This window comes from Arthrobacter glycogeni (assembly GCF_054510815.1).
Genome location: NZ_JBTNDV010000006.1, coordinates 57,672 through 114,033, shown reverse-complemented (window position 1 = coordinate 114,033; position 56,362 = coordinate 57,672). Strand labels below are relative to the sequence as shown.

Below are 56,362 nucleotides of genomic sequence, written 5' to 3'. Positions count from 1 at the left end.
AAGTGCCAGACGTTCCATAGCGGCAGGATAACCTGCCGCACACCGTCGCGGATGCCCTGCTCGGTGACGATCAGGTTGCCGCCGCGCAGCACGGGGGACGACATCAGGAACCAGCGCATGGCGTCAGCGCCGTCGCGGTCCAGGACCTCGGTGACGTCCGGGTAGTTGCCCAGGCTCTTGGATGCCTTCTGCCCGTCGTTGCCGAGGACGATGCCGTGGCTGATGACGTTGCGGAACGCGGGTCGGTCGAACAGGGCGGTGGACAGCACGTGCAGCATGTAGAACCAGCCGCGGGTCTGGCCGATGTACTCGACGATGAAGTCAGCCGGGTTGTGCGACTCAAACCATTCCTGGTTCTCCATCGGGTAGTGCACCTGGGCGAAGGGCATGGACCCGGAATCGAACCAGACGTCCAGCACGTCCTCCACACGGCGCATGGTGGACTGACCCTCCTCGGGGGACCGTGGGTCGTCAGGATTGGGACGGGTCAGCTCATCGATGAACGGACGGTGCAGGTCGGGCTCCCCCGCCTTGTTCAACGGCAGCCGGCCGAAGTCCGCCTGGATCTCGGCGAGCGAGCCGTAGACGTCGGTGCGCGGATAGGTGGGGTCGTCGGACTGCCAGACCGGGATGGGGCTGCCCCAGTACCGGTTGCGGCTGATTGACCAGTCCCGGGCATTGGCCAACCACTTACCGAACTGTCCGTCCTTCACGTTCTCCGGGATCCAGTTGATGCCCTGGTTCAGGTCCACCATCCGGGCCTTGATCTTGGTGACCTCAACAAACCAGGAGGACACGGCACGGTAGATCAGTGGGTTACGGCACCGCCAACAGTGTGGGTAGCTGTGCAAGTAGCTGGCCTGGCGCACCAGCCGGCCGCCGTCCTTCAGTACCCGGGTGATGGTCTTGTTGGCGTCGAAGACCTGCAGTCCCACAATGTCAGCGAGTGGCCCGTGCCCGTACATCGGGAGGAAGCGGGCTCCTTCGTCCACGGAGAGGATGACCTGGATGCCAGCCTCCTCACAGATTTTCTGGTCCTCCTCGCCGTAGGCCGGTGACTGGTGCACGATGCCTGTTCCGTCGGTGGTCGTGACGTAGTCGGCCACGAGGAAGCGGAACGCGTTTCGGTAGCCGCCCTGCTCCGGGTCGGTGAGGTAGTCCCACAGTGGTTCGTAGCCCAGATCGGCCAGGTCGGCGCCCTGCAGGGTGCGCTCGACGACGGCAGTAGCCTCTTTCGCGGAAGCGTGGCCCAGGTCCTTCGCATAGTTGCCCAGGAGGTCGGCAGCGATCAGGAAGCGCCGCTCGTCGCCGGCCAGCGCCGGTCCGGCGGGAACCACTGCATAGGTGATGTCCGGCCCGACGGCGAGGGCCGCGTTGGTGGGCAGGGTCCAGGGTGTGGTGGTCCACGCGAGTGCATGGACTCCGGCGAGCTCCTGGGACAGCGCCGAGCTGCCGCCAAGGAGAGGGAACGTGACGGTGACCGTCTGGTCCTGGCGGTCCTGGTAGACGTCGTCGTCCATCCGCAACTCATGGTTGGACAGCGGCGTCTCGTCCTTCCAGCAATACGGCAGCACGCGGTAGCCGTTGTAGGTGAGGCCTTTGTCGTACAGGTTCTTGAAGGCCCAGATGACCGACTCCATGTAGTCGATGTTGAGGGTCTTGTAGTCGTTGTCGAAGTCCACCCAGCGGGCCTGGCGGGTGACATAGTCCTGCCATTCGCCGGCGTACTTCATCACTGAGGAACGGCAGGCATCGTTGAATTTGTCGATGCCCATGGCTTCGATCTGCGCCTTGTCGCTCATGCCCAGCTGCTTCATGGCTTCCAGCTCGGCCGGCAGACCGTGGGTGTCCCAGCCGAAACGGCGTTCCACCCGGTGGCCGCGCTGGGTTTGGTAACGGCCCACCAGGTCCTTGGCGTAGCCGGTCAGGAGGTGACCGTAGTGGGGCAGCCCGTTGGCGAACGGCGGGCCGTCGTAGAAGACGAACTCGTTTGAGCCATTCTCGCCGGCGGGCAGATCGGCGTGGCGCTGGTCGATCGACGCCTGGAAAGTGCCATCAGCGTCCCAGTACTTGAGGATGCGTTCCTCGATCTCAGGAAACCTCGGCGACGCCGAGGACGAACTCAGCGACGCTGAGGAGGAAACGGAAGCGCCAGTGGCGCTGTCAAGGCTGGTGGCCTTGGGGTAGATCTGTGGCATGTTGTTCATCCTGTAGGCAAGGTGTGGTTCATTACCTGCGAGGACGTGTCCAGACAGCCGGGTCAGCCTGCAACCCCGCGTTGGACCCGCGGTACCACCTCACTTGCCGCCAGCGAGAGGAAATCCTCCCGCGGCTGCCACTTCGTGACCGCTGTGACGGGCTTACCCGTCCGGTTCTACTGCCCCGCTGTCCGCCTGATTTGTGATCCGTCTGGCGCACGGCGAAGATTCTTCCGGAAGCTCACCGGTGATGGCCGGGTCGAAGCTGTTGCTATCAGTCTAGCGGAAACTAACCGCCACGCGCCGGCCTCTGGTACACCCCGGCCTACTGTTTCCGGATCACCTTGTGGGCTGCGGCCTGCGCCAACGGGCGGACGACAATCTCATCGAGGTTCACATGGTGGGGCACCGTCACCGCATAGGCGACGATGCCAGCGACGTCCTCGCTGGTGAGGGGCTTTTCGACGCCGTCGTACACCTTCGACGCGGCATCTGCGCTGCCCAGCCGGTTCAACGAGAACTCCTCGGTGTGCACCATGCCGGGCAGCACCTCGACGACGCGGACGCCATGCTCTGCTTCCTCGAGCCGGAGCGCCTGGGTCATGGCACGCTGCGCAGCCTTCGCCGCGTTGTACCCGGCGCCACCCTCATAGGAGACCATGCCGGCGGTGGAGGTGAGGTTCAGGACGGTGCCACCCTCGGCCTGGTCCCGGAGCATGGGCAGGAAAGCCCTGGTCATTTTCATGGTGCCGACCACATTCGCCTGATACATCCAGTCCCAGTCGGCGGTCTTCGCCTCGACCATCCGGTCCGCGCCGCGCGCTCCCCCGGCAATGTTGATCAGGGAGTCGGCGCCCCCGGCGTCGGCGACGACGGCGAGCAGCCGCTCGACGTCGTCGTCCTCGGTGATATCGGTGGGCACAGCGATGGCCCCGGTCTCGGCCGCCAGCTCCTCAAGGCGGTCGGCTCGACGGGCGACGGCGAAGACCCGCCAGCCCTGGGCGGCGAGGAGGCGGACCGTAGCCTGCCCAATCCCGGTGCTCGCTCCGGTGACAACTGCTGCTCGCTGGGTTGGCGTCATCTGGGTGGAAGTCATGGATCCAACTTATCGTGAAACACTTGACCCATGGCTGAACACACTCCGGGCACAGACACGCCCGCAACAGTAAATGTCCCTGACAAACCGGTTCTTGAGGGTCTTGAGTCCCGGCTCGCCGCGCAGTGGCGGGCGGAAGGCACCTACACCTTTGATCCCGAGACCTCCCGGGCGGAGGTGTACTCGATTGACACTCCCCCGCCCACGGCATCGGGTTCGCTGCACGTGGGCCACATGTTCTCCTACACGCAGACCGACGTCGTCGCCCGGTACCAGCGGATGCGCGGCAAGAACGTGTTCTATCCGATGGGGTGGGATGACAACGGCCTGCCGACCGAGCGCCGGGTCCAGAACTACTACGGGGTGCGCTGCGATCCGTCGGTCGCCTACGACGCCAGCTATACGCCTCCCGCCGAGCCACCCAAAAATCAGCGCGACTTCGACGCCGTGTCCCGCCGGAACTTCATCGAGCTCTGCGAGGAGCTCGCGGTCCAGGATGAGCTGGTCTTCGAGAACCTGTTCAGCACCCTCGGCCTCTCCGTGGACTGGAACCTGACCTACCGCACCATCGATGACACCTCGCGGGCCGTCAGCCAGCGTGCGTTCCTGGACAACCTCGCCGCTGGCGACGCCTACCTCGCGGAGGCTCCCACCCTGTGGGACGTCACCTTCCGCACCGCGGTGGCCCAGGCGGAACTCGAAGATCGGGAGCAGGCGGGCGCCTACCATCGGATCGCGTTCCACACCCCCGGCGGGGAAAAGATCTTCATTGAGTCGACCCGCCCCGAGTTGTTACCCGCCTGCGTGGCGTTGGTGGCCAATCCCGACGACGACCGGTACAAACACCTGTTCGGCACCACTGTCACATCGCCGCTGTTCGACGTCGAAGTGGAGATCAAGGCGCACGCACTGGCGAAGCCCGACAAGGGCACCGGCATTGCGATGATCTGCACGTTCGGTGACCTCACCGACGTCATCTGGTGGCGCGAACTGCAGCTGCCAACCCGCGCCATCGTGGGCCGCGACGGCCGGATCCGGTCGGAGACCCCCGAATGGATCAACACTGCCAAAGCGCAGGAAAACTACTCGGCGATTGCTGGGAAGACCGTGTTCAGCGCCAAAGAGGGCGTCGTTGCCCTGCTGCGTGCCAGCGGCGAGCTGGAGGGCGAGCCAAAAAAGGTGATCCACCCGGTCAACTTCTACGAGAAGGGCGACAAGCCGCTCGAGGTGGTGACCAGCCGCCAATGGTACCTTCGCAACGGTGGACGTGACGAGGCCAAGCGGGAGAAACTGATCCAGCGGGGCCGGGAAATCGAGTTCCACCCAGGGTTCATGCGCTCACGCTACGAGAACTGGATCGAAGGACTCAACGGCGACTGGCTGGTCTCCCGCCAGCGCTTCTTCGGTGTGCCGATCCCAGTCTGGTACCACCTCGACGCCGACGGCGAACCCGAGTACGAGACCCCAATCGTTCCCACCCACGATGCACTTCCCGTGGACCCGGCGGCCGAGCCAGCACCGGGGTTCGAGGAGAGCTCACGCAACCAGCCGGGCGGTTTCGTCGGCGAAAACGACGTCCTGGATACCTGGGCCACCTCATCCCTGACCCCCCAGATCGTGGGCGGTTGGCCGAAGAACCCCGATCTGTTTGCCAAGGTTTTTCCGTTCGATCTCCGCCCACAGGGTCACGACATCATCAGGACCTGGCTGTTTTCGAGCGCCGTCCGTGCCGACGCGCTGCAGGATTCGGCACCGTGGCGCCATGCCGCGTTGTCGGGCTGGATCCTTGACCCGGACCGCAAGAAGATGTCCAAGTCCAAGGGCAACGTGGTGGTCCCTACCGACGTGCTTGAGGAGTTCGGGGCCGACGCCGTCAGGTACTGGGCCGCCTCGGCGAAGCTGGGCGCGGATACCGCGTACGAAATTGCCCAGATGAAGATCGGGCGCCGGCTGGCCATCAAGCTGCTCAATGCGTCCAAGTTCGTGCTGAACCTGGGTGCCACCGAGCACACGGTCCTCACCGATGACACGTCGGTGGTCACCAATCAGCTGGACCTGTCCCTACTGGCCCAGCTGGCGCAGGTCATCGACGCGTCGACTGCCGCGTTTGAGAAGTACGACTACGCCAAGGCTCTGCAGCTCAGCGAGTCGTTCTTCTGGTCCTTCACCGACGACTATGTCGAGCTCATCAAGGATCGCGCCTACGGTGCGGCGGGCGAGGCCGAGCAGGCCTCAGTACTCGCTACTCTGGCGACCACACTTGACGCCCTACTGCGGATGTTTGCGCCGTTCCTGCCGTTCGCCACCGAGGAAGTGTGGAGCTGGTGGCGCAGCGGATCGGTGCACCGGACCGAATGGCCCACCGCCGGTCATCTTACCGACACCATCCGCACGGCCGACACCGGCGTTCTCGGCACCGTGGCTCTCGCACTCGGCGGCATCCGCCGGTCTAAATCCGAAGCCAAGGTCAAGCAGCGCACCGAGGTGCTCAGCGCCGTCGTCAACGGATCGGCGGCTCAGCTGCGCCAGCTCAACGCCGGGCTGAATGATCTCCTCGCCGCAGGCAACGTGCGTGAGCTACGTCTGGCGGAGGCCGAAGGCGAACTGTCAGTCTTCGAGGTGGAACTGGCACCCGTCGAGGCCGTGTAGCCCGGCCCGCCCCGGATTAGACGCGAGAGGCCCCGCAGACCGATCCGGTTTGCGGGGCCCCGATGCGTGCTCGCCTAATTGCACCGGTCTCCGGTGATGCTCAGCTAACCTGCCGAGGCTTCGCTGCGGGTAGAAGCGGACCAGCTGGAACGTGTGCGGAAGGCTCACAATTGGGAGACCGTGAAAAACTATTTTGGTCCGGCGGGACCTTGGTGGCCGTCGTCGTCAGTGATCGTCCCGGTCACCCGGCAGCGGAAAAGACCGATAGCACCGGTCTCCGGATCTTCGGAGGCAAACGCCATCTAAACCTGGCGACCGTTAGCAGCTCGGGGCGGGACGCCGTCTACGCATTGACCGACGATCATGGCGCGCACCATCGATGACGCGATCGCTCACACGGTCGAAGCGTCACCGACACTAGGTCATAGCCACTAACGCAGTGGGCAGCACCCCGCTAAGGAATACCGGAGAGCAGCCAGCGCGCACCATCCATGAGCACGGACACGGGCTACCCGGATCAGGCTTGGTCGGGTGCCAAGCGGACGGGGGCCCCAGTGCCGAGTACCGCCTCGGCGAGCTCCTCGGGTAGTGCACTGGACCGCCCTTGTGGGCTCCAGCCCTCAACCCAGGCGCCCAGGGCTTGAAGATGCCCAGGGCTTTCGAGCCCGCCCAACCAGACCGACGGGCCCGTTCGACTACTCTTCGAAGCACGGATGGCGACGGCCGCGACGGCACCATTCGCACATTGTTGTAGACAGGATGCAGAAATCAGCACGCCGCCGGATGACCGCGCGACGGCCGCGGCGAGCCCGCCGTCGTCGTTGGCTTTGATGAGCGCAGCGCACCGGTGACCCACGCAGAGCGCCACGACGATGCCAGCTGTACCCCTAGCACTACTTCCCATCACGTCAGCCTTGGCGTGCCTTCAGCCGCGGGTTCTTCTTGTTGATGACGAACGTTCTGCCCCGGCGGCGGACGATCTGAGCCCCCGGGACTTTTTTCAAAGCGCGGAGGGAATTGCGTACTTTCATGGTTCTCCTTCAGTGGACTAACTCTGTGGTCTATCGGCTGGTTTTGTTCGGTGCGTAGATATGGGGGACCGCAGCTCCTCGTCCGTGACTGCACAGGCTGCCAATAGGCTGGTCACCTCGCACCCGTTGATGTCATCGCCGGTGAGGGCTAGGTGTGTGCCACGGCGCCATTCACCCCGCGGATCGCTGGCCCATGGTCCGCCGTTGCTGAGAGCTATGCGTGGTCCCACGCCGAACACCGCAACTTCGGTGTCCAACAAACCGGCAATCCAGACGCTGCCTCGGACAAAGCAGCAGCCCTCGGAGATGGTACCCAACGCTGACCGAAAGCGATCCGGATGCAGAAGCAGGTCAGTGCGGTATTCGAAGGTGTGGAACGGCCCGGACGGGCTCGGCGTCACTGTGACGGCTCCGGGAAGGCTTCGGACACGTGCCGCGGCATCATCGTGCACACCAAGGTCGGCCGCGGAAGCCCCGAACGCGGGCAGCATCAGCAGATGCGGGGCCAGTTGACCGACAAGCTGGACACCTCTGAGCACCGATTCTTGATCCGATGGCAACAGATCGCTGGTGGTGGTGAGCGCCGTGTCAGCAAAGAGCAACTCCCCCATCAGGAATTCTCCAGGAGCCCTGGCGTCCTCCGGGACAGCCGTGTACCCGGATTCAAACAACGTGTGATGGTCCCACAGTTGGTTCTCCACGTCCTCAGGCTGTGCGGCTAGCGCCACTGAATCCACAGTGAAATCCCCTGGGGCGATTGCATGAATCCCATCAATTGCGTTCTCGGCTGTGGTCCCCGGCGGCAACCCGACTATCGCCCGAGAAGCACCGGCAGCGGCGAGACGTACCAAAACGGGGACCAAATCGAACCGAACCGTGCAGCTTAGGCAACCGTGCTCAAGGACAGTCGACTCTCGTTCCACCGATTGGCCGCCCCGGTGGATGCGACGGGTCACCACTCCATCATCGAGCAGATCCTGCAGAACCACTGGAACTTCTGGAGACAGCTCGGCCAACTCAGATGCAGCGCTATTGCGACTCAGGGCGTCAAGCGACGTGATGATGATCAGGTGCATTCCACAAGAATATGAGAATCGTTCTCAAATAGGAAGTTGAGGATTATCTTGGCTATCGCCAGTCGGACGTCGCAACGGACTACTCACCGCAGACGAGGGAGCATCGTGCGATGTCATGTGCCTGCATCCTAATCCCCATCTTTGGCAGAGCAGTTCCCAGCCCGCGCCCTTCCTGATCCGCTCCCATGTCATTACTTACCTCGTCGATGTCCTCTTTCCAGCGGCGGTCGTCCCCGATGGACGCAGCCAGCCAAAGGGACAGCCACGTGGCAGGCAACGATGACACCATCAAATTGAGGGGCGGCGGATACCCGGTCGAAACGCGGTTTCCCGTCCGCCGAGCCTGGATTTCACGACGATCCAACGAAACTGACGGAACCAACTTAGACTTGGCTAATGAATAGTCGGGATGCCAATCCTGGATCCGGGGCCGAAGGCGCCTCTGGAGCAGAGGTAATGTCGCGCGGTGTATCAGCCGGCTTAATTTTGGGTGGGCGGTACAGGCTCGGCACTCCCATTGGTCAGGGCGGGATGGCATCGGTGTACCGGGCTCATGACGAGGTGCTTCACAGGGAGGTAGCCGTCAAGCTCTTCCGTGCGGGCGCAACCGAAGCCGACGAGATCGACCGACAGCAGGGCGAGGCAAGAGTCCTGGCCGGGCTAAGCCACCACAACCTGGTCACGGTCTTTGATATTGGCACAGAGACCGCAATGCTCCACCCACAAACCTACCTGGTCATGGAATTGGTTCACGGCGAGGACCTTCACCGTGCCAAATACAATGCTTCACTCACGGCTGATGAGACCGCTGCCATGGGCGCCGGAGTGGCAGACGCCCTGGCATACATTCACGGCCGCGACATAGTGCACCGGGATGTGAAGCCAGCCAACATCCTCCTCGGTAGGCGCGGGGATGCGCAGCGGGCGCGGAACCCCAAACTCACGGACTTCGGTATTGCCCGGCTGGTGGACAGCGCACGGCTGACTGCCACGGGACAATCCGTCGGCACTGCTGCCTATTTGAGCCCTGAACAGGCTGAGGGACATTCCGTAACTCCGGCCAGCGACATCTACTCTCTGGGGCTGGTACTTCTGGAGTGCCTGACGGGGGACACCGCCTTCCCGGGGCCCGCGGCAGCATCCGCGGCGGCACGGTTGTATCGCGGCCCGCAGATTCCCGCGGCGCTGGGCAACGGGTGGACCTCTCTGCTTCATGCCATGACCGCCCGGGATCCTCTGGACCGCCCCAGCGCAGCCCATATAGCGTCAGCGCTACGTTCCGTCCCCGGTTCCGGCTCTCCGCAAGCGATAGATAATGTCGATCCTAAGACACCAGATCCAGAGACCATTTCAACGATGGGGGGAACTTCTGCCCTCCGACAAGGTTTCGCGTTGCAGGATGGCCAGTCGACTTCAGCCATACCCGCCGCCAATCGGACAGGTAAATTACCTTCGCATTCGCTCATCACCGGACAAAACAACGACCCGGCGCAGCCGGGCAGGACGCAGGGCCTGCCAAGGCAGCGCCGCAAACCGAGGGCCGCCCAATGGGCTCTGATCGCTCTCATCCTGACAGTGGCGCTGCTGGTTATGGCTCTCATGGTTGTGCCTAATTTGAACATAGGATCAGGGCCCACACCGGTTCCCGTTGACTATCCGGCAACCCCTGGAGAACTCGGGGATCTGCTGCAGGAGCTACAGGACAGTGTGGCGCCCTAATGAAAATTACTCGATTCCGAAGTCGCACCTTGGCTGTGGCTCTCTGCGTGGCTTTGGTCAGTGGCTGCAGTGCTTCAGAGGGTTATAGCCCAGAGGTCGCCCGACAGCTCCAATCTGAGGTGCTCGCCGTCACCCAGCTCTCTGTCGACGAAGACTACGAAGAAGCCCTCAGCGTTGTGGATGATCTGAGCGTCCGTTTGGACATCCACGCGTCTGATGGGTCCGTTTCAACCGACCGGCGGCAACGCATCGAGGACGCCCTCACCGCCCTCCGCACCTACCTCGAAGCTCGGGCTGGCGACCAATCTGATCCAACCCAACCTGCACCAAAACCGCAGACACCACCGCCGTCACCGAAGGAATCCGCGCCTGCACCTCGAGAACTAATTCCTTCATTCCCTGCTACCCCTGCCCCACAGGGTCCGGCTCCGGGTCCGGGTCCGGGTGCACCAGCGCCACAGCCGCCCGTTGAACCGCTGCCAAACGAACCACAGCCGCCGTCACAGCAGCCCATTGAGCCACCGGCGAGTGAACCACCGCCGCTTGAGCCGCCAGGGACCGAACCACCGGCGCTTGAACCACCGCCGCTCCCGCTGCCGCCCACTGAACCACCGCCGCTCCCGCCGCCGCCCACTGAACCACCGCCGCTCCCGCCGCCCATAGAACCACCGCCGCTCCCGCCGCCGCCCATAGAACCACCGCCGCTCCCGCCGCCGCCCATTGAACCTCCGCCGCTCCCTGGTCCTTGAGTTAACCGTGGGTGCAATAAACGGTTCCAGGCAGGTCATCCGAAGGTTGATGTGAGCGACGCGTGAGGCAGCGTGATCCACATATCCTGGTAGAAATCTTCGTCACGCCAGCCTGGTAACTAGCCCCATTACCCGAAAGACCCGGGGCTTGACAAACTTCCATCCCCCGCCGCGCGGATCAGTCCCGCTCTTGTGAAGGCCTGATTCGGGTGGTGGGGGAAGAACGCCAGGAGTTCATATTGGCGCACAGTGACGGTCACCGCGGCGACGTCACCTTGTATAGTCCGGATGGCCGGGTCCAGTAGAAATTGTCCGCATCTGACCGCCGGTTCCGGTCGTACTGCGCGACGCAGTGCGGAACCTACCCGTAACCGCCTGCATGCCTCAGCACCGTCGAGCCCCGAAACCGTGCGATCCAGGATGACCAGGTTAGGCCACCGTTCCTCAACAAACGACGCGCAGCAAGTCCATCCGCGGTGACCGAAAGTCGCCGCGGTGGTGCCACCCCGTCACCATAGCGAGCGAAGACCCTTACTGGCGTCACAGGACTGTAAGGTCCGCCACTGGATAGCGGGCCTAGATTTGATGCATCCCCCCAATCAAGGAGCTGAATCCCATGTCTAACCAACCCAGCCACAGCATTACAGCGGGACCCATGAGCGTCCCGATGCGCGTCGCGGCGGAAGCGCTCGAACACCCGAAAGAATCTGGGCATCATCGCTCTCGGTGCAGCAATGGCGTTGGTTCCGGCTGGCTCGCCCGCGGTCGCCGGAGGCGCTGAGCTTTTCCTGGACAGCGCCATCGCGGTGGACAGCGCCAACGGCACCGTCACGCTACCGCTCCTTGAAGGCCGCCACGACGGGGCAGTCGTCTGGTACGTCGCCACCGAATCATCCGACAAGAGGGACGCGGAACGCCGCGGAATCAACCATGCCGGGTCGCTCGTCAACACCTTGGGCACCAAGGCTGTACAGCATGCGCCGCGGGTGAACGGGCTACTCCACTTCACGGGCACTGTGGACTTCAGCCCGACCCGAATTGCAGTGCCCGGACCGGATGCCTTCCCACCGGCCACAGTTCAGGCCGGAGCGGTGGGAGATGCCGACTACAGCCCGCTTGTGACTCCCGACGGACGCACGGTGCTGAACGCTACACAGGTAGCTAACGCTTCAGGAATCCATGATGCCATCGCGCCTAACGGGCTTGACATCGCGAAACGCCGAGTCACGCTCAAGACCCTGAACGGTTTCTACGAAGGCAACAGGGTGCAATACCTTCACCAGGACGCGTCAATTGAACTTGTTGCGGCGCTCGAAGGATCCACGTGGGCACCTAACCTCGACTTCGCGCCGGGGTTGGCCACCTTCGACCGCGATACATCCGCTCGCGCTGCGATTATCCCCATCGTGAACGGCCCCCGAGGGGCCGGGAACCCTCAGCGCCAAGGACTTCAATCGGCTGTCGCCGGTGAGGGTGATCCGTTGAACATTACCCAGGTAGTGCCTGGAGATAACGACTACACCCCCATCTGGGATGTAACGCCCGCCCTATGGACGCAACAAGCCATTGAGGACGGTCAACGGATACGGCTGAAGGATCATGACGAGGTTGCGAATCTCTTTCAGGCAGGCCTTCTGACAAGCGCCGGAGCAGGACCGGCCAACAAATCGTTGAACGGTCTCCGGGCCCTGCCAGGGATCTCCAACTGTCCGGTGGTGATCGAACTCGACTGAGGACCCACAGGGCGTTTCCCCCACCCGGGAAACGCTCCGTGAGGGGGCTCGACCACTAAAGAGATCACGGTTGCTACACAAATCCCTGCGGTCCGTGTCCCGAGGCTGTTGCTTTGTTGGGCACTGTTAGTCGAAGACTGGGTCCTCGGTGCGTGAGCGCTTCAGTTCGAAGAATTCAGGGAACTCGGCGAGCATCACCGCGCCGTCGAAGACGCGACCAGCGGCCTCGCCGCGGGGAATACGGGTCAGCACTGGCCCGAAGAACGCCGTGCCGTTGAATGCGACAACTGGGGTTCCAACCTCGTCCCCGACCCGGTCGATTCCGTCCTGATGGGACGCGCGAAGCTGCGAGTCGTATTCGTCGCTCGTCGCGTAGGCGGCCAGCTCGGCGGGAAGACCGACCTCTTCAAGGGATTCGCTGATGACTGCAGCGAAGTCCTCATTCTTGCCTTGGTGGATCCGGGTGCCCATGGCGTCGTACAGCCTTTTGATGTTGTCGTTGCCGTGGAGTTCAGCGGCAGCGATGATGACGCGCACCGGCCCGTAGGCCCGCTTCATCAACCCTTGGTATTCCTCAGGGAGATCCCGGCCGGCGTTAAGGACGGCGAGGCTCATGACATGCCAGTCGACCGTGATGCTGCGGACCTTTTCCACTTCTTCGATCCACCGTGAGGTTACCCAGGCGAAGGGACACACGGGATCGAACCAAAAATCGGCCTTCTGGACATTGTTTGAGGGAGAAATCGTTTCAGTCATATTCCGTACAACCTGAGCGGGCGCCGGGCTATTCCGCCCTGTCGGGTGGAGGATACCGGTCAGGCTGACTTGTTCCGGCGTTTCGCGACGACGTCGTGCGAGATCAACGTGGGCTCCACCTTTTTGCCGACCACTGCCTCAGTGATGACCACCGTGGCGATGTCGTCCCGGCTTGGCAGGTCGAACATCACCGGCTGGAGGACTTCCTCCATGATGGCCCGCAGACCTCGGGCCCCGGTACCACGTTCAAGGGCCTGATCGGCGATCGCCTCAAGTGCCTTCGGCTCGAAGGTCAGTTCGACGCCGTCGAGCATGAACATCTTCTGGAACTGCTTGATAAGGGCGTTCTTGGGTTCGGTCAGAATCTGCATCAGCGATTTCTGGTCCAGGCTGGTCACCGTGGTGATCACCGGCAACCTGCCGATGAACTCGGGGATCAACCCGAACTTAAGCAGATCCTCGGGCATCACATCGCCGTAGCTGACCTCCTCGCTCTTCAATGAACTCAGCGGAGCGCCGAAACCGATTCCCTTGCGGCCCGCCCGGGAGCCGATGATCTCTTCCAGCCCCGCAAAGGCGCCGGCGACGATGAACAGCACGTTAGTGGTGTCAATCTGGATGAATTCCTGATGCGGGTGTTTGCGGCCACCCTGGGGTGGCACAGAGGCGACTGTACCCTCAAGGATCTTCAGCAGGGCCTGTTGAACGCCCTCGCCCGACACGTCCCGGGTGATTGACGGGTTCTCACTCTTGCGCGAGATCTTGTCGATTTCGTCGATGTAGATGATGCCCTGCTCAGCCTTCTTGACGTCATAGTCAGCGGCCTGGATGAGCTTCAAAAGGATGTTCTCGACATCTTCGCCGACATATCCGGCTTCGGTGAGCGCGGTTGCGTCGGCTACCGCGAAGGGGACGTTCAAGCGGCGGGCAAGTGTCTGCGCGAGGTAGGTCTTACCGCAACCGGTAGGACCGATCAGAAGAATGTTCGACTTGGCGATCTCGACGTCTTCGGTGGGCACCGCATCGGCAAGATTTCCGGTGGTGCGGGGGGCGTGTCCGGACTGGATCCGCTTGTAATGGTTGTAGACGGCGACGGCGAGGGACCGCTTGGCGGGTTCCTGACCGATGACGTATTCCTGGAGAAAGTCGAAGATCTCGCGGGGCTTTGGTAGCTCGAAGGTCCCGAGGTCAGCGACCTCGGACAGCTCTTCCTCGATGATCTCGTTGCAGAGGTCGATGCATTCATCGCAGATGTAGACGCCAGGTCCGGCAATAAGTTTCCGGACCTGCTTCTGGCTTTTCCCACAGAAAGAGCACTTCAGCAGGTCTGTGCTCTCACCAATGCGAGCCATGTGTCAGTCCCCTTACGTGGATCTGTTGTGTAGACAGCGGAGTCCCCGGGCAAGCGGGATCCCGCTTACCCCACTCTAGGACAATCGGGGCTGCTAATCAGCATCACAAGGCCCGTGGTGCTGATTGTGTCGCACCACGGGCCCGGTCCTCGGCGAGAGGATACTAGGGCTTGTTGATCTTCGGAGGCGTCATCTTGCGGGAGGTCAGGACCTCGTCCACCAGCCCGTACGCTTTGGCATCGGCGGCGGTGAGAATCTTGTCACGCTCGATGTCGATGTTGACCTGCTCGGAACTCTTCCCGCTGTGTAGCGCCAGCGTGTCTTCCAACCAGGTGCGCATCCGCATGACCTCGTTTGCCTGGATCTCAAGATCCGATGCCTGTCCGCCCTGGCCACCCCCGAGTGCCGGCTGATGGATCAGGACGCGGGCATTGGGAAGTGCGAGCCGCTTGCCGGGGGCGCCGGCCGCCAGCAGCACTGCTGCCGCACTCGCTGCCTGTCCCAGGCAGACCGTCTGGATTTCAGGGCGGATGAACTGCATCGTGTCGTAGATGGCCGTCATGGCCGTGAACGATCCGCCCGGCGAGTTGATGTAGAGCGTGATGTCGCGTTCCGGATCGGTCGACTCGAGGACCAGCAGCTGGGCCATGACATCGTCAGCGGATGCGTCGTCGACCTGGACGCCGAGGAAGATAATGCGATCCTCGAAGAGCTTGGTGTAGGGGTCCTGGCGCTTGAACCCGTAGGGGGTACGCTCTTCAAACTGGGGAAGGACGTAGCGGTTGGACGGCATCTGGGGTGCGGTGCCGCCTGCTGCGGCTCCAAAATTGTGGTTCATGGTGTCTCCTGGGTGGTCTCTGCTGAGGTGGGTAGGGGCGCAGGCCGCGATGGTTAGTCGCGCTGCGTGCCGCCGCCGCCCGATACCGAGTTGGCATGCGCAGCGATCTTGTCGAAGAAGCCGTATTCGAGGCCTTCCTGAGCAGTGAACCACTTGTCGCGGTCGTTGTCCTTCAGGATTTTCTCGACCGTCTGCCCGGTCTGCTCAGCGGTGAGCTCAGCCATCACCCGCTTCATGTGAAGGATCAGTTCTGCCTGGATCCTGATGTCGGAGGCGGTGCCGCCGATACCGCCGGAGGGCTGGTGCATCAGGACACGGGCGTGTGGGGTGGCGTAGCGCTTGCCTTTGGTGCCCGAGGACAGGAGGAACTGACCCATCGACGCGGCTAACCCGGTGGCGACGGTGACGACGTCGTTGGGGATGAACTGCATGGTGTCGTAGATCGCCATCCCCGCGGTAACGGATCCGCCGGGTGAGTTGATGTAAAGGAAGATGTCCTTATCAGGATCCTCGGCCGACAACAACAACAGCTGGGAGCAAATGGCGTTGGCGTTGTCGTCCCTGACCTCGGAGCCGAGCCAGATAATGCGCTCCTTCAGGAGCCGGTTATAGATGTAGTCATCGCGGCCTGCTGGGTCTACGGTCGCCATGGTCGGGGTGGTGGGTTCGATTGCCATTGGAAGTTAGCCTCTCACTCTGGTTGGTCTGCCGGGTGCCGGCAGCCGACCGTTTATCTCTCATTGGACAGTAACTTGTTTGAGGGTTCGTTTGATCCCGCTGCGGAGGCTGTTCGCTGACGGCGCACCAGCGCGGGCGCCCGGCAACTTAACGGCTAAGGGCCGCCCTCCCTGCGGGAAGACGGCCCTCGATCGTGAAGTGTGAGACTACGCCTTGCTGGACTCTTCGTCAGCTGCGGGCGTGGCCTTTGCAGGCTTCTTGGTGGCTGCTTTCTTGGCGGCGGGTGCTTCGGCCGCAGCGGTCTTCGCCGCAGGCTTCTTCCCGGCTGCAGGCTTCTTCCCGGCTTCTGGCTTCTTCCCGGCAACCGTCTTCTTCTCGGCGGCAGGCTTCTTTTCGGCTGCTGCCGTGGCCTTCGCCGGCTTTTTTGCGGGAGCCGAATCGTCGGCAGGAGCGTCGTCGGCTTCGTCGCCGGCACGAACGAAGTCGCTCAGGTCGACAACCGCACCGGAGCTGTCCTTCACCACGGCGAGTTCCAGCACCTTGGCGAGTGCCTTGCGACGACGGACTTCTCCGACGATCATCGGAACCTGGCCGCTCTGATCGAGCATCTGGGCGAACTGGTTTGGCTCCATGCCGTACTGACCCGCGGTCGAGACGATGTAGTCGATCAGCTCAGGCTGGCTGACACCGATTTCTTCCTTCTCGGCGATCGCGTCAAGGATCATTTCGTTGCGGAACGCCTGCTCGGTGTTCTCGCGGATTTCGGCGCGGTGCTCTTCGGTGTCGTGGCCCTCAGCGTTGGCGTGGGCGCTTTCACCGGTGAAGTGCTGCTCCAGCTGGTCATCGATGAACGCTGCCGGAACCGGCACTTCGATGAGCTCGATCAGCTTTTCGAGAACCAGATCGCGGGCTTCGACGCCCTGCCCCTCAATCTTCTCATCGGCTGCACGTTTGGTGAGGTCGGCCCGCAGCTCAGCAATGGTGTCGAATTCGCTGGCAAGCTGGGCGAAGTCGTCGTTCGCTTCAGGCAGTTCGCGTTCCTTGACTGCCGATACCTCAACCTTGATCTGGGCATCGCTGCCGGCGTTGTCGCCGCGGGCCAAGGTGGTTTCAAAGATTGCGTCCTCGTCAGCGCTCAGACCTGTGACTGCTTCATCCATGCCTTCGAGCATGGTGCCGGAGCCAACCTGGTACGAAACGTCCTGGGCTGCGTCAACCTGCTCGCCGTCGACGGTTGCGACCAGGCTCAGGGTAAGGAAGTCTCCGTCAGCGGCGGGACGATCAACGGCGGTCAAGGTTCCGAACCGGCCGCGCAGCTCATCGAGCGCCTTGTCGACGTCGACGTCGGACGCCTCGGCGGCTTCGACAATTACCTCGAGGCCTGAATATTCGGGGAGGGTGATATCTGGGCGAACGTCCAGCTCGACAGTGAACAGGAGCTGTCCATCCTTGGCTGCGGGGTCTGGCACCTCAGTGATCTCTACCTCGGGGCGGGTCAGGGGCCGGATGCCGCTTTCCTGGACGGCGCTCTGGTAGAAGTCATTCAAGCCGTCGTTGATGGCAGTCTCGATGACGTAGCCGCGACCTACACGCTGATCAATCAGCTGGTTGGGGACACGTCCTTTGCGAAAGCCCGGTACCTGGACCTGGGCGGAGATGGTCTTGTAAGCCGCATCAATGTTGGGCTTGAGCTCCTCGAACGGGATCTCCACATTTAGCTTCACTCGCGTGGGAGTGAGGTTTTCGACAGCGCTCTTCACGGCGTAGTACTCCTGAATGATTGAAGATGATGACCACACGGCGTCCGTGGATCTACCGGATAGGTATCCGCGGCGATTATGCAGAGTCGGGGTGACAGGAGTTGAACCTGCGACTTCCTGCTCCCAAAGCAGGCGCTCTACCAAGCTGAGCTACACCCCGTGAGTGCAGCCATTAGTCTACGTAAATTTTGCTCCAGTTGCACATTTGGCTAAACGGCACTGCCTGTGATGTAGTTATAGGCGTTCCGACGCTCTGGGCAACTCCTGTAGTCACTAATATGCTCAGGTTCTCGGGGATGTAGCTTAGTGGTAAAGCCTCAGTTTTCCAAACTGATGATGCGGGTTCGATTCCCGTCATCCCCTCGCATCGGCCAAAGAAAAGCACCCCGCCCTTCGGCGCCGGGTGCTTTTTTGTCAAAGGCCGTCAGGGAGCCTGGCATGCAGGACACCAGTACAGCTTTCGGGTAGCTAGCTCGGTAACCGCCACTGACGTGCCGCACCGACGGCAGGGCAACCCCGCCCGGCCGTAGACATAGTGGGCGTCCTCGCGCTTGACACGGGACGACGACGAGGAACGGTCCGCTGCCGCCGTGGTGATGATCCGTCCGGCACGCACCCCGCCCCTCATGATCTGGACGATGTCCTCCCATAGAACCGTTGCTTCCTGAGTGCTGATCGATTTTCCCGGGCGCCACGGGTCCAATCGTTGCCTGAATAGCGCTTCAGCCCGATAGATGTTCCCGACCCCTGCAATCACGGCCTGGTTCATCAGCAGCAGGCCTACCGGGCTGGCGCTCTTGCGCAGGCCGGACGCGAACTCAGTGACGTCGTCGTGGGCTCGAACGCTGCCACCGGCACTGCTCCTGCCGCGACCCGCGGCGGCGCTGTTCTGGCCGCCGAGGGGGTCAGGGCCGAGCCGCGCGACGACGGCATCCCGCTCGGGCTCGGTGATCACCTCACATGCTGTCGGGCCGCGCAGATCGGCCCAGCCGAAATCACTGACGAGGCGCAGGCGGACCGCTCCAACCGGGGCTGGCGGCCCGCTGTAGTCGGCGTCCGGGGCGCCCGCCAGTTCCTGTTCCCCTACCTTGCGGGGCGCTCCGATGCTTGAGGCGCCCATGCAGGATGTGTCGCCGCCGAAGCTCCATGCCCCGTACAGCCCCAGATGCACCCGCAGGAAGATGGGCGGGGTTGGACTTTCGTCGGGGGCATCAGCGAACTCGACGAATAACTGTTTCCCGTGGGCTGCGGCGCGAGTCAGTACGCGCCCATCGAGTCCGGCTGCGCCCGCGGCAAACCGCCCCTGCGGGCTCGACGCAGCCACGCGGTGTCCGCCGAAAACGGACGACAGCTGCAACGCCAACCGGTGAATCGAATGGCCTTCAGGCATCAGGGTTGCCGGTCGACGCTGCCGGTGGTCTCATAGGCGGCGATCTGGCCGATCCGGCGGATGTGACGGTCGGCCTCGCTGAACGGCTCCGCGAGGAACGCCTCGACAATCAGTGTTGCCTCGTCCACCGAGTGTTGCCGTCCGCCCACGGCCACCACATTGGCGTCGTTGTGCTGACGTGCCAGCTTCGCGGTGTCCAGGCTCCAGGCCAGGGCCGCACGGATTCCCCGCACCTTGTTGGCCGCCATCTGCTCGCCGTTGCCTGATCCGCCCAGCACAATGCCCAGCGCGTCGCGGCCTGCCTGCTGGTCGATGACTACCGCCCGGGCTGCGTTGATGCAGAATCCCGGGTAGTCATCCTCGGCGTCGTAAGCCTGGGGCCCATGATCAACAACCTCGTGACCAGAGCGGCGCAGGTGCTCGATCAGGTGGGCACTGAGCTCCATGCCAGCGTGGTCAGTGGCGATGTGAACGCGCATGAAATGTCCGTTTCGAAGGGGTAGGTGTGCTGTTAAGACTACTTCCTGGCTAAGGGTGCTCGTTTGCCGCGGGTGGTGAAAGAATGGCTGTGCTGCGTAAGCTGCATCACAGACGACGCCCGCCACCCGCAGGGCATCAGCCACCGTTTTCCGAAAGGCATCACCTTGCCAGGCATGAATCTGACGCGCGACGAGGCACGAACCCGCGCCGACATCTTAACAGTCACCTCCTACGAGATCGCTCTGGACCTCACCCGCGGTGACACTACCTTCGGTTCCAGGACAGTAGTGAAGTTCGAGGCCACCGACGGCGCCTCAACGTTCATCGACGCTGTCACGGACAAGGTGTCGCTGGTGACATTGAACGGCGCCGAGCTGGATCCAGCCGAGGTCTCCGACGGGATCCGCATCCAGCTGCCCCGTCTGGCCGCCTCCAATGAGCTGGTCATCGACGCCGACATGCTCTACATGAATACCGGCGAGGGCCTGCACCGCTTCGTTGACCCGGTAGACAACGAGGTCTACCTCTACACCCAGTTCGAGGTCCCGGACTCGCGGCGTGTTTTCGCCGTCTTCGAGCAGCCGGACCTCAAAGCGACCTTCAGCTTCACTGTGACAGCGCCGTCGCACTGGGACATCATCTCCAACTCCCCCACTCCCGCTGCGGTGGACGCAGGCTTGGCCGCCGACGGCGGCGCCACGGCCATCTGGTCCTTCGAACCCACCCCTATGCTGTCCTCCTACGTCACAGCACTGATTGCGGGGCCCTACCAGTCGGTGCGCAGCGAACTCACCAGCTCCGATGGACGGGTCATTCCCCTGGGTGTGTTTGCCCGAAAGTCCCTCATGCAGCACCTCGATGCAGAAAACATTTTTGCTCTGACCCGCAAGGGCTTTGCCTTCTTCGAGGAGCAATTCGGCACTCCCTACCCGTTCGCCAAGTACGACCAGCTCTTTGTCCCCGAGTTCAACGCCGGCGCCATGGAGAACGCCGGCGCTGTGACGTTCCTGGAGAGCTACGTCTTCAGGTCCCGGGTCGCTGATGCGACAGTCGAACGCCGGGCCATCACCATCCTGCACGAGCTGGCCCACATGTGGTTCGGCGACCTGGTGACCATGCGCTGGTGGAACGATCTGTGGCTGAACGAATCGTTCGCCGAGTTCATGTCCACCCTCGCCGCCGCCGAGGCCACCGAGTTCAAGCAGTCGTGGACCACATTCGCCTCACTGGAGAAGGCCTGGGCCTACCGTCAGGATCAGCTTCCCTCCACCCACCCGATCGTCGCAAAGATCAACGATCTGGAAGACGTCCAGGTCAACTTCGACGGCATCACCTACGCCAAGGGTGCCTCGGTACTCAAGCAGTTGGTGGCCTGGGTGGGCCAGGACAAGTTCATGGAAGGCGTCAGGGAATACTTCGGCAAGCACTCCTGGAAGAACACCGAGCTCGTCGATCTTCTCTCCGAGCTGGAGCGGGCCAGCGGTCGCGATCTGAAGGGGTGGTCGGCCTTGTGGCTGGAAACAGCAGGCGTGAACACCCTGCGTCCGCAACTGACGACCGACGACGACGGCGCCATCACCAGTTTCGCCGTGCTCCAGTCGGCGGTGGCAGAGTACCCCACCATCCGCCCGCACCGGCTCGCGATCGGCTTTTACACGCTCGACGCCGACGGGAAACTGCAGCGCACCGACCGGGTGGAGCTTGACGTCGACGGCGAACGCACCGACGTGCCGGAGTTGGTGGGGCGCACCCGCCCCGACCTGGTACTGCTCAACGACGACGACCTGGCCTACGCCAAGATCCGCCTCGACGAGGTGTCGCTCCGCACGGCTACCCACCATCTCAAAGACATCAACGACTCGCTTCCCCGCACCCTGGTGTGGGCCTCCGCCTGGGATGCAGCCCGCGACGGTGAGACCCCCGCACGGAACTATGTGGAGCTGATCCTGCAGAACATCGGCTCGGAATCCGACTCATCAGTCATGCTGGTGCTGCTGCGCCAGCTCGCCGCTACCCTCGCCTTCTACGTAAACCCCACCGACCGGTCAGCCATGACCGTGGCGGCCGCCGACAGCCTCTGGAAACTCGCCCAGAGTGCCGACGCCGGTTCGGATGCCCAGCTGCAGTTCGTCAAGGCATTCGCCGGACATGCCCAGACCGACGCCCATCTCGATTCGATCGAAGCGATCTTCACCGGCTTCGCAGTTCCGGAGGCTCTGGAGATCGACGCCGACCTGCGCTGGGAACTGGTGTCATCGCTGGTCGCTGGTGGCAGGTTTGCGCAGCCGGAGATCGACGCGGAACTGGAACGCGATGCGACGGCAACCGGACAACTCGCAGCTGTCCAGGCAACGGCAGCCATCCCGACGCCTGAGGCGAAGGCAGAGGCCTGGCACACTATTGTTGAGCGCTCAGACATGCCGAACGCAGCCCAGCGGTCAGCAATTGCCGGGTTCATGCGCGTCCATGACCCAGCGGTACTCGCGCCGTTTGTTGACCTGTACTTTGCTGCGGCGCAGGATATCTGGGCCAGCCGGACCCACGAGATCGCCCAGCAGATCATCGTCGGCTTGTATCCGTCCCGGTTGACCACCCAGGACACCCTCGACAAGTCGTCGGCTTTCCTTGCCGCGCTCGACGCGGGAAGTACCTCCCTGCGCCGGCTGATCCTGGAGAGCCAGGACGGAATTGCGCGCGCTCTCAAAGCTCAGGCCGTAGACCGGTAAAACAGGTGGTTTGGGGTGTAGTTTTGAGCCATGAACCTCTCCGAGCATCACTATCGGGTAGACGTCACCTGGACCGGTAATCACGGCGAAGGGACCCGTTCGTACCGCGGCTACGGCCGGGAACACGAGGTGTCTGCCGCGGGTCCGCCGGTGCTGCTGGGCACGGCTGACCCCACGTTTCATGGGGCCAAAGACAGATGGAACCCTGAGCAGTTGCTGCTTGCCGCGTTATCCCAGTGCCACATGCTGGCCTACCTCCATATGGCGGTGAAGCACGGTGTGGTGGTGACTGCCTATGAGGACGCTGCCGTCGGCACCATGCGGTTGAACGCCGACGGTAGCGGTGAGTTCCTCAGTGTTACCCTCAAGCCGCGGGTGACGATCACCGACCAGCTGGCGAAGTACACGGCTCAGGCCATCCACCGGGACGCCGCAGCATCGTGCTTCATTGCGCGGTCAGTGAATTTCCCGGTCAACCATGAGCCGGTCGTGGTGGTCGCCGAGGACGCACAGCAGCACGCCTAGTGCCCCTTGCTGTGCCCCGTCTGGTGCCACTGGGCGAGGAGCCGGGACTCGGCGTCGGGCTTCAGCCCCGACTTTCGCTCGCGGGCGAGCCCACGACGTCGTTCGTCCTGCAGCACCCGGGCAATAGTGTCCTGAACGGGCCGCTGGTGAAGTCCTTCGGCCAGGGCGGCCTTGACCGATCGGGCACCATGGCCCTCATAGCCTTCCGGCAGCCAGTGCGGCAAGGAGTCCGGTCCAGTCCAGTAGCCCACCCCGTGGTCGACCAGCCACCCGGGTTCGACCGACGTGAGCGAGCCGTTGAACCCGACCTGCGCTGCGGTGATGGCGATCAGGTCCCCAAACCTCACTGCCGGCCCCACAGTGTTGAACACTCCGGTCAGCCGCCGGTCTGCGGCCGCGATGAGCCATTCAGCGAGGTCGTCCAGGTCGATGGTCTGGGTAAAAGCGTCTTGGATGGCCGGGACCAGCACCTCGCCTCCGCGCGCCAGCCGGGCCGGCCAGTACCCGAACCGGTCGCTGCCATCTCCCGGGCCACAGATCAAACCCGGACGGGCGATCAGCACCTGCCCTTCCCGGTGCTGCTGGCACAGTTGCTCGCACGCCACCTTCGCCTCGCCGTAGGATTCGCTCGGAGCGGGGCCGTCGTCGTCGTACCCGGTCAACAGCGCCGCTGACTCGTCCCCGCCGGGCACCGTGTTGTCCGCGTAGACGGAGCAACTTGAGACGTACACCCAGTGCCTGGTCCGAGCAGTGAGCGCTTCGAGGGCTTCCCTGACCTGGCGGGGCTGCCACGACACCTCGATCACGGCATCCCAATCCCGATCGACGTCGGCGTACGGGGTGGGGCCGTCCCGGTCAGCCCTCACGAATACAGCCCCGTCCGGCGGGCCCGACCAGGTCCCCCGGGCCAGACAGGTGACCTGGTGCCCCAGGCCAAGAGCCGATTCGGCAATCCGCCGGGAGAGAAATACTGTACCGCCGAGGATCAGGATGCGCATCGGCTCAGCCTACGGCGCTAGCCTAGGAGCAGACACCCTTTCCGCCGCTGGCGGAGAGAAACCCCGTTTGTGAAGGAAATGGTCACGCCCCCATGCAGTCGCCCGCCCAGATTGGTTTAGGAGATCAGCTACTTAATGTCGCCGTCATTCTCGTGGCGGGGCTGGTGCTGTGGCTGGTGGTCCGCTTCGTCATTAACCGGATGGTCCGGCGGGTGCGCAGCGGATCGGATCTATTCAAGAAGCCGCACTTCAAGTGGGCGCAACCGGTGCTTCGCACTCTGGACCACAAGCGGCGGGTCCAGCGCACCGAGACGATCGGGGCGCTCCTGCGCAGTGTCTCAGGGCTCACCATTGCGGTCATCGCCATCATGATGGCCCTGCAGGCGCTGGGAGTGGACATCGGTCCCATCCTCGCCAGCGTGGGAATCGTGGGTATCGCCATCGGTTTCGGGGCCCGCGAAATCATCAGGGACGCGTTTCTCGGATTCTTCATCACCCTTGAGGACCAGTACGGAATTGGCGACACGATCGAGGTGGGCGACACGGTAGGGGTGGTGCAGTCGGTCGGACTACGGATTACCCGCCTGATCGACGACAATGGCGCCATCTGGTACATCCGCAACGGGGACATCATGAAGGTGGGCAACCGTTCGCAGGGAGACTATGTTGCCCCGGCAGTTGTCACCGAACCGACAGGAGACCAACCATGACCACGCCTGGAAACACCGAGGGCATTCCCATCCCCTCCCGCTTCGGGGAGCCGCTCGCCAAACTGACGCCGGTGGGACCGCGTTTCGACCAGCCTGCCTACACCGACAACTTTTATGCGGCAGTCGGCGGCCATCCGGTGTTCGTGAAACTCGTTGATGCCTTCTACGATGGCGTCGCTAACGATGCGCTCTTGCGTCCCATGTACCCGGAAGAGGACCTCGGGCCCGCGAAGGAACGCCTGCTGATGTTCCTTGAACAGTACTGGGGCGGCCCGAAGACCTACGGCGATCAGCGAGGTCATCCCCGCCTGCGGATGCGGCATATGCCGTTCACCGTGTCGCCGCAGGCACGCGACCGCTGGTTGACGCATATGCGTGCTGCCGTCGACTCACTGGGGCTGACACCCCTCCACGAAGCGACCCTGTGGGACTACCTCGAGCGGGCGGCTCACTCGATGGTCAACTCCGCCTAACGGTTGCTGGTCTCCCGTGCGGGACCTTCTCACAGCAGCGTCGGGGTGCGCGAGAGCACATGGCCGCGTGGGGTGCTGATTCTCGTCCAGCGGCCGTTGGACAGGATTGAGAGCCGTTCACCCTTCGCCAGGAATCCCAGGGCGAAAGCACCAAAAGCTGCACCAGCGGGGACGTCGACAGGCAGATCCTCAATGGTCCTGCCCCAGATGGCCCCCCGGGCGCTGTTCACGATCAGGGCACCAGGATTGTTCGGAACGGTTTGGGCGACTTCTCGGATACCGTTCCTGGCGGCCGCCTCGACCAGGTCCGAGCTCAGATCGCCCCGAGGTTCCCAGCCCGCCCGTGGGGGGAGGACTCCCGCCCAGCTTTCGGTAACTGTGGTTGGCGGGATCTGCAGGACGGCGTCGGTCTCTGCCAGCCGGGCCAGCCGGTCCGATACCGAGGCGAGGGCAACTGTCGTGTCCACGTGCGCCGGAGTGGCCAACGGCATGGTCCGCAGACCCAGCACGGTGGGGGTCGCCTCGCCGAGGATGCGCGGCCGCAGAATGCAAATGTACGCGGCGAGTACGGTCCCCGACGCCTGAAACCGGACTGCGCCGTCGTCGGCTGCCCTGGCCCGGGCAATGAAGGTGCGCAGGTCGGCGACGACTAACGGGTCAGTGAAAACCAGATCGGTGGCTGGCGAGTGGTGTTCCATCGTCAGACGGTCTGTCGACGTCGGAAGGCCACCGGTTCCCCACGCCAGTGCTCAAGGGCTGCCCGTTGGGCGTCGCCTAGTTTCGTGGGCCGGCCGGTGACCCGGTTGACCAGGATCATGGTGGAGACGGCGAGCGCATAACTGATCGATCCATCGGGTTCGGCGATCCGGTAGCCGAGGTCAAAGCTCGAGCCACCGACGCCGGTGACCCAGATGGTGATCTCCAGTGGGCTGGGGCGGTAGTTCAGCGGTGCCGAGTACTCGATCTCGTGCCGCGCGACGAGGGTGAAGTGGTCCGGTCCGATCAGGTCGAGGAGGGTGTCCGCCGGTTCGGCGTCGCCCTGCGCGGTATCCGGGAGCGGCAGGTGGATGAACTGGACGCGCGCATCTTCGAGGTACTGGAGGAATCGCACGTTGTTGACGTGTCCGTAGGAATCTTCGTCGCCGAAGCGTAGCTGAATGGGGAAGCGCTGGATCCGAGGCATGCCCCCATCCTCTCAAAAGGTTCCAGCCGCAGCTAAACGCTGCCGCCGAATGCTGACCGGTGTTGAGGGCCGCGGGCGTGTGCAACTAAGGTCAGAGGTACTCTCGGCGTCGTTACGGCGTCGCTGCTGCCCTGAGCATCGCCGCATCACAAGGAGAACGTATCTATGGCTGTCGAGTCCACCGTCGATCCAACCCAAACGCTGGTCAACCTGCTTGATCTCAGCAGCGCGGATGGAGCGCAGACCGACGAGGAAATCTTCGTGGGCACCTCAGTGCAGCAGTCGGGGCGTCGGATCTTCGGCGGTCAGGTGTTGGCGCAGGCACTGATCGCCGCGATTCGCACCGTCGAGCCCACCCGGGAGGTCCACTCGATGCATGCCTACTTCCTGCGGGCCGGCGACGCACTCGAGCCGATCACCTTCGGGGTGCAGCGGTTGCGTGATGGGCGTTCCTTCTCGGCCCGGCGCGCCCACGCCTACCAGAATGGTGTCCCCATCCTGTCGATGATCGCTTCCTTCCAGCAGCCCGGCGACGGCCTGAGCCATCAGGAGCGGATGCCCGAGGGGATGCCTGCCCCGGAGTCCCTACCGAGCACCGCCGACCTGCTGGGTGAGCTGGACCATCCGTTGGCGCGGGCCTGGTCTTTTGACCGGCCGTTCGACATCCGTCATGTGGATGGTGCGCTGTATGTGCAGCACGACGGCGATCGGGTGGCACGCAACGCGGTCTGGATGAAGACGTTTGCCCCGATGCCGGAGGACCAGGGGTTGCATCGGGCTGCGCTTGCCTATGCCAGCGACTACACGCTGCTCGAGTCGATCCTGCGTCAGCATGGACTGAGCTGGGTCACGCCCGGGATGAGCGTGGCGAGCCTGGATCATGCCATGTGGTGGCACCGTCCGGTAAAGGTGGATGAGTGGTTGCTCTATGTGCAGCAGTCCCCCAGCGCCTCGGGCGCACGCGGATTGTCGACCGGCCAGATCTTCAACCGGGCCGGGGCGCTGGTCGCAACAGTGGCCCAGGAGGGCATGGTTCGGGTCCCGTGAGGCCCCCACCCGGATCGAGTCACCACCGATAACCGGAAAAATCGCCCCATGCACGTGGTTTCTGTCGACTCGATGCAATGCTGACCCGACCCACAAGGAGCGCCCCGACCCTCGACGGTCTGGGCGCTCCTTTCCGGCGATTCCGTCGGCCAGGCAATGGCCGCTGTGCCCGGCTCGCCGCCGGCCCGCTCTTAGTCGCGGGTGAGGCGGCGGTGGGTGACGCGGTGAGGCTTTGCGGCGTCGGGGCCGAGCCGTTCGATCTTGTTCTCCTCGTAGGACTCGAAGTTTCCTTCGAACCAGTACCACTTGTCCGGATTCTCTTCCGTTCCCTCATACGCGAGGATGTGGGTGACGACCCGGTCGAGGAACCACCTATCGTGGGACACCACGACGGCGCAGCCCGGGAATTCGAGTAGCGCGTTTTCCAGGCTGGACAGGGTTTCGACGTCGAGGTCGTTGGTCGGTTCGTCGAGAAGCAACAGGTTTCCACCCTGTTTGAGGGTCAGGGCGAGGTTCAAGCGGTTACGCTCACCACCGGACAACACGCCCGCCCGCTTCTGCTGGTCGGGTCCCTTGAAGCCGAAGGCTGATACATAAGCGCGCGACGGCATCTCAACCTGACCCACCTGAATAAAGTCGTGTCCATTGGAGACCACTTCCCACAGAGTCTTCTCGGGATCGATTCCACCACGCGACTGGTCAACATAAGAGATCTTGACCGAATCGCCAATGGTCAGCTTGCCACCGTCAATGGGTTCGAGTCCCACGATGGTCTTGAACAGCGTGGTCTTACCCACACCGTTGGGGCCGATCACCCCGACGATACCGTTGCGGGGCAGGGAGAAGGACAGACCGTCGATCAGGATGCGATCGTCGTAGCCCTTGCGCAGGTTTGCCGCTTCGATGACCTGGCTGCCCAGGCGCGGTCCGGGTGGGATCTGGATGTCTTCGAAGTCGAGCTTCTTGGTCCGCTCAGCTTCCGAAGCCATCTCCTCGTAGCGGGCGAGCCTTGCCTTGGACTTGGTCTGGCGGCCCTTGGCGTTGGAGCGCACCCACTCGAGTTCTTCGGTGAGACGCTTCGACTGCTTGGCGTCTTTCTTGCCCTGCACTTCGAGGCGGGCACGCTTCTTCTCCAGGTAGGTAGAGTAGTTGCCCTCGTAAGGGTAGAGGTGGCCACGGTCCACTTCGGCAATCCACTGGGCAACGTGATCCAGGAAGTACCGGTCGTGGGTGACGGCGAGGACAGCGCCGGCGTAGCTCTTAAGGTGCTGTTCCAACCACAGCACGCTTTCCGCGTCGAGGTGGTTAGTGGGTTCATCAAGGAGCAACAGATCAGGCTTCTGGAGCAGCAGCTTGCACAAGGCGACACGGCGCCGTTCACCACCCGACAGGATGGTCACATCGGTTTCCGGCGGCGGGCAGCGCAACGCGTCCATAGCCTGTTCGAGCTGCGAGTCCAGGTCCCAGGCGTCAGCCGCGTCGATGGCTTCCTGCAACTTACCCATTTCCTCGAGCAGGTTGTCGAAGTCAGCGTCGGGATTGGCCATTTCTTCGGAGATCTCATTGAAGCGCTGGATCTTGCCGTAAATCTCGCCGACACCTTCCTGCACGTTGCCCAGGACAGTCTTCTCCTCGTTCAGCGGAGGTTCCTGCAGCAGGATCCCCACCGAGTACCCGGCGCTGAGCTTCGCTTCGCCGTTCGAAGGGGTGTCGAGGCCAGCCATGATCTTCAGGATGGTGGACTTGCCCGAGCCGTTGGGGCCCACGACGCCAATCTTCGCGCCGGGATAGAAGGACATACTGACGTCGTCGAGGATAACTTTGTCGCCGACAGCCTTGCGTGCCTTGGTCATTGTGTAGATAAATTCCGCCATGCCTCAAGGCTAGTCGGTGGAGCCAACTATCTCCCATTTGTGTGCGCCGGCTAGCGTGCTCACCCCTCGATAGCCGCTAGACGCCATCACCCCCGCGCACCCACCGGCGCTCTAAAACGGTGCATCAGTGAGCTGGCGTCCGGACCGCTTGGCCTTGGGCCGGTTGTCGGAGGGATCCACCGCGCCCCCGGTATCGGTTAAGCCCCCGGTATCGGTTGAGCCCCCGCCGTCGGCGCCGGCCGGGCCAACCAGGTTGTCGGAGGTGTTGCCATCGCCCGGGCCGCTGCCGTGCTTGGACGGATCCGTGTTACTCGATACGTTCGGGTAACCTCCCGCATCACCCAGCATCTCTCCAGTGGCATGATCCACGTTGGGAAAGTTCACGTCCGCTGCCTCCACATCGAGCGGATCACCGGCGGTGGACGATTCGCCACCCGCGCGGTCCGAGCTGGTCCGATGGAAGTGGGCAGTCCCCCACATCAGGTCGTGTCCGACGGTTTCGGCATCAATGTCTACCGAGGTGCCGGTACGCCCGTCCTCAAGGATCCACGGCCGAACCCTAAGACGGCCGCTCACCACCACCTTGTCGCCCTTCCTGATGCTCACCCCGGCATTGGTTGCCAGTTGACGGAACATCGACACGGCGTACCAGTTGGTTTGCCCGTCAGTCCACGAATTGCTGTTCCGATCGAATCGGCGTTCGGTCGAACACATCCGGAAACTGGCGTAGGCAAGGCCGCTCTCAGCGACGCCGGACTTCATATCGGTGGCTACGTAGCCTCGTACTGTGATGTTGTCGCTCATCGAATTCCCCTTCAGCGGAATTTGGTACGCTGGCGGGCATGCCAGCACACCCCATTCCATCCCCAACGGCGGCCCCGCGGGATGGTGGGTGCTGGTATGTGGACAACCCGAGAGAGACGACGCTGTGTGGAGAAGAAGACGACCTCCGGCGAGTTTGCCTGGCAGCATGATGGTGTGACCCACGTATTTGCGCACGAACTACCCGGAGCGGTGCGATCGCGTGGGCCGCACGGTCGCCGCGGCCCACTGCTCCGCGGTCGGCGCGTACTCAGCCAATCCCCGCGGCAATGCTTGGGTGCCCCCGGCGCGATTCGAACGCGCGACCAACGGATTAGAAGGCCGTTGCTCTATCCACTGAGCTACGGGGGCGACTTTTCTAGGTTACTACGCTGCCCGTCGCCACCGTAACGGTGAGCAGTCTGGACACGCGGGGTAAACCAGGACATTCGGGCTGACAATACCGGCCCCGGGGGTCCAGCTTGACCCCACTGAACGGGGTAGGGAGTAAAGGAAGCGGGTAGCCGGCCAGGCTCGCTACGCGTCGAAGGTCACTTTGAGTTCGAGGTGATGCTGACCCGCCGCGTCCTGCGAATATACTGCCTTGCCGGAGATACCCTGGAGTCCATCGGTTCCTGATCCGGGGATGATATGGCCCGAACTGGCCGCGGCCGTCCCTTCGGCGATGCCCCAGTGTTGGACGATCATAGTGCCCACCCTGCCGCCGACCGACCCAGTGAAGACTTCCGATGCCACGTAGCCCGCGCCGAAGTCGTTGCCCGCCATCAACAGTTCGGCTGAACTGGTTCCTGCGACGTCGCCACTGAAGACTTTGGTGGCGCTGACTCTGGACAATTCGCTCGACGACCCCGGAACGATGTAGGACTCTGGGCGCCAGTCAGAGATTTCGAAATCGCCGCTGATGAGGTGTTCTGTGGAGTCGGTCATCGACCCAGTATCGCCGGTTCAGGCTGAGAAAGCATGTTTGGGAGGCCTCCGGGGGTCAGCGCAGCTCGCCCGCCACTGGCTCTTCGTAGCGTTTCCTGAAGAGGATTTTAGTCTTCGGATCGAGGAACACGAGGTACAGGGCGAAGCCCAAAGCCACTACCGCAGCCACCTGCCGAGCAACCGTCAGGCTCAGCTCGAAGTACGGGAAAATATCCAGCTGATCCGAGATCGCGTAGATCATGAAGAAGGACACCATGAAGTACAGAGTCTTGACCTGCCAATCGTTCCGGATTCCCGTCACGGCGAACAGCGGGATCAGCCAGACCACGTACCAGGACTGGATCATCGGCGCGAGGAAGACGATGGCGGCGAAGGCGAGTGCAAGTCGGCGCACCAGCCTGCTGTGCTCGCCCGTGAACATCAGCCACCCAATGATGGCAAGCGAAACGAGTCGCCCGAGCAGGTAGACCACCTCGGCGAACGACTGCCCATCAAAGCCGAGGGCGCCAGCGAGAATCATGACGACCATGCCCAGGAAGCCAATCGGTGCGTACCAAATCCAGACGCTACCGGGGGTGCTTAGTGCTCCGACCCAGCCAAACCCAAATCCGTTGACCATCCCCATAATCCAGAGGATCCCAAACGACATGCCGGCGGTGAGGGCCCAGTAGAGGAATTTCCGCGGCCAGCTGGCTCCCTTCCCCGCCCACATCAACCCCATGAAGGGAAGGAAAATCAACGTGATGGGCTTAATGGCTATTGAAAGGGTGACGATCGCGATGGCGCGCAACGGTTTCTGGGTTGCTGCGAGGTACAAACCCCAGAGGGCAAGGCCGATCATCAGTGAGTCGTTGTGAATACTGGCGATGAAGTTGATCAGGAAAAGCGGGTTGGCGGCTGTCAGCCAAAGGGCCCGGTTGGGGTTGATGCCGTGCAGCTCGGCAAGCTTTGGCACGTAGTAGACGCACAGTGCCACACCGACCACGGCGATCAGCCTGAACAACAGCACTGAGAAGTCCGGCTGGCCGTTGGTGACACCGACCACCAGGGCCTCGATCCACAGGAACACCGGACCGTACGGGGTGGGACTCTGTGCCCACATGTCGTCCGCCCCGATCTGCAGGTAGTTCGAGATCTGCGAATACCCGTCCACGTACGGGTTCAGACCGGACACCATGACCTGGCCCTGCGCGATATAGGCGAAAACATCCCGGCTAAAGAGGGGGAGAGCGAGGCACATCGGCGCAGCCCAGGCGACGACCGCACGCAGGATGACCGGCCGGGACTCGGGACCCCAGCCGTGCAGGCGCTGACCAAGCCGCAACCAGGAACGGACCAGCAGCATGCCACCAAGGGCCAGGATCAGCACTGACACCACTGCGCCAGCCGGCTCGAACCGCATCCAGATGATAATGGGCACCCGGCGCAACTCGACCGAGGCCAGCGACAGCCAGCCCACTCCATACGAACCGATCATCATCAGCAAGGATCCAATGAATCCCTGGATGACGGCGACGTTCGGCCGCTCGGGCGCCGCTACGTCCATCCTGGGCTGCGAGGCGTCAGCTGGCACCTGGGCAGTCATCTGGGTTTATCCAATCCTCGGTCAAACACTAAATCTTTGTCTTACTCTTTTGAGGGACAACTGGCTTTGGGACTGCTGGGATGCTGGACTGCTGTTATTAGACCGATGCGCAGCGGGTCGGGCAGACTGGCTAGATTTTAGCATTGAGGACTGATTCCCGACTGGGATCGCCGCACTTTTCAGAGCGTTGCATCAGTGGATCATCTCAGTGCGTCATCGCGCGCTCAGTCTGGGGCTGGACTGAGCGTGACCAGTATTCCTTGACGATTCGGTGGTTGATGGCTGTGGGGCGCCACAGTGGGAACCTGTCAACCGGCGGAAACCCGCTGACGGATCTTTCGTCTGGGGTGTTTCTATCCCGGACGCTTGTGGGGCCTCTCTTTGGATGCTGGAGCTGGACTCGGGCCCCCGGCATCGCGTTGAGTGCGGCCGCTAGTGGAGCCACCCCCGCGCCCGATCTCACGGTACATTTGGGGGGTGCCGATATCTAATGAACACATTGTCTGGATTGACTGCGAAATGACAGGGCTCGACCTCGAAGCCGACGCACTCATCGAAGTTGCAGTTCTCGTGACCGATTCCGAGCTGAACATTCTTGGGGAAGGAGTCGACGTCGTCATCAAGCCCGACGACGTCGCCCTCGCCCAGATGGGAGATTTCGTGCGCGACATGCACACGACGTCGGGGCTACTGACTGAACTGCCGCAGGGCATCAGCATGGCGGCAGCCGAGGCGGAGGTTCTCACGTACATCACCAAATGGGTTCCCGAACCCCGGAAGGCGCAACTGGGCGGCAACTCGGTCGGAACCGACCGATCGTTCCTCGCCCGTGACATGCCCGCCGTGATCGAGCACCTGCACTACCGGGTCATCGATGTGTCGACCATCAAGGAGCTCGCGCGCCGGTGGTTCACCCGCGCCTACTTCCAGTCCCCCGCGAAAAGCGGCGGGCACCGGGCACTGGGCGATATCCGCGATTCCATCCGTGAGCTGCGTTACTACCGGGAATCCGTTTTCGTGCCCAGCCCGGGGCCTGATTCGGCTACCAGCAAGGCAATCGCCGGGGCGTTGGCCGAGTAGGGAAAGAGCCGAATCCCTCGGTCGACCTGGCGGTGGCCGAGGGACCCCAAAAATTGTGTAGACTTGTCTGCGCTGCCTTTTGTAGGTGTCAACCGCCCGGATTCGTCCGCGGAGTTGGCATCATGGCCGAAGGCACATGGTGGGTATAGCTCAGTTGGCAGAGCGCCTGGTTGTGGTCCAGGAGGTCGCGGGTTCAAGCCCCGTTACTCACCCCGAGAAGGTCACAGCATGACCCGGAAGGCCGTCCCTGAAGAATGTCGGGGGCGGCCTTACCTATAGGACCTACGCTGGCGTCAGCTGGCGTTGAACCACCGTGGAGGTTGGACCGCATGGAACGCACCGTGTTCGAAGAAGACCATCTGCTGTTTCGCGAGGTCGCGGCCGAATTTACCTCCCGCGAGGTGTCCCCGCAGTACGCCGCATGGGACCGCGACCACCTCATGCCGCGCTCGCTGTGGACCGCCGCCGGCGAGCAGGGACTCCTGGGCCTCGCCGTACCGGAGGAATTTGGCGGCGCGGGGATGCCGGACTACCGGTTCCGCGCCGTGATGGATGAGGAATTCGCCAAAACCAACCATCTCGCCGTCGCACTGGCGTTCCATCTCCATGACGATATGGTGCTCCCCCACCTCCTCGCCTATGGCTCCGAGGACCTCAAAGCCCGCTGGCTCCCCCCGATGGTCACCGGCGAACGCGTCACCAGCGTCGCCTGGACTGAACCAGGCGCCGGGAGCGATCTGAGGGGCATTCGCACCAAGGCGGTGCGCGACGGCGACGACTGGCTGATCTCGGGGCAAAAGACCTTCATCGGCAACGGCATCAGCGGCGACGCCTCTTTGGTGCTGGCCCGCACCGACGGCAGCACCGGCCGTGGCTCCGCCGACTCCTTCTCCCTGTTTATGGTGGAGAAAGGGGAGGGATACAACACCGGGAAGCAGCTCGACAAGATGGGCCTGAAAGCCTCCGATACCGCCGAACTGTTCTTCGACGAGGTCAGGGTTACTGGCAACAATCTCGTGGGGGAGCTGGGCCACGGGCTACGGTACGCCGCCGAGCAGTTGCCGCAGGGACGGCTCGCGATTGCCGTCGCCGCGTCGGCCGTGTCCCGCGCCAGCTACGAGGCAACGGTCACTTACACCAAGGAACGCAACGCCTTCGGTGAGCGGGTCATCGATTTTCAGAACACCCGCTACCAGCTGGCCGACATTCTCACCGAGGTCGAGGTCACCGAAACCTACGTCGACCAGGCCATGCTCGCCTTCAACGCCGGCACCCTTGACGCCGCCAGCGCCGCCCGCGTCAAGCTCTGGGCCAGCGAGCGCGCCACCTCCATCACCGACCGCTGCCTCCAACTCCATGGCGGGTACGGGTACATCTTGGAATACCCGGTCGCTCAGGCGTTCCTCGCGACCCGGCTGCTCACCATTTTCGGCGGTACCAGCGAGATCATGCGCGACGTCGTCGGCCGCCACATCGCTAGCTAGACCACCCCTTACCATCACCTTTCAGGAAAGCGACAATGACCGTTCATCCAGTCACCATCACCGGTGAGCCTGTCCTGCACCGCCGCGCCGCCGTCGTCACCGAATTCGACGAGCAGTTGCGCACCCTCATCGCGGACATGTTCGACACGATGGACGAGGCCAACGGCGTGGGCCTGGCCGCACCGCAGATCGGCGTGGGCCAGCGGATTTTCGTGTACGGGATGGTGAACGACGACGACGTGCCGCCGCGCGGCGTGCTGGTCAACCCGTCGCTGGTGACCACGAAAATCTCTGGCGCGGAGCCCGACCCGGAGGAGGAGTCCGAGGGCTGCCTGTCGGTCCCTGGCGAGTCCTTCCCCCTCAAGCGCGCCGAATGGGTCAAGGTCACCGGCTTTGACGGCTTCGGCGAACCACGTGAGTTTGTGGCTACTGGCTGGTTTGCGCGCTGCATGCAGCACGAATACGACCACCTTGAAGGCAAGCTGTACGTCGACCGGCTCGCCGAACCGTACTCGCGTGCGGCCCGCAAGGCCATCAAGAACAACGCCTGGGGCGTTCCCGGGCTGACGTGGATGCCAGGGGTGGATCCGGACCCGTTCGGCCACTAGGGCGCGCCGGGGGTCCGCTCCGGGCGGACTAGGGGTGCTTGGGAGCTGGGTCCGGCTCCTGCTCGGGTTCGAGGTCCTCGAGGCGCTCCACGTGCCGCAACGGCCCGAATAATGCCACAAGCGGCGCTCCCACCATCAGAACAACGCCGATGATCACAGCCATGCGGATACCCCCCAGCTCCGCGAGGACACCGCCGAGAATACTCGCCACCCCGAGCATGCCCCAGCTGACCATGCGGGAGGCAGCGCCGAGCCTGCCCATCATGGTTGGCGGACAGACCCGCTGCCTAAACGCGGATCCGACGACAATGTTCCAGGCGATAGCCACGCCCATCACGAACATGCCCAGAACACCCCACAGCATCCCGTACCCCGGTGTCATGATCAGCAGGGACGCGTATCCGAGCACTCCCGGGATCATCGCGTAGCGCCAGACCGGTCCGGACCCAAACCGGTCGGTGGCACGTTTGACGGTGATACCGCCCAGCGCTCCGCCAACCGATGCGGCGGCCATCAGCGCGCCCAGCCAGATTTCGGATTCATTCAGGGTCCTGAGGACGAGGAGCACCAGCAACGAGGCGACCATGCTGCCGCCTAGGTTCCAGAGGGCCGCGTTGAACAGGATCGCGCGCAGCGGGCCGGTACTGAAGGTGTAGCGCAGCCCATCCTTCATCTCTCTGAAGATCCGCCGCTCCCCCTGGTGTGGTTCAGCTTCCTTGAGCTTCAGGGACGAGATGGCGAACAGCGAGGCCAACGACGTGCCGATCTGCACCAACAAAGAATTTGAGGCACCAATTGCCACAGTCAGCCAGCCTGCAACTCCACGGCCGGCCGCATCAGCCGACGCCGAGGAAGCAGTCATCAGACCGTTGCCTTCAACCAGCTCGTCCTTCGATACAGCCTGCGGAATCAGCGCCTGGTCGGCCAGGGTGAAAAAGACCGCCGACAACCCCACCAGGAAGGAAACGACGAACAACTGGGCCACCGACATCACGCCCAGCCAGAACGTCACCGGAATGGTAGCCAGGACCATGATCCGGCCCACCAATGACCAGATGATGACCGGTTTCCGTGCCCAGCGGTCCACCCAAACCCCCACCGGCAAACCGAGCAGCAGCCAGGGGAGGAAAGTCATCCCGGCCAGTGCTGCGACGGCGAAGTCGCTGGCCTGCAGTTCGACGACGGCGATGACAGGGAAGGCGATGGACGTGACGGCAGTTCCCAGTACTCCGACGGTGCCGGAAAGCCACAACGCCCGGAAGTTGGGGTTGCGTACCAGCAGCGACTTCTGCGGCGCCACGGTGTCGGTCATTGAGACAGCGTAGCCGAGCCGCCATGACGGAACGGCCAGTTTACGAACCTCATTGAAAGTTCATCGTGAGGTCTTGACCAGCAGCTTCGCCGCCCCGATAATCTCGGGCGTCAGGGGATGGGTTGACCGATACGCCGGGTTCTGTACTCCCCCGCCGTTACCGGCGGAGAAGTGGCGGCCATCCATCTACGAACGCCGTTACCGACGCCCTCCAGCGGCCTACCCGGACACTCAGGCGAGCAGCCTTCAAGCGCGCCCTGTCTGGCCTTGCTCCGGGTGGGGTTTACCGAGCCGCACCGGTCACCCGGCGCGCTGGTGGTCTCTTACACCACCTTTTCACCCTTACTGCGCCACGCATTGCTGCGTGATGCAGCGGTCTGTTTTCTGTGGCACTTTCCTGCGGGTCACCCCGAGTGGGCGTTACCCACCACCCTGCTCTGCGGAGCCCGGACGTTCCTCGGCGAACCGATGTCCATGCACGAGCACTTCGGTCGGTTCAACGCGACCGCCTGGTCAACCCATCCGTAGCCGATTCTACCGGGTGTCACCCCTGCCCGTCGTCGGACTGCCTGCCTGACTGCGTGTCTGACTGCGTGTCTGACTGCGTGTCCATCACGCCCCGGCCCCGTCCATGCCGCCGCCCGGTAGTGTGTCAGACACCAGTGACCCGACCACCGCATCAATAGGAACGGACCAGCCGATGACTTCGCAGCCGACCACTGCCGAGCGCACAGCGAATCTGCGGGCCGACCAGTCTGTCCTGATTGCGACCGCGGCAGGTGCAATCCTGTCTGTCATTTATGTTCTTCTGAGCTCCGGTGGCAGCATTCGGCGGGCACCAACGTCTACGGCTGGTCTGCTGGAGTTGTGGCTGTGGGGCGCGGCTCCGGTGGTGCTTATCCTGGGTGCCTATCTGATGGTTGCCACCGCTGAAGGCAGGGACGGCGAACGCCACCAGCGCGGTGCTCTGGCGGTGCTGGTCGGTGCGGCAGTCATCGTCACGCTTCCCTCACTGGCTTTTGCCTTCAGCCCTGTCTACGGGGTGGCGTTGATCCTGCTCGCCGTGAGAACGCGGGGGGTCCTCGCCGCGGCTGTTGGCGTACTCGCCCTGACCGCCGCGTTCGGTATCACCACGCTCACTTCGGCTGGCGCTGCCCTCGGCGTTGTCATGTTGGCCATCGCGAGCGGTATTGCTGCCCGCAGGGTTCGTCAGGTGGCGGTGGACGAACCTGGGTAAAGTGGTGCGGTGCTTATCTTGTTGCCTCCATCCGAAGGTAAATCGCCCGCGGTGAAGGGTCCGGCAGTGGATCTTGAGGCTCTCCAGTTCCCCGGGCTCGCTGCTGCGCGCCGGACCGTCCTGGCATCGCTGTCTGTCGCCAGTACCGCCGCCGACGCCCACCGCATTCTGGGCGTGGGCGATTCGCTGGGCGCCGAGGTGCTACGGAACGTCACCTTGCGTGATCAACCCGCGGCGCCCGCCTACGAGATCTACTCTGGGGTGCTCTACGATGCGCTGGGCTACAAATCGCTGACGCCAGTGCAGCGTCGGAAAGCTCGGGAATCCGTGGTGGTGATCTCGGCCCTCTGGGGCGCCCTCGGGTTTGCTGACGCTATCCCTGCCTACCGGCTGTCCATGTCGGTGTCACTCCCCGACACTGGGACGCTCTCCTCATTCTGGAAGCAGCGGTTGGGCGGACCGCTCGGCGAGAGGTCCGCCGACGCCCTGGTGGTCGACTGCCGGTCCAGCACCTACGCGTCGGCGTGGGCTGGGGCGCCGGAGCGGACAGTGGCTGTGAACGTGCTGCAGGAACGGGACGGGAAGCGCACGGTGGTGTCGCATTCAGCGAAACATACCCGGGGACTGCTGGCGCGGCACCTGCTCACCCGGCGGGGAAACCAGCCCGGCACGCCCGCTCAGCTCCTCGCAGCGGCGCATGAACGGTGGCCTGCCGAGCTCGTTCCGGCGACGTCGCGGAAACCAGCCCAGCTCAGCATTATCCTGCAAGGCTAGCCATTTAGCTGGCTGCGGCCGGCCCGTCCCGGTCGGCAACGAGTTCGACTTCAAAACCGGCGGCGTTCTCCAGATAGGCGGCATAGCTATCCGGGCCACCAGCATGCGGATAGGCAGCGGCGAACATCGTGGTCCACCCGTGGCTGGTGGCGCGGCGCGCCAGCAGATCCACCTCCGCGGGAGTACCGGCCCGGAATGCCAGATGATTCATCCCGGGACGACGGCGCTCGTGGGGTTGATCGGTGACGTCCGGACCCGACTCAATCACCAGGTACAGTCCGTCGGCACCGGAGAAGCTGACGCCGTCGGTCCATGAATCCTTCGCTGTGAAGCCGAGCTGCAGCAGCAGCCAGCCCAGGGATTCGGAGGCTTCCCCCAGGTCCCGGACCCAGAGCTCGACGTGATGCAGCCGGCCCGTGGATTGCCTGACCCGCTCCGGGTCTTGGCCTGCTGGTTCGGTAACGGCGGCCGGCGCGCCGGCAGTTTGCTGGGGCGTGGAGCGGGGCGCCCACGGAACACCGGCCATGCCCGCGTCCATCGCCTCGTTGGAGAGGCGGTCCGCGTCCTTGTTGAGTTCCCGGGGGATCCACTGGTACTTCACCCGCCTGGGGTCCAGGACAGCGCGTGCTTTGGTCGCAAGAGCCCGCATGTCGGCGTGCTTGATCTTCCAGCGCCCCTCCATCTGCTCCACTACCAGCTTCGAGTCCATCTTGACCAGGATTCGGCAGGTAGGATCCAGCTCGTTGGCGAGTTCCAGGCCGGCTACCAGCCCGGAATATTCGGCGACGTTATTGGAAGCCTTTCCCAGGTAGGAGGCTTTTTCCACCAGGATGAACCCCGTCTCGGGGTCACGCACCAGCGCGCCGTAGCCGGCGTGGCCGGGGTTGCCCCTGGATCCGCCATCAGCCTCAACGATCAGGAAACGCGGACTCGAGGTTTTGGTGGGTGTTTCGTCGGAGTGGTCGAAGAGGGTTTGTTCAGCGGGCACCGGTTCAGTTGCCCCACTCGGCGGAACGCACCAGGATGGCACCCGAATCCGGGCAGAACACGATGTCGTCCTCGGCCGCCTTCCGGAGGTCGGCCAGGTCGCCGGGGCTCAGCTGCATCCCCGACCCCTCCGATGTGCCGTGGAACAGTCGGGCAGCACCGACGCCGCGCCGGGCCAGGGTCTTTTCGTAGAGGGCCAGCAGTCCGGCGTCGAACGTTGCAGCGAGTTCGCCGCGGTGCGCCCTGACTGAGCTGGCGTCGGCGTCGATGGTGGCGAGCTCGGCGTCGCGGCTGGATTCAATGGCGTTGAGCCGCTCCTGTGCGTCTTCCTTGCGTTGCTGGGCGGCTTGCTTGGCTTCCCGGGCCGTTTCGACCCGCTCCATGATGTCGAGTTCGATGTCCTCAAGGTCGGAGCGGCGTTTGGTCAGAGATGCGACCTCGCTTTGGAGCGCGGTGAGATCCTTGGGGCTGCCGGTACCGCTGTCGAGACGTTTCTGGTCGCGCTCGAGGCGGGTGACCACTGACTGCACATCGTCTTCGGAGCGGGTCAGTTCACGCTCCAGGTCGCCGAGGACGGTAGCAGTGCCCACCAGTTCGCTGTCAGTACTCGCAAGCTGGGAAGACAGTTCAGCGATGGCGGGGTTGGCCCGTGCCGTAGCCGCCTGGCGTTGCAACTGGTTCAACCGCGAATCGAGCGCCTGTAGTTCCAACAGCCGAAGCTGCTCTGCCGGTGGTGCTTTTGCCACAGTATTTACCTCCGCGGTTGCCGATGAGCCGTCCGTCTAGCCTATTGCACGGCGTGCACCCCGGTCACCGTTGACCGGGCCCCGCCGCTCCTGCGGCATCGGCAGCACCGCCGGCATCCGCGGCGGCCGGGATCAGTCCAGGCCAGCGGTCAGGACGAAATCCCAGGGGTCGGAGTTGACGCTGCTCACCCTAATGTCGGCGGTGAAACCCTGATCCGCCAGCACATTCTCCAGGGCAGCGGCGGCGGGTGTCAGCCACAGCCATTCGCTGCCGAAGTGCGACACGTCGATCAGGTACGGTCTGCCATTCTCAGCCCCTTCACGCGCCTCCGACACCGGGTGATGGCGCAGGTCGGCTGTCACATAGACATCCGCCCGGCTGTCCCGCACCTGGTCCAGGAGGCTGTCTCCAGCGCCGCCGCAGACGGCCACCCTGCGGACCAGCCCGTCACGATCGCCGGCAACCCGTACCCCGCCCGCCACGGCGGGCAGGATCGCGAACACGACGGCGGCGAAATCGCCGAGGGTTGTCGCGTCACTGAGGTTCCCCACCCGCCCGATGCCTTCCTCGGGCAGCCCATCGACGGCCTTCGACAGCGGTTCAACATCCTGCAGTCCAAACGCGTCGGCCAGGACGTCGGAGACACCGCCGACGGCGCTGTCGCCGTTGGTGTGCACCGTCGCGAGGGCGCAGCCGCCCTCGATCAGACGATGCACCGCGTCGCCCTTGAAGTGGCTGGCCGCCACCGAGTTGACCGGTTTCAGCATCAACGGATGATGGACAATCACCAGGTCAGCTCCCCATTCAAGGGCTTCGTTGATCACCTCGTGGGTGGGGTCCACTGCAAACAGGATTTTCGCGGCGCAGCTGTCAGGCCGGCCCACGACCAGTCCCACGGCGTCCCAGCTCTCGGCGAGAGCCTCGGGCCACAGTTCCTCAATGGCCAGCATCGCGTCGCCCACGGTGGGCGTTGCCGACCGAGGGTCGACCTGATCTTCGGGGACGATCTGCCCATCGGCGTCGATCTCTTCTTCGGGGCGCCCCGTCGTCTGATGGTCCAGTTCCATAGCACCAGTTCTACCCCCAACCGACGCCGTCGACCAATTTCCTCCGGCGTGGCCAGAAGACTGGATTGAGGGGACGGGAATCTTCTGGAGAGGCAACGCATTGTTATAGGCATGATGACATTCGTGCTCGGCGGAGGCTGCTTCTGGTGCCTCGACGCCCTTTACCAAAAAACCCGCGGCGTCACCGACGTTATCTCCGGCTATACCGGCGGACACACCCCGGACCCCGACTACGATGCGATCTGCACCGGCACCACCGGTCACGCTGAAGTGGTGGCAGTGACCTTCGACGAGTCGATCATCCCGCCGGAGGTGATCCTCGACATGTTCTTCGTGTCCCACGACCCGACCACGCTGAACCGTCAGGGGCATGACGTCGGAACCCAGTACCGGTCGTCGATGTTCTACCAGGATACTGAGCAGAAGGAACTGTTCGAGCGCGCCGTCGAGCGGAATCAGGAAAGCTGGAGCAAACCGGTCGTCACCGAGGTGACCCGGCTGCCACGATTCCATCCAGCCGAGGAATGGCACAACAACTTCTACGCCAAGCACCCCGAGCAGGGGTACTGCCAGGTGATCATCAACCCGAAACTCGCCAAGGCGCGGAAGTATTACGCCCAATGGCTGGTTGAGTAACGTTCCAACCCACGAAAACACCCGCGCCGCTAGGCTGAAACCCAGCGTGCACCGGAACATCCGGTGAGCAATCCCCCCTTTCAACCCTAGGCAGGCACCAATGGCAAAGATTTACGACGACGTCACCCAGCTGGTGGGACGCACCCCCTTGGTGCGGCTCAACCGCCTGACCGAGGGCCTCGACGCCCAGGTGGCCGTGAAGCTGGAGTTCTACAACCCGGCAAACAGTGTCAAGGACCGGATCGGGGTGGCCATTATCGACGCCGCCGAGAAGGCAGGAGCGCTTAAGCCCGGCGGCACTATTGTCGAGGGCACCTCAGGCAACACTGGCATCTCCCTGGCCATGGTGGGCGCTGCACGCGGGTACCGCGTCCTTCTCACCATGCCCGAGACCATGTCCACGGAGCGCCGGGTCATGTTGCGTGCCTACGGCGCCGAGATCGTGTTGACTCCAGGTTCTGAGGGGATGCGCGGCGCCGTGGAGAAGGCGAAGGACATTGTCGCCACCACCGAGAACGCCATCTGGGCCCAGCAATTCGCCAACGAGGCGAACCCGGCCATCCACCGTGCCACCACCGCCGAAGAAGTCTGGGACGACACCGACGGCGCCGTCGACATCTTTGTGGCAGGCGTGGGCACCGGCGGAACCATCACCGGCGTCGGGCAGGTCCTCAAGGAACGCAAGCCCGGCGTGCAGATCGTCGCCGTGGAACCAGCCGATTCACCGATCCTCAACGGCGGCGCCCCCGGCCCGCACAAAATTCAGGGTCTGGGCGCGAACTTCATTCCCGAGATCCTTGACCGGAACGCCTACGACGAGGTCATCGATGCTTCGGTCGAGGACTCAGTGCGTGTGGCTCGTGCCCTCGGAACGCAGGAAGGGATCCTCGGAGGGATCTCATCCGGTGCCATTGTCTGGGCGGCGCTGGAGCTCGCCAAGCGGCCAGAGAACGCGGGTAAGCTCATTGTGGCAGTGGTCTGCGATTTCGGTGAGCGATACATTTCAACTGTCCTGTTCGACGATATTCGGGGCTAACCCCTCCCAACAGAAAGTAGTCTGTGAGTTTTCTAGCGCGACTGCACGAGGATCTTCAGACGGCCCGTGAGCATGATCCGGCCGCCCGGGGCTCCTTCGAGAATGGCCTGGTCTATTCCGGCCTGCACGCCATTTGGGTGCACCGGTTGACCCACCGAATGTGGGCCCGGCCGGGCCTTAGATTCCCGGCACGGCTGCTTGCGCAACTGGCGCGCGCCGCCACCGGAATCGAGATCCATCCCGGCGCGACCATCGGCCGGCGGTTCTTCATCGACCACGGCATGGGCGTGGTCATCGGCGGCACCGCGGAAATTGGCGACGACGTAATGCTCTACCAGGGCGTCACCCTGGGTGGACGGTCGTTGGAGAAGGTCAAGCGTCATCCGACGATTGGCGACCGGGTCACCATCGGTGCAGGGGCGAAGGTGCTGGGCCCGATCACCATCGGTGCTGGCAGCGCGATCGGCGCCAATGCCGTCGTCGTCAAAGACACGCCACCGGATTCGATAGCGACCGGCATCCCGGCGACCTTCCGGCATCGCGATTCGGCGCGTGAAACCCTGCCCGCTGTGGACCCGGCCGAGTACATCGATCCGGCGCTCTATATCTAGATTTTCTGGTTAAATGACTGATGGCCGGGCTTCTGCCCCGGCCATCAGTCATTTAACGGACTAGTGGGTGTCCACCGCTTCGATTTCAGATTTGTCCTCGCCCCACAGGGTATGGAAGGTACCGTCCTTGTCCACCCGGTTGTAGGTGTGCGCGCCGAACAGGTCGCGCAACCCCTGGGTGAGGGCTGCAGGCAGCCGACGGCGACGCAGGCCGTCGTAATAGGCCAACGACGCCGAGAACACCGGTACCGGGATGCCCAGCTGCACTGCCGTGGAAACTACCCGGCGCCAGGCCGGAACCGCACCGGCGATCGACTCGGCGAAGGCCGGGGCGAGAAGCAGGTTAAGCGGATGGCTGTCGGCTTCGGCGTAGGCCTTCATAATGTCGTCAAGGAGTTCAGCACGGATAATGCAGCCGGCGCGCCACAGCGACGCGATCTCGTCGAGCTTCAGTTCCCAGCCGTACTCCTTGGCGGCCGCGGTGAGCATGTCGATGCCCTGGGCGTAGCTGACCAGCTTCGAGGCGTAGAGCGCCAGACGAACGTCTTCGACGAAGGACTCGGGCAGCTCCACGGCACCCTCGTGGCCGGTGAGGATTTCCTGCGCTTCGGCGCGCTGGTCCCGCTGGGACGACAGTCCGCGGGCGAACACCGATTCCGCGATTCCCGACGTCGGGCTGCCCAGCTCCAGCGCCGAGACGACAGTCCAGCGGCCGGTGCCCTTCTGGCCGGCGGAGTCGACGACGACGTCGATGAAGGGCTTGCCCGTGGCCGCGTCGGTGTGGGCGAGGACCTCGGCGGTGATCTCGATCAGGAAGGAGGACAGGGTGCCGGTGTTCCACTCGGTGAAGATCGCAGCTTGTTCGGCCGGCTCAATGCCCGCGCCGGACCGGAGCAGGTCATAAGCCTCGCCGATGACCTGCATATCGGCGTACTCAATCCCGTTGTGCACCATCTTCACGAAGTGGCCGGCGCCATCGGTGCCGATCCAGCGGCAGCACGGCTCGCCGTCGTACTTGGCTGAAATCTTTTCGAGCATGGGCCCCAGCGAATCGTACGACTCGCGGGAGCCACCCGGCATGATCGAGGGACCCAGCAGGGCCCCTTCTTCACCGCCGGAGACGCCGACGCCCACAAAGTGCAGGTCTTTCTGGGCGAGGGACGCTTCACGGCGGCGGGTGTCTTCGTAGTGCGAGTTGCCGGCGTCGATAATGATGTCGCCCTTTTCCAGCAGCGGCTCGAGCTGGCTGATCACTGAGTCCACGGGCGCTCCCGCTTTGACCATGATCAGTACCCGGCGCGGTGTCTCCAGGGAGTCGACCAGTTCCTGCAGGGTCTCGGTGCGGATGAAGTCGCCTTCCTGCCCATGCTTCTCCAGCAGGATGTCGGTCTTCTCGACCGAACGGTTGTGCAGTGCGACTGTGTAACCGTTGCGGGCAAGGTTACGGGCCAGGTTTGCGCCCATAACCGCTAGGCCTGTGACACCGATCTGTGCACTCATGAAGTCTCCAATACTGGGGTAATGCCCCCAACCGCGGGGGCCGATGCGCGGCCAGCCAGGCAGCTCTGCGCCACGAAGTAGTCCTTCCACCCTATTACCGCTGGTAGTCCACTGGCCAGACGGCGTCGGATGATGAAGGAGCTTCGCCGTCGTGAGCCTGCCACCGACGGGCACCGAATCGATCCATTGGTGCCGACTTGATAGATTGGGACGAGATGTTTGCCAGGGAAGGACTTGTCATTTCGCGACCAACTGCCCGGCAGTCGGCTCCGTTCCGGCCGGATATTCAGGGTTTGCGCGCTGTTGCTGTGGGCGCGGTGGTCCTCTATCATGCTGGTCTCGCGGCGGTCCCTGGCGGTTACGTCGGAGTGGACATCTTCTTTGTCATTTCCGGATTCCTGATCACCGGCCAGCTGATTTCCATGATCAAGGCCCGCGGCCGGATCCCGTTCGGCGAGTTTTACGCCAAACGAATCAGGCGGATCATCCCGGCGTCCTTCGTAGTGCTGGCACTGACCACTGTGGCGTCGGTGCTGTTCCTCCCCCCCTCCACCCGCCCGGGGGCGCTACAGGACGCTATCGCCTCCGCACTGTATGTCCCCAATGTGTTGTTCGCCGCGCAGGGCTCGGATTACCTCGCGGAAACAGCTCCATCGCCCTTCCAACACTATTGGTCGCTGGGGATCGAGGAGCAGTTCTACCTCTTTTGGCCGCTGATCCTGCTGGTGGGTTTCATCGCCGTCCGCAAATCCATCACGCGCCTGTTCTGGGTGGTGCTGGCCCTCGTGGTCCTATCCTTCATCACCTGCGTCATCCTGACCAGTACCTCGCAGCCGGCTGCCTTCTTTCTGCTGCCGGCCCGGGCCTGGGAGCTGGGCGTAGGCGCGCTGGCGGCCTTCGCAGTGCACGCGGGACTGATCAACCTTAACGCCCGATCCTCGGCCATCGGCAGTTGGGTGGGACTGGTGGGTATCGGGGCGAGCCTGGTTGCCCTGAACGCGACGACGGTGTTCCCTGGTTGGGCTGCGTTGCTCCCCGTGCTGTCCACGGCCCTCATCATCGTCTGCGGCAGCCCTCGACCGGGCGCCGGCGCCGGAGTGCTGCTGAGCCGTGCACCGATGCAGAAGGTGGGCGCCTGGTCCTATTCCATCTATCTGGTGCATTGGCCGCTGCTGATTATCCCTCAGGCGGCGGTCGGCTACGAAAACCCACTACCGCTGCCCCTGACCCTCGCCCTGGGGGCGCTGAGCGTCCCGCTCGCGGTCTTATTGTACACGTACGTCGAGAACCGCTTCCGGCATCCCTTGGCGGGCCCGGTACGGTCGCGCCGGGTCATCGTCCTGGCGGCGCTCGCGTCACTGGTGTTCGCTTCGACTGCCGCGGGACTCAGCGCTGTGCAGAGCACCACTCCGATTGCTTCCTCCAGGGATGCCGCATCGCAGCCACTGCAGGTCACGCCAACCGGATCGACGTTCGTTCCCGCCAATCTGACCCCCACCCTGCGCGACGCACCGGACAGCATCCCGGAGACCTACGACGACGGCTGCCACGCCGATTTTTCCGTGACGGAAGTTCAGGCAGGATGCATATATGGCGACGAGGAGGCTGACCTGGATATTGTCCTGTTCGGTGACTCCCATGCGGCTCAGTGGTTCCCGGCCGTCGAGGCGTACGCCACCGGCAGTTCGTATCGCCTCCACAACCTCACCAAGTCCAGTTGCCCATCGGTGGACATCGAGATCCTCCACGAACAGTCACCCTATGCGGAGTGCGAGCAGTGGCGTCAGAGCGCTCTTGACTACATCGAGGACCTGGATCCCGAACTGGTCCTGCTCAGCAATTACGGCGACGTCGTCCCGGCCGACTCGTCGACTGGACTGCTGGGGCAGTGGGAAGCGGGGCTGGGTTCCACGCTGTCAGCTCTCCCCGAGTCATCGCGTGCCCTGGTGCTGGCTGACACGCCACGGCATCCCGCATCGCCCCTGTCCTGCCTATCCCAGCACACCGAGGACGCCAACGCCTGTGACCTGTTGCGCGCTGAGGGCCTCGATAATGAGATCGTCGCCATTGAGAAGCGGGCCGCCGCGGCGGGGTCGAACGCGTCGTTTGTTGACCTCAACGGCTATCTATGTACCGAAACCTGTCCGTCGATCATCGGCAACCTGCTGGTCTACCGGGACGAGCACCACATCACGACAGCCTTCAGCCGGGCGCTGGCCGGACCGCTCGGCGACGAACTGGACAAGGTCAAATAGTCAGGCGGCGTCCGGGCAGAGGTGCTCTGACGCCAGGGCCTGGGTGATCCGGATACGGTCGACGGTTTCGTCGGTGAGGTTTTCCGCCGGGTCACGCGCGCCAAGTTCCTCCAGGTCAGCGCCAGCGGCCAGCTCCTCGCAGATCCGCTCGCCCGTGGCGATGAGTTGCTCGTCCTTGGAGTACACCGAATCCGGGGCGGCGTCGCGCAGTTCAGACAGGAACCGCTGCTGGGAGACCTCGTTGGTTTCGGCGCCGCCCATCACTCCCCCATCGGCTGCCGAGCAACCGACCAGTCCCGCCACCAGGCACCCCAGCACGGCGCCGGCGGCGCGGTTGGATACTTTTCCGTTCACGTTCGGTTCCCCGCCCTCTACCTACTCTGAAATGTCCTGCCCAGAAACTGAAAAACCCCGCCTCCTCAAGCATTATTGCTTGGAAAGGCGGGGTTTTGCTGGTGGGTCCTACCGGGATCGAACCGATGACATCCACGGTGTAAACGTGGCGCTCTACCAGCTGAGCTAAAGACCCAAACACCTGATTGCCGGTCCTGGGACCGGCCAACCAACGAAGGATTACTCTACTGGCATTCCAGATCGAACGCCAATCGGTGTGCACCCACGGCTACTGAAGATTGGGCAACGATTCGGCGAGGAAAGTGAGGGCTTCCGAGACTCCCAGATCCACGAGGATGCTCGCCAGATCGTCGCCGCGGGTCATCCCCCGGTTGATGATGACAACCGGCTTACCAGCCTTCGCGGCGTGGCGGACGAACCGCAGCCCGCTCATCACGGTCAGCGACGATCCAGCAACGAGGAGCGCATCGCCCGAATCGACCACCAGGTAGGCCTGGGCGACCCGATCCTTCGGAACGTTCTCCCCGAAATACACGAAGTCCGGCTTCAGCATGCCCCCGCAGTTGGGGCACGGGGCTATCACAAAGTCGCCGGTGTCATCGACGTCGGCGTCGGCGTCAGGCGCCACGTCCCCGGCGTTGGACTGCCGTTCAAGGTAGCCGGGGTTGAGCCGTTCGAGGAGGACAGCGATATCCGACCTGCTGTAGTGCCGGCGGCACTGCAGGCAGACCACGCGATCATAGGTGCCGTGCAGGTCGATCACTTCCGCCTGCCCAGCCGCCGAGTGGAGCCGGTCAACGTTTTGGGTGATCAGCCCGGAGAGCAGCCCCCGGGCCTCCAGCGCGGCCAGCGCCTGGTGTCCGGGATTGGGATCAGCATGGCGGAGGTGATGCCAGCCCACGTGATTGCGGGCCCAGTAACGACGTCGCAGCGCCTCGTCCCCGACGAATTGCTGGTAGGTCATCGGGCTGCGGGGGACCGATTGCGGGCCCCGATAGTCGGGGATTCCGGAGTCGGTGCTCAGGCCGGCGCCGGTGAGGACGGCGAGTCGGTGCCCACTGAGGAGGCTGATCACCTCCCCCATCCGCTGACGCTGTTCCTGGGTGAGGGTTTCGCCGGCGGCAGGATCCCCACTGGCGAATCCAGTCAGGCCCAAACCCGGCGACGTCAGTGGGTCCACGGCGTTGCCTGTCATGACCCGGGGTGCCGGACTGGTGCGGGGAGGGCCGTCAGCGCGGCCCGGTAGTCGTCCAGGTGGCGGGGCTCTCCCAGCTGGGTCCGGAACGTCGCCGCGATGATTCCGGCTGCGTCGATCAGGAAGGTCACCCGTTCAGCGTAACCGCGGGTGGTGTCGAACGCCCCGTACCGAGCGGCGACGTCGCCATGCGGCCAGAAGTCGGCCAGGAGGTCGAACCTGAGCCCCTGGTCCTGGGCATAGGAGCGGAGGGTGTATCTGGAGTCGACCGAGATGCCCAGGAGGCGCACGCCGTCGTCGTCGAACATAGCCAGGTTGTCCCGCAGTTCGCACAGTTCGACGGTACATACCCCCGAGAAGGCGAAGGGATAGAAGACCAGCGCCACGGGGGTTCCGTGCAGGCTGCTGAGGCGGACCGGCTCGCCGAACTGGTTGGCTAGTTCGAAGTCCGGCGCTGCCTCGCCGACCGCCGGAACCCGGCTCACGCTAGCTTTTCCGCCGGCTCACCAATCGGGTGGCTGCCCAGTCTTTGGAGACCCCGGCCGACGAGGTCGCATGGAGCCCGGCGGTCGGCGCTGCCTCCTGGATAAGCGCCGGCGCCACGTAGCCATCGCGTCCTGACTTGGGGGTAAGGACCCACACGGTACCGCCTTCGCCGAGGCAGATTAAGGCATCAACGAGCGCATCCACCAGGTCTCCGTCCTCGCTGCGCCACCAGAGGAGCACCCCGTCAACCACGTCCTGGTCGTCTTCGGTGAGCAATTCCGACCCGGTTTCATCTTCGAGGGTGGCCCGAAAATCAAAGTCCACATCCTCGTCGTATCCGAGTTCCTGCAGCAGGTCCCCGTTCTTGAAACCCAACTTGCCCGCCACGGTATCCGCTGTGGCGGCTTCGGCCTCGCTCACTGTTGTCCTCCCGGAAGACTGTGGGCCGCCCGGAGGGAGGGACCACTAGTTACGTTGATATGCATTATTACCAGCCAACACCCTTTAACGCCATGCATCAAGCCAGCGCGGATTTCGTCTTAATCCTGAGAGTGCCTAGCTACACCTTATAGCTGCGGTGGCCCGGCGGGTTCCGGGCGTTCACCTGCGTGACGGGGCCCTGGCCTGTGCCGAGAGCAGAATGCGGACCCGCCCCCCAGTCTCGGCTACGCATCCCCGGCGCGTCGCGGTTAGAGTAACTAGGTGATCCGTCACGATCCGGCGATCTTGGATTGTGGCTCCAGACAGGCTGCGGAGTACTGCTCCGTTGCAGGAGTTTTAAGCACCGCAGACATCATCTGCGGAGCGGGAGAGGTTTGGCGTGGCTGTAGAGCAGGGTGGACCGGAAATTCTGAGCAGTTTGACCGGCGGCACGGACGGTGATCCGGAGGAAACAGCAGAGTGGATCGAATCACTCGATGACTTGATCCGGGTCCAGGGCACCGAACGGGCCCAGTTCATCATGCGTTCACTGCTGCAGCGCGCTGGTGCGCGCAGCGTTGGCGTGCCGATGGTGACAACCACTGACTACGTGAACACCATCCCGGTGGATCAGGAACCGGATTTCCCCGGCGACGAGGAAATTGAGCGGAAGTTCCGGGCGTGGATGCGCTGGAACGCCGCGGTTATGGTGCACCGCGCCCAGCGCCCCGAGATCGGGGTGGGCGGACACATTTCCACCTATGCGGGCGCCGCCACCCTGTACGAGGTTGGCTTCAACCACTTCTTCCGTGGCAAGGATCACCCCGGGGGTGGTGACCAGGTGTTCTTCCAGGGTCACGCGTCCCCCGGCATGTACGCCAGGGCCTACCTTGAGGGTCGCCTGACCGAGGAAGATCTGAACGGGTTCCGTCAGGAGAAGTCAAAGGAGGGCCACGCCCTCTCCTCCTATCCGCACCCCCGTCTGATGCCGGAGTTCTGGGAATTCCCGACCGTCTCCATGGGCATCGGCCCCATGAACGCTATTTACCAGGCCCAGTCCAACCGGTACCTCCACAACCGTGGCATCAAGGACACGTCGGACCAGCAGGTGTGGGCCTTCCTTGGCGACGGCGAGATGGATGAGCCCGAGTCGCGTGGCCTGCTGCAGCTCGCAGCCAATGAACGCCTCGACAACCTGAACTTTGTCATCAACTGCAACCTGCAGCGTCTTGACGGACCGGTCCGCGGTAACGGCAAGATCATGCAGGAACTGGAAGCCTTCTTCAGGGGCGCCGGCTGGAACGTCATCAAGGTGGTGTGGGGCCGCGAGTGGGACGAGTTGCTGGAGAAGGACGAGGACGGATCCCTGGTGGGGATCATGAACTCGACCCCCGACGGCGATTACCAGACCTACAAGGCCGAGTCCGGTGGATTCGTTCGCGACCATTTCTTCGGCAAGACCCCGCAGACCAAGGAAATGGTCGCCGATTACAGTGACGACAAGGTCTGGAAGCTCAAGCGCGGTGGACACGATTACCGTAAGGTCTTCGCCGCCTACAAGGCAGCCACCGAATTCAAGGGCAAGCCGACGGTCATCCTGGCGAAGACCGTCAAGGGTTACGGCCTGGGGCCGCACTTCGAGGGGCGCAACGCGACCCACCAAATGAAGAAGCTCACCTCGGATGATTTGAAGGCGTTCAGGGATCACCTCCGCATCCCGGTCACCGATGAGCAGATCGACGACGATCTCTACAACGCGCCGTACTACCACCCCGGCGCTGATGCCCCGGAGATTAAGTACCTGCTCGAACGCCGGAAGGCACTCGGCGGTTTCGTCCCGGAGCGCCGGAAAGAGCACACCGAGATCACCCTTCCGGGTGACAAGGCCTACGAGGTAGCCAAACGTGGCTCCGGAAAGCAGCAGGCCGCCACCACCATGGCGTTCGTGAGGTTGTTGAAGGACCTGATGCGGGACAAGGAATTCGGAAAACGAATTGTCCCCATCATTCCCGACGAGGCCCGCACCTTCGGGATGGACTCCTTCTTCCCGACGGCGAAGATCTACAACCCCAACGGTCAGAACTATCTGTCGGTGGACCGGGACCTGGTCCTAGCCTACAAGGAGTCGGTCGAAGGGCAGATCCTGCATGCCGGCATCAACGAGGCCGGATCTGTTGCGGCGTTCACTGCGGCGGGTACTGCCTACGCCACGCACGGCGAACCGTTGATCCCGGTCTACGTGTTCTACTCGATGTTCGGGTTCCAGCGCACCGGCGACTCCTACTGGGCGGCGGCCGACCAGATGACCCGCGGGTTCATCATCGGGGCAACGGCTGGCCGCACCACTCTGACCGGTGAGGGACTGCAGCACGCTGACGGTCATTCGCCGCTCCTGGCCTCCACTAACCCCGCAGTGGTCACCTATGACCCGGCGTATGGCTACGAAATTGGCCACATCATGCGGGACGGATTGAACCGGATGTACGGGGAGGGTTCGGACGACCGGAATCTTATGTACTACATCACCGTCTACAACGAGCCGATCCTGCAGCCGAAAGAGCCGGAAGAGCTCGACGTCGAGGGCCTGCTCAAGGGTATCTACCTGGTGTCCCCGGCCAAGATCGACGGTCCACGGACCCAGTTGCTCGCCTCCGGCGTGTCCGTTCCGTGGGCACTCGACGCTCAGCGGATCCTCGCCGAGGACTGGGGTGTCTCGGCTGATGTCTGGTCGGTCACCTCGTGGACCGAACTTCGCCGCGACGGGCTGGCGGCCGAGGAAGAAGCGTTCCTGCACCCGTCCGACGAGGCGCGGGTACCGTTCATCACCCAGCAACTCGAAGGCGCCACCGGCCCCATTGTGGCTGTGACCGACTACATGAAAGCCGTACCGGACCAGATCCGGCAGTTCTTGCCCAACGAGTTCGCGACGCTCGGAGCTGACGGCTTCGGCTTCTCCGACACCCGGGCTGCTGCGCGCCGGTTCTTCAAGATCGACAGCCACTCGGTGGTGGTGCGGGCACTCGAGATGCTGGCACGCCGTGGAGAGGTCGACACTGGTGCGCCGGCTGAGGCGATCGACAAGTACAGGCTGCTAGACGTCAACGCTGGCACCACCGGGAATACCGGCGGCGACAGCTAGCCCAATGGTGGAGTCAGCACCGTCCTAGAAACTGCCCCGGGACTCGGGTTCGCCGGTGAGAACCGGCGGACCTGGGTGCCGGGGCACCCCTCGTTGTGCGCCGATCGGGTTCGCGGCGTGTTTGTAGCCTCCACACAAAATGGGTCATGACCCCGCTTCGGACGTATGCTCAAGAAATGCCTGTGTCCGAACACCCTTTTCCACCCAGTTCCCGCAGGTCCCAGATCCCGGTAGCCGACCCTGACACCCTGGTTCGGTTGAAGGCAAAGATCGGTGCCCTGTCGACGGCCACCCTTCAGCAACTCGACGCTTCGCTGCCCTGGTACCGCGGTCTGCGCCCCGATGAGCGGTCCGCGCTGGGCCTGGTGGCGCAAAAGGGCATCGCCTCCTTCGTGAACTGGTATCAACGCCCGGTGTCCCCCGCCTGGGTGCTCAGCGACGTCTTCGGCACGGCACCCACCGAACTCACCCGCTCCATCAGCCTGCAAAAAGCCCTGCAACTGATCCGCGTGGTGGTTCAGGTGGTGGAGGACCGGGTGCCTGACCTCGCGGCCGACGCCGACCAGGGGGCGCTCCGCGAAGCGGTTCTGCGCTATTCGCGGGAGGTGGCCTTCGCGGCCGCCGACGTCTATGCCCGGGCCGCTGAAACTCGTGGATCGTGGGACACCCGCCTTGAGGCGCTGGTGGTCGATGCCATCCTCCGCGGGGAAAGTTCCGACGCCCTGCGCTCCCGGATTGCCGCGGTGGGCTGGAAATCCCAGGCCCGGATCACCGTGATGGTGGGCAGTTCACCGCCGGAGCCAAACGCGATGTTCCTGAACGAGTTGCGACGCACCACCGACAGGATCGCTGAAGACACTCTGGTGGGTATCCAGGGCGACCGTCTCATCCTGGTGCTCGGCGGCGTGGAAAACTCTGAGAACACCTACAGCCGGCTCAGTGACCTTTTCGGGCCGGGACAGGTGGTCTACGGACCCGAATCCGAATCGCTGGTGGCAGCGAGCGGCTCCGCGCAGGCAGCGTTCGCCGGTCTCACCGCGGCACGGGCCTGGCCCGCCGCGCCGCGCCCGGTCGCGGCTGACGATCTGTGGCCCGAGCGGGTCATTTCCGGGGACGACACGGCACGAAAAGCGCTGATCCGGAATATCTACCGTCCGCTGGTCGGCGCGTCAAACGGCCTTGCGGAGACACTGTCGGCCTACCTGAATCTGGGGCACTCGCTCGAAGCCACCTCGCGCGAACTGTTCGTCCACGCCAACACCGTTCGGTACCGACTCCGTCGTGTCTGCGACATCACCGGCTGGGACCCGCTACTCCCCCGTGAAGCGTTTGTGCTCCAGACAGCACTGGTGGTAGGGCGGTTGAGTCAGCCGCCCGCGACGCCGCCGGAGCGTCCGGTTACTCGTCCGTAACCCGCCGGGTCGTTGTAGACTTCCTACAAAGCGGACCCCGGAGCTTCGTGCACCAGGACACCCAATAATCCTCTCCCAGTTTGGAAAGCTTGATAAGTGCTTGCAATCGTCTGCCCCGGTCAGGGGTCCCAAACACCCGGTTTCCTGCGACCCTGGTTGGAACTCCCGGGCGTCCCTGAACATCTCGCGTCCCTCAGCGCCCAGGCTGGCCTGGATCTGATCCAGCACGGCACCACATCCGGCGAGGAAACAATCAAGGACACAGCCGTTGCACAGCCCCTCATCGTCGCTGCCGGGTTGGTGACAGCCCGCGTGCTGCTCGCCGACCGTCCGATGACCGCTGCAACGGTGGTGGCCGGACACTCGGTGGGCGAGTTGACGGCGTCGGCCGTTGCCGGATCGTTGTCCGAACAGGACGCTGTGTCCTTTGTCCGGGTACGGGCCACCGCCATGGCCGAAGCCGGGGCTGTAGTCGCCACCGGGATGAGTGCGGTCTTGGGGGGCGACCCCGACGACGTCGCCGACGTCCTGGCACGGCACGGGCTGACACCAGCAAACAGTAACGGCGGTGGCCAGGTGGTCGCCGCCGGAACCCTTGAGCAACTGGCAGCACTCACCGCCGACCCGCCAGCGAAGGCCAGGGTCATTCCCCTGAAGGTTGCCGGCGCCTTTCACACCCACCACATGAGCCCCGCCGCCGCCGCTCTTCAGGAGCTGCGGTCCACCCTGACGCCAATGGATCCCGTCGCGACCCTGCTCTCGAACTTCGACGGGGCACCGGTGGTCACCGGGGACGGCAATCTTGACAGTCTGATCGCCCAGGTTTCCCGGCCGGTGCGTTGGGATCTTTGCATGGCGCGTCTGGAGCAGATGGGCGTGACCGGCGTCGTCGAACTGTCGCCGGCGGGAACCCTTACGGGCTTGATGAAGCGCGGAATGCGCGGCACACCGACATTGGCCGTAAAATCACCAGAAGATCTTGATGCTGCGGCGTCGTTTATCGACGAGCATTCCCGTACACCCGATCCGGTCATTTTCCCCATCGCAGAAGGGCACCAGTGAACGTCCCGGCTCTAAAGCAAGCTCCACTGCGCGAGCACACACGTATCCATGGCATCGGGGTCTTCCGTCCCGACGTCATTGTCACCAATGAGGATATCTGTCAGTGGATCGACTCCTCAGACGAGTGGATCCGCCAGCGCACCGGCATCGTCACCCGGCATCGCGCTGATCGGGACACCAGCGTGATCGACATGGCGGAGGCCGCCGCGCGGGCCGCCCTGGAGAATGCCGGGATTGAGGCGTCACAACTGGGCGCGGTCCTGGTCTCGACCGTCACTCACCCCTACGCCACGCCGTCGGCGGCTGCACACCTCACCGACCGCCTGGGTGCCACACCGGCGCCCGCCTACGACATCTCGGCTGCGTGTGCGGGCTACTGCTACGGCATCGCCCAGGCTGACGCCATGGTTCATGCCGGAACCGCCGAGTACGTCCTGGTGGTCGGCGTTGAAAAGCTTTCGGACTTCATCGACAACGCCGACCGGACGATCTCCTTCCTCCTCGGGGATGGCGCTGGGGCAGTCATCATTGGGCCGTCCGACAGCGCCGGCATCGGCCCATCGGTCTGGGGTTCGGACGGCAGCA

The 56,362-nt window shown here is 63.6% G+C and carries 51 protein-coding genes, 5 tRNA genes and 1 other RNA gene (2 of these 57 only partly in view); 23 read left to right on the top strand and 34 right to left on the bottom strand.

What is annotated here, in order from left to right; all coding sequences use genetic code 11:
- Window positions 1-2,207, bottom strand: the 5' portion of a protein-coding gene (ileS, locus tag ACX80G_RS08440) for an isoleucine--tRNA ligase (RefSeq protein WP_459307197.1). Its footprint begins 1,159 nt before the window's first position; the window shows 2,207 of its 3,366 coding nt (coding positions 1-2,207); its start codon is at window positions 2,205-2,207; its stop codon lies off the left edge, out of view.
- Between the two features lie 316 nt (window positions 2,208-2,523).
- Complete coding sequence (locus ACX80G_RS08435; RefSeq protein WP_459307196.1) at window positions 2,524-3,294, bottom strand: SDR family oxidoreductase; 771 nt, start codon at window positions 3,292-3,294, stop codon at window positions 2,524-2,526.
- A gap of 30 nt (window positions 3,295-3,324) precedes the next feature.
- Between ACX80G_RS08435 and valS the strand changes: the two genes are divergently transcribed.
- Window positions 3,325-5,943 carry a valine--tRNA ligase gene (gene valS, locus ACX80G_RS08430; protein ID WP_459307195.1) on the top strand — a complete coding sequence of 873 codons (2,619 nt, stop codon included), beginning with the start codon at window positions 3,325-3,327 and terminating at the stop codon, window positions 5,941-5,943.
- 517 nt (window positions 5,944-6,460) lie between these two features.
- Here the strand turns inward: valS and ACX80G_RS08425 are convergent.
- Genes ACX80G_RS08425 through ACX80G_RS08415 form a run of 3 tightly spaced genes read right to left on the bottom strand, consistent with a single transcriptional unit; the run spans window position 6,461 to window position 8,050 of the window.
- Window positions 6,461-6,847 (bottom strand): hypothetical protein, encoded by a 387-nt coding sequence (locus ACX80G_RS08425; protein ID WP_459307194.1) that lies wholly within the window; start codon window positions 6,845-6,847, stop codon window positions 6,461-6,463.
- Between the two features lie 4 nt (window positions 6,848-6,851).
- A complete protein-coding gene (gene ykgO / locus ACX80G_RS08420; RefSeq protein ID WP_459307193.1) occupies window positions 6,852-6,974 on the bottom strand; it encodes a type B 50S ribosomal protein L36 in 123 nt (40 codons plus the stop codon).
- A 17-nt stretch (window positions 6,975-6,991) separates the two neighbouring features.
- Window positions 6,992-8,050 (bottom strand): GTP-binding protein, encoded by a 1,059-nt coding sequence (locus ACX80G_RS08415; RefSeq protein WP_459307192.1) that lies wholly within the window; start codon window positions 8,048-8,050, stop codon window positions 6,992-6,994.
- A 396-nt stretch (window positions 8,051-8,446) separates the two neighbouring features.
- Here ACX80G_RS08415 and ACX80G_RS08410 point away from each other — a divergent pair, with 396 nt between their 5' ends.
- A complete protein-coding gene (locus ACX80G_RS08410) occupies window positions 8,447-9,769 on the top strand; it encodes a serine/threonine-protein kinase (protein WP_459307191.1) in 1,323 nt (440 codons plus the stop codon).
- Window positions 9,770-9,843: 74 nt separating this feature from the next.
- On the opposite strand, the gene ACX80G_RS08405 is transcribed toward ACX80G_RS08410, so the two are convergent.
- Complete coding sequence (locus ACX80G_RS08405) at window positions 9,844-9,978, bottom strand: hypothetical protein (protein WP_459307190.1); 135 nt, start codon at window positions 9,976-9,978, stop codon at window positions 9,844-9,846.
- A gap of 193 nt (window positions 9,979-10,171) precedes the next feature.
- Window positions 10,172-10,468, bottom strand: a complete 297-nt coding sequence (locus ACX80G_RS08400; RefSeq protein ID WP_459307189.1) for a hypothetical protein — start codon at window positions 10,466-10,468, stop codon at window positions 10,172-10,174.
- 784 nt (window positions 10,469-11,252) lie between these two features.
- Here ACX80G_RS08400 and ACX80G_RS08395 point away from each other — a divergent pair.
- Window positions 11,253-12,251 (top strand): hypothetical protein, encoded by a 999-nt coding sequence (locus ACX80G_RS08395; protein ID WP_459307188.1) that lies wholly within the window; start codon window positions 11,253-11,255, stop codon window positions 12,249-12,251.
- 126 nt (window positions 12,252-12,377) lie between these two features.
- Here ACX80G_RS08395 and ACX80G_RS08390 read toward each other — a convergent pair whose 3' ends face one another.
- The 6 genes from ACX80G_RS08390 to ACX80G_RS08365 all read right to left on the bottom strand — a co-directional run bounded on the left by ACX80G_RS08390 (window position 12,378) and on the right by ACX80G_RS08365 (window position 17,795).
- On the bottom strand, window positions 12,378-13,007 hold the full coding sequence (locus tag ACX80G_RS08390) for a mycothiol-dependent nitroreductase Rv2466c family protein (protein WP_459307187.1): 630 nt from the start codon (window positions 13,005-13,007) through the stop codon (window positions 12,378-12,380).
- Window positions 13,008-13,066: 59 nt separating this feature from the next.
- Window positions 13,067-14,359, bottom strand: coding sequence for an ATP-dependent Clp protease ATP-binding subunit ClpX (clpX, locus tag ACX80G_RS08385; protein ID WP_459307186.1), 1,293 nt, complete (start codon window positions 14,357-14,359; stop codon window positions 13,067-13,069).
- A gap of 163 nt (window positions 14,360-14,522) precedes the next feature.
- The gene (locus ACX80G_RS08380; protein ID WP_196840595.1) at window positions 14,523-15,197 is read right to left on the bottom strand and encodes an ATP-dependent Clp protease proteolytic subunit; all 675 of its coding nucleotides are present in this window, start codon (window positions 15,195-15,197) and stop codon (window positions 14,523-14,525) included.
- Window positions 15,198-15,250: 53 nt separating this feature from the next.
- On the bottom strand, window positions 15,251-15,847 hold the full coding sequence (locus ACX80G_RS08375; protein WP_459307270.1) for an ATP-dependent Clp protease proteolytic subunit: 597 nt from the start codon (window positions 15,845-15,847) through the stop codon (window positions 15,251-15,253).
- A gap of 234 nt (window positions 15,848-16,081) precedes the next feature.
- Window positions 16,082-17,635 (bottom strand): trigger factor, encoded by a 1,554-nt coding sequence (gene tig, locus ACX80G_RS08370; protein WP_459307184.1) that lies wholly within the window; start codon window positions 17,633-17,635, stop codon window positions 16,082-16,084.
- Window positions 17,636-17,721: 86 nt separating this feature from the next.
- A tRNA-Pro gene (locus tag ACX80G_RS08365) sits at window positions 17,722-17,795 on the bottom strand.
- Between the two features lie 132 nt (window positions 17,796-17,927).
- Here ACX80G_RS08365 and ACX80G_RS08360 point away from each other — a divergent pair.
- Window positions 17,928-17,998 (top strand) — tRNA-Gly (locus tag ACX80G_RS08360).
- A gap of 61 nt (window positions 17,999-18,059) precedes the next feature.
- Here the strand turns inward: ACX80G_RS08360 and ACX80G_RS08355 are convergent.
- Window positions 18,060-19,025 (bottom strand): Fpg/Nei family DNA glycosylase, encoded by a 966-nt coding sequence (locus tag ACX80G_RS08355; protein ID WP_459307182.1) that lies wholly within the window; start codon window positions 19,023-19,025, stop codon window positions 18,060-18,062.
- A complete protein-coding gene (locus ACX80G_RS08350; protein WP_459307180.1) occupies window positions 19,025-19,504 on the bottom strand; it encodes a ribose-5-phosphate isomerase in 480 nt (159 codons plus the stop codon). Before ACX80G_RS08350 ends, ACX80G_RS08355 begins: the two co-directional genes overlap by 1 nt.
- A gap of 174 nt (window positions 19,505-19,678) precedes the next feature.
- Here ACX80G_RS08350 and pepN point away from each other — a divergent pair, with 174 nt between their 5' ends.
- Complete coding sequence (gene pepN / locus ACX80G_RS08345) at window positions 19,679-22,231, top strand: aminopeptidase N (protein WP_459307179.1); 2,553 nt, start codon at window positions 19,679-19,681, stop codon at window positions 22,229-22,231.
- 30 nt (window positions 22,232-22,261) lie between these two features.
- Window positions 22,262-22,756 (top strand): OsmC family protein, encoded by a 495-nt coding sequence (locus tag ACX80G_RS08340; protein ID WP_459307178.1) that lies wholly within the window; start codon window positions 22,262-22,264, stop codon window positions 22,754-22,756.
- On the opposite strand, the gene ACX80G_RS08335 is transcribed toward ACX80G_RS08340, so the two are convergent.
- A complete protein-coding gene (locus tag ACX80G_RS08335) occupies window positions 22,753-23,754 on the bottom strand; it encodes an NAD-dependent epimerase/dehydratase family protein (protein ID WP_459307176.1) in 1,002 nt (333 codons plus the stop codon). The two genes, ACX80G_RS08340 and ACX80G_RS08335, sit on opposite strands and share 4 nt — an antisense overlap.
- A 92-nt stretch (window positions 23,755-23,846) precedes the next feature.
- On the opposite strand from ACX80G_RS08335, the gene ACX80G_RS08330 reads away from it, so the two are divergent.
- Both ACX80G_RS08330 and ACX80G_RS08325 read left to right on the top strand, forming a co-directional pair.
- Window positions 23,847-24,464 carry a mechanosensitive ion channel family protein gene (locus ACX80G_RS08330; RefSeq protein ID WP_459307174.1) on the top strand — a complete coding sequence of 206 codons (618 nt, stop codon included), beginning with the start codon at window positions 23,847-23,849 and terminating at the stop codon, window positions 24,462-24,464.
- Window positions 24,461-24,937, top strand: a complete 477-nt coding sequence (locus ACX80G_RS08325; protein WP_459307172.1) for a globin — start codon at window positions 24,461-24,463, stop codon at window positions 24,935-24,937. The genes ACX80G_RS08330 and ACX80G_RS08325 overlap by 4 nt, the downstream gene beginning before the upstream one ends.
- A gap of 29 nt (window positions 24,938-24,966) precedes the next feature.
- Here the strand turns inward: ACX80G_RS08325 and ACX80G_RS08320 are convergent, their stop codons facing one another.
- Both ACX80G_RS08320 and ACX80G_RS08315 read right to left on the bottom strand, forming a co-directional pair.
- Complete coding sequence (locus ACX80G_RS08320; protein WP_459307170.1) at window positions 24,967-25,635, bottom strand: DUF8185 domain-containing protein; 669 nt, start codon at window positions 25,633-25,635, stop codon at window positions 24,967-24,969.
- Between the two features lie 2 nt (window positions 25,636-25,637).
- Entirely contained in the window at window positions 25,638-26,120 is a 483-nt protein-coding gene (locus tag ACX80G_RS08315) for an acyl-CoA thioesterase (RefSeq protein WP_459307169.1), read from the bottom strand.
- Window positions 26,121-26,285: 165 nt separating this feature from the next.
- Here ACX80G_RS08315 and ACX80G_RS08310 point away from each other — a divergent pair, with 165 nt between their 5' ends.
- Window positions 26,286-27,167, top strand: a complete 882-nt coding sequence (locus ACX80G_RS08310; protein ID WP_459307167.1) for an acyl-CoA thioesterase — start codon at window positions 26,286-26,288, stop codon at window positions 27,165-27,167.
- Between the two features lie 191 nt (window positions 27,168-27,358).
- Here ACX80G_RS08310 and ettA read toward each other — a convergent pair whose 3' ends face one another.
- The 5 genes from ettA to mptB all read right to left on the bottom strand — a co-directional run bounded on the left by ettA (window position 27,359) and on the right by mptB (window position 32,375).
- On the bottom strand, window positions 27,359-29,041 hold the full coding sequence (gene ettA / locus ACX80G_RS08305; protein WP_459307165.1) for an energy-dependent translational throttle protein EttA: 1,683 nt from the start codon (window positions 29,039-29,041) through the stop codon (window positions 27,359-27,361).
- Between the two features lie 111 nt (window positions 29,042-29,152).
- The gene (locus ACX80G_RS08300) at window positions 29,153-29,845 is read right to left on the bottom strand and encodes a single-stranded DNA-binding protein (RefSeq protein ID WP_459307163.1); all 693 of its coding nucleotides are present in this window, start codon (window positions 29,843-29,845) and stop codon (window positions 29,153-29,155) included.
- A 296-nt stretch (window positions 29,846-30,141) separates the two neighbouring features.
- Window positions 30,142-30,214, bottom strand: a tRNA-Arg gene (locus ACX80G_RS08295).
- 165 nt (window positions 30,215-30,379) lie between these two features.
- Window positions 30,380-30,790, bottom strand: a complete 411-nt coding sequence (locus tag ACX80G_RS08290; RefSeq protein ID WP_459307161.1) for a DUF3224 domain-containing protein — start codon at window positions 30,788-30,790, stop codon at window positions 30,380-30,382.
- Between the two features lie 55 nt (window positions 30,791-30,845).
- On the bottom strand, window positions 30,846-32,375 hold the full coding sequence (mptB, locus tag ACX80G_RS08285) for a polyprenol phosphomannose-dependent alpha 1,6 mannosyltransferase MptB (RefSeq protein ID WP_459307159.1): 1,530 nt from the start codon (window positions 32,373-32,375) through the stop codon (window positions 30,846-30,848).
- A 477-nt stretch (window positions 32,376-32,852) separates the two neighbouring features.
- Here mptB and orn point away from each other — a divergent pair, with 477 nt between their 5' ends.
- The 4 genes from orn to def all read left to right on the top strand — a co-directional run bounded on the left by orn (window position 32,853) and on the right by def (window position 35,547).
- Complete coding sequence (gene orn / locus ACX80G_RS08280) at window positions 32,853-33,455, top strand: oligoribonuclease (RefSeq protein WP_459307157.1); 603 nt, start codon at window positions 32,853-32,855, stop codon at window positions 33,453-33,455.
- A 139-nt stretch (window positions 33,456-33,594) separates the two neighbouring features.
- Window positions 33,595-33,667 (top strand) — tRNA-His (locus ACX80G_RS08275).
- A gap of 117 nt (window positions 33,668-33,784) precedes the next feature.
- Window positions 33,785-34,939 carry an acyl-CoA dehydrogenase family protein gene (locus ACX80G_RS08270; RefSeq protein ID WP_459307155.1) on the top strand — a complete coding sequence of 385 codons (1,155 nt, stop codon included), beginning with the start codon at window positions 33,785-33,787 and terminating at the stop codon, window positions 34,937-34,939.
- A 35-nt stretch (window positions 34,940-34,974) separates the two neighbouring features.
- The gene (gene def / locus ACX80G_RS08265; protein ID WP_459307153.1) at window positions 34,975-35,547 is read left to right on the top strand and encodes a peptide deformylase; all 573 of its coding nucleotides are present in this window, start codon (window positions 34,975-34,977) and stop codon (window positions 35,545-35,547) included.
- A 28-nt stretch (window positions 35,548-35,575) separates the two neighbouring features.
- Here def and ACX80G_RS08260 read toward each other — a convergent pair whose 3' ends face one another.
- Window positions 35,576-36,859 carry an MFS transporter gene (locus ACX80G_RS08260; RefSeq protein ID WP_459307151.1) on the bottom strand — a complete coding sequence of 428 codons (1,284 nt, stop codon included), beginning with the start codon at window positions 36,857-36,859 and terminating at the stop codon, window positions 35,576-35,578.
- A gap of 114 nt (window positions 36,860-36,973) precedes the next feature.
- Window positions 36,974-37,380: RNase P RNA component class A (rnpB, locus tag ACX80G_RS08255), an RNA gene on the bottom strand.
- A 179-nt stretch (window positions 37,381-37,559) separates the two neighbouring features.
- On the opposite strand from rnpB, the gene ACX80G_RS08250 reads away from it, so the two are divergent.
- Both ACX80G_RS08250 and ACX80G_RS08245 read left to right on the top strand, forming a co-directional pair.
- Window positions 37,560-38,096, top strand: a complete 537-nt coding sequence (locus ACX80G_RS08250; protein ID WP_459307149.1) for a hypothetical protein — start codon at window positions 37,560-37,562, stop codon at window positions 38,094-38,096.
- A gap of 9 nt (window positions 38,097-38,105) precedes the next feature.
- A complete protein-coding gene (locus ACX80G_RS08245) occupies window positions 38,106-38,870 on the top strand; it encodes a YaaA family protein (protein ID WP_459307147.1) in 765 nt (254 codons plus the stop codon).
- A 4-nt stretch (window positions 38,871-38,874) separates the two neighbouring features.
- Here ACX80G_RS08245 and ACX80G_RS08240 read toward each other — a convergent pair whose 3' ends face one another.
- From ACX80G_RS08240 to ACX80G_RS08230, 3 genes are all read right to left on the bottom strand, one after another.
- Entirely contained in the window at window positions 38,875-39,858 is a 984-nt protein-coding gene (locus tag ACX80G_RS08240; protein WP_459307145.1) for a reverse transcriptase-like protein, read from the bottom strand.
- 4 nt (window positions 39,859-39,862) lie between these two features.
- Entirely contained in the window at window positions 39,863-40,603 is a 741-nt protein-coding gene (locus ACX80G_RS08235; RefSeq protein ID WP_459307144.1) for a zinc ribbon domain-containing protein, read from the bottom strand.
- Window positions 40,604-40,735: 132 nt separating this feature from the next.
- Window positions 40,736-41,671 (bottom strand): Nif3-like dinuclear metal center hexameric protein, encoded by a 936-nt coding sequence (locus ACX80G_RS08230; RefSeq protein ID WP_459307142.1) that lies wholly within the window; start codon window positions 41,669-41,671, stop codon window positions 40,736-40,738.
- A gap of 111 nt (window positions 41,672-41,782) precedes the next feature.
- On the opposite strand from ACX80G_RS08230, the gene msrA reads away from it, so the two are divergent.
- From msrA to epsC, 3 genes are all read left to right on the top strand, one after another.
- Window positions 41,783-42,307, top strand: coding sequence for a peptide-methionine (S)-S-oxide reductase MsrA (gene msrA / locus ACX80G_RS08225; protein ID WP_459307140.1), 525 nt, complete (start codon window positions 41,783-41,785; stop codon window positions 42,305-42,307).
- A gap of 100 nt (window positions 42,308-42,407) precedes the next feature.
- Window positions 42,408-43,343 (top strand): cysteine synthase A, encoded by a 936-nt coding sequence (cysK, locus tag ACX80G_RS08220; protein ID WP_459307138.1) that lies wholly within the window; start codon window positions 42,408-42,410, stop codon window positions 43,341-43,343.
- 23 nt (window positions 43,344-43,366) lie between these two features.
- Entirely contained in the window at window positions 43,367-43,954 is a 588-nt protein-coding gene (epsC, locus tag ACX80G_RS08215; RefSeq protein ID WP_459307136.1) for a serine O-acetyltransferase EpsC, read from the top strand.
- Between the two features lie 60 nt (window positions 43,955-44,014).
- Here epsC and gnd read toward each other — a convergent pair whose 3' ends face one another.
- Window positions 44,015-45,454 (bottom strand): NADP-dependent phosphogluconate dehydrogenase, encoded by a 1,440-nt coding sequence (gnd, locus tag ACX80G_RS08210; RefSeq protein ID WP_459307134.1) that lies wholly within the window; start codon window positions 45,452-45,454, stop codon window positions 44,015-44,017.
- Window positions 45,455-45,669: 215 nt separating this feature from the next.
- Here gnd and ACX80G_RS08205 point away from each other — a divergent pair, with 215 nt between their 5' ends.
- Window positions 45,670-47,709: an acyltransferase family protein gene (locus ACX80G_RS08205; protein WP_459307132.1), complete on the top strand. Its 2,040-nt coding sequence runs from the start codon at window positions 45,670-45,672 to the stop codon at window positions 47,707-47,709.
- Here ACX80G_RS08205 and ACX80G_RS08200 read toward each other — a convergent pair whose 3' ends face one another.
- The 5 genes from ACX80G_RS08200 to ACX80G_RS08180 all read right to left on the bottom strand — a co-directional run bounded on the left by ACX80G_RS08200 (window position 47,710) and on the right by ACX80G_RS08180 (window position 50,164).
- Window positions 47,710-48,063: a DUF732 domain-containing protein gene (locus ACX80G_RS08200; protein WP_459307130.1), complete on the bottom strand. Its 354-nt coding sequence runs from the start codon at window positions 48,061-48,063 to the stop codon at window positions 47,710-47,712.
- 99 nt (window positions 48,064-48,162) lie between these two features.
- A tRNA-Val gene (locus ACX80G_RS08195) sits at window positions 48,163-48,238 on the bottom strand.
- 93 nt (window positions 48,239-48,331) lie between these two features.
- The gene (locus ACX80G_RS08190; protein WP_459307128.1) at window positions 48,332-49,258 is read right to left on the bottom strand and encodes an NAD-dependent protein deacetylase; all 927 of its coding nucleotides are present in this window, start codon (window positions 49,256-49,258) and stop codon (window positions 48,332-48,334) included.
- A complete protein-coding gene (locus ACX80G_RS08185) occupies window positions 49,255-49,743 on the bottom strand; it encodes a peroxiredoxin (RefSeq protein ID WP_459307126.1) in 489 nt (162 codons plus the stop codon). The genes ACX80G_RS08190 and ACX80G_RS08185 overlap by 4 nt, the downstream gene beginning before the upstream one ends.
- Window position 49,744: 1 nt before the next feature.
- A complete protein-coding gene (locus ACX80G_RS08180; RefSeq protein ID WP_459307124.1) occupies window positions 49,745-50,164 on the bottom strand; it encodes a DUF3052 domain-containing protein in 420 nt (139 codons plus the stop codon).
- A 400-nt stretch (window positions 50,165-50,564) separates the two neighbouring features.
- Here ACX80G_RS08180 and aceE point away from each other — a divergent pair, with 400 nt between their 5' ends.
- The 4 genes from aceE to ACX80G_RS08160 form a co-directional block, all read left to right on the top strand.
- Window positions 50,565-53,303 carry a pyruvate dehydrogenase (acetyl-transferring), homodimeric type gene (gene aceE / locus ACX80G_RS08175; protein WP_459307122.1) on the top strand — a complete coding sequence of 913 codons (2,739 nt, stop codon included), beginning with the start codon at window positions 50,565-50,567 and terminating at the stop codon, window positions 53,301-53,303.
- Between the two features lie 176 nt (window positions 53,304-53,479).
- A complete protein-coding gene (locus tag ACX80G_RS08170; protein ID WP_459307120.1) occupies window positions 53,480-54,715 on the top strand; it encodes a PucR family transcriptional regulator in 1,236 nt (411 codons plus the stop codon).
- A 96-nt stretch (window positions 54,716-54,811) separates the two neighbouring features.
- Entirely contained in the window at window positions 54,812-55,777 is a 966-nt protein-coding gene (locus ACX80G_RS08165) for an ACP S-malonyltransferase (RefSeq protein ID WP_459307118.1), read from the top strand.
- Window positions 55,774-56,362, top strand: partial view of a beta-ketoacyl-ACP synthase III gene (locus tag ACX80G_RS08160; RefSeq protein ID WP_459307116.1) — the 5' portion only. Its footprint extends 464 nt past the window's final position; 589 of the gene's 1,053 nt are visible here — the first part of the coding sequence; the start codon lies at window positions 55,774-55,776; the stop codon falls past the right edge of the window. The genes ACX80G_RS08165 and ACX80G_RS08160 overlap by 4 nt, the downstream gene beginning before the upstream one ends.

Excerpts from the sequence above, each read along its gene's own strand:
- ACX80G_RS08435 (WP_459307196.1), bottom strand. The coding sequence starts at position 3,294 with ATGACTTCCACCCAGATGACGCCAACCCAGCGAGCAGCAGTTGTCACC.
- valS (WP_459307195.1), top strand. The coding sequence starts at position 3,325 with ATGGCTGAACACACTCCGGGCACAGACACGCCCGCAACAGTAAATGTC.
- ACX80G_RS08425 (WP_459307194.1), bottom strand. The coding sequence starts at position 6,847 with ATGGGAAGTAGTGCTAGGGGTACAGCTGGCATCGTCGTGGCGCTCTGC.
- ykgO (WP_459307193.1), bottom strand. The coding sequence starts at position 6,974 with ATGAAAGTACGCAATTCCCTCCGCGCTTTGAAAAAAGTCCCGGGGGCT.
- ACX80G_RS08415 (WP_459307192.1), bottom strand. The coding sequence starts at position 8,050 with ATGCACCTGATCATCATCACGTCGCTTGACGCCCTGAGTCGCAATAGC.
- ACX80G_RS08410 (WP_459307191.1), top strand. The coding sequence starts at position 8,447 with ATGAATAGTCGGGATGCCAATCCTGGATCCGGGGCCGAAGGCGCCTCT.
- ACX80G_RS08395 (WP_459307188.1), top strand. The coding sequence starts at position 11,253 with ATGGCGTTGGTTCCGGCTGGCTCGCCCGCGGTCGCCGGAGGCGCTGAG.
- ACX80G_RS08390 (WP_459307187.1), bottom strand. The coding sequence starts at position 13,007 with ATGACTGAAACGATTTCTCCCTCAAACAATGTCCAGAAGGCCGATTTT.
- clpX (WP_459307186.1), bottom strand. The coding sequence starts at position 14,359 with ATGGCTCGCATTGGTGAGAGCACAGACCTGCTGAAGTGCTCTTTCTGT.
- ACX80G_RS08380 (WP_196840595.1), bottom strand. The coding sequence starts at position 15,197 with ATGAACCACAATTTTGGAGCCGCAGCAGGCGGCACCGCACCCCAGATG.
- ACX80G_RS08375 (WP_459307270.1), bottom strand. The coding sequence starts at position 15,847 with ATGGCGACCGTAGACCCAGCAGGCCGCGATGACTACATCTATAACCGG.
- ACX80G_RS08355 (WP_459307182.1), bottom strand. The coding sequence starts at position 19,025 with ATGCCTGAAGGCCATTCGATTCACCGGTTGGCGTTGCAGCTGTCGTCC.
- ACX80G_RS08350 (WP_459307180.1), bottom strand. The coding sequence starts at position 19,504 with ATGCGCGTTCACATCGCCACTGACCACGCTGGCATGGAGCTCAGTGCC.
- pepN (WP_459307179.1), top strand. The coding sequence starts at position 19,679 with ATGAATCTGACGCGCGACGAGGCACGAACCCGCGCCGACATCTTAACA.
- ACX80G_RS08340 (WP_459307178.1), top strand. The coding sequence starts at position 22,262 with ATGAACCTCTCCGAGCATCACTATCGGGTAGACGTCACCTGGACCGGT.
- ACX80G_RS08335 (WP_459307176.1), bottom strand. The coding sequence starts at position 23,754 with ATGCGCATCCTGATCCTCGGCGGTACAGTATTTCTCTCCCGGCGGATT.
- ACX80G_RS08330 (WP_459307174.1), top strand. The coding sequence starts at position 23,847 with ATGCAGTCGCCCGCCCAGATTGGTTTAGGAGATCAGCTACTTAATGTC.
- ACX80G_RS08325 (WP_459307172.1), top strand. The coding sequence starts at position 24,461 with ATGACCACGCCTGGAAACACCGAGGGCATTCCCATCCCCTCCCGCTTC.
- ACX80G_RS08320 (WP_459307170.1), bottom strand. The coding sequence starts at position 25,635 with ATGGAACACCACTCGCCAGCCACCGATCTGGTTTTCACTGACCCGTTA.
- ACX80G_RS08315 (WP_459307169.1), bottom strand. The coding sequence starts at position 26,120 with ATGCCTCGGATCCAGCGCTTCCCCATTCAGCTACGCTTCGGCGACGAA.
- ACX80G_RS08310 (WP_459307167.1), top strand. The coding sequence starts at position 26,286 with ATGGCTGTCGAGTCCACCGTCGATCCAACCCAAACGCTGGTCAACCTG.
- ettA (WP_459307165.1), bottom strand. The coding sequence starts at position 29,041 with ATGGCGGAATTTATCTACACAATGACCAAGGCACGCAAGGCTGTCGGC.
- ACX80G_RS08300 (WP_459307163.1), bottom strand. The coding sequence starts at position 29,845 with ATGAGCGACAACATCACAGTACGAGGCTACGTAGCCACCGATATGAAG.
- ACX80G_RS08290 (WP_459307161.1), bottom strand. The coding sequence starts at position 30,790 with ATGACCGACTCCACAGAACACCTCATCAGCGGCGATTTCGAAATCTCT.
- mptB (WP_459307159.1), bottom strand. The coding sequence starts at position 32,375 with ATGACTGCCCAGGTGCCAGCTGACGCCTCGCAGCCCAGGATGGACGTA.
- ACX80G_RS08270 (WP_459307155.1), top strand. The coding sequence starts at position 33,785 with ATGGAACGCACCGTGTTCGAAGAAGACCATCTGCTGTTTCGCGAGGTC.
- def (WP_459307153.1), top strand. The coding sequence starts at position 34,975 with ATGACCGTTCATCCAGTCACCATCACCGGTGAGCCTGTCCTGCACCGC.
- ACX80G_RS08260 (WP_459307151.1), bottom strand. The coding sequence starts at position 36,859 with ATGACCGACACCGTGGCGCCGCAGAAGTCGCTGCTGGTACGCAACCCC.
- ACX80G_RS08250 (WP_459307149.1), top strand. The coding sequence starts at position 37,560 with ATGACTTCGCAGCCGACCACTGCCGAGCGCACAGCGAATCTGCGGGCC.
- ACX80G_RS08230 (WP_459307142.1), bottom strand. The coding sequence starts at position 41,671 with ATGGAACTGGACCATCAGACGACGGGGCGCCCCGAAGAAGAGATCGAC.
- msrA (WP_459307140.1), top strand. The coding sequence starts at position 41,783 with ATGATGACATTCGTGCTCGGCGGAGGCTGCTTCTGGTGCCTCGACGCC.
- cysK (WP_459307138.1), top strand. The coding sequence starts at position 42,408 with ATGGCAAAGATTTACGACGACGTCACCCAGCTGGTGGGACGCACCCCC.
- gnd (WP_459307134.1), bottom strand. The coding sequence starts at position 45,454 with ATGAGTGCACAGATCGGTGTCACAGGCCTAGCGGTTATGGGCGCAAAC.
- ACX80G_RS08205 (WP_459307132.1), top strand. The coding sequence starts at position 45,670 with ATGTTTGCCAGGGAAGGACTTGTCATTTCGCGACCAACTGCCCGGCAG.
- ACX80G_RS08190 (WP_459307128.1), bottom strand. The coding sequence starts at position 49,258 with ATGACAGGCAACGCCGTGGACCCACTGACGTCGCCGGGTTTGGGCCTG.
- ACX80G_RS08170 (WP_459307120.1), top strand. The coding sequence starts at position 53,480 with ATGCCTGTGTCCGAACACCCTTTTCCACCCAGTTCCCGCAGGTCCCAG.